The 57,671-nt window shown below is 61.4% G+C and carries 48 protein-coding genes and 1 tRNA gene (2 of these 49 running past the window's edge); 30 read left to right on the top strand and 19 right to left on the bottom strand.

The annotated features are described in order from the left end of the window. Window positions 1-689 carry the 3' end of an esterase EstP gene (gene estP, locus BM317_RS12160; RefSeq protein ID WP_092169734.1) on the top strand. Its footprint begins 1,219 nt before the window's first position, so 689 of the gene's 1,908 nt are visible here — the last part of the coding sequence; the start codon falls outside the window, past its left edge; its stop codon occupies window positions 687-689. A gap of 188 nt (window positions 690-877) precedes the next feature. Here estP and trpE read toward each other — a convergent pair whose 3' ends face one another. The 10 genes from trpE to BM317_RS12105 all read right to left on the bottom strand — a co-directional run bounded on the left by trpE (window position 878) and on the right by BM317_RS12105 (window position 13,289). Continuing rightward, entirely contained in the window at window positions 878-2,359 is a 1,482-nt protein-coding gene (gene trpE / locus BM317_RS12155; protein WP_092169730.1) for an anthranilate synthase component I, read from the bottom strand. 70 nt (window positions 2,360-2,429) lie between these two features. Continuing rightward, complete coding sequence (locus BM317_RS12150; RefSeq protein ID WP_060740372.1) at window positions 2,430-3,248, bottom strand: phosphoglycolate phosphatase; 819 nt, start codon at window positions 3,246-3,248, stop codon at window positions 2,430-2,432. Further along, window positions 3,245-3,919, bottom strand: coding sequence for a ribulose-phosphate 3-epimerase (gene rpe, locus BM317_RS12145; RefSeq protein WP_092169726.1), 675 nt, complete (start codon window positions 3,917-3,919; stop codon window positions 3,245-3,247). Before rpe ends, BM317_RS12150 begins: the two co-directional genes overlap by 4 nt. Window positions 3,920-3,997: 78 nt before the next feature. Then, window positions 3,998-5,146 carry an iron-containing alcohol dehydrogenase gene (locus BM317_RS12140; protein WP_092169723.1) on the bottom strand — a complete coding sequence of 383 codons (1,149 nt, stop codon included), beginning with the start codon at window positions 5,144-5,146 and terminating at the stop codon, window positions 3,998-4,000. 203 nt (window positions 5,147-5,349) lie between these two features. Next, window positions 5,350-6,174, bottom strand: coding sequence for an ABC transporter permease (locus BM317_RS12130; protein WP_092169715.1), 825 nt, complete (start codon window positions 6,172-6,174; stop codon window positions 5,350-5,352). Between the two features lie 12 nt (window positions 6,175-6,186). Beyond that, window positions 6,187-7,434, bottom strand: a complete 1,248-nt coding sequence (locus BM317_RS12125; protein ID WP_060740368.1) for an ABC transporter permease — start codon at window positions 7,432-7,434, stop codon at window positions 6,187-6,189. A 193-nt stretch (window positions 7,435-7,627) separates the two neighbouring features. Beyond that, the gene (locus tag BM317_RS12120) at window positions 7,628-8,671 is read right to left on the bottom strand and encodes an ABC transporter substrate-binding protein (protein ID WP_092169709.1); all 1,044 of its coding nucleotides are present in this window, start codon (window positions 8,669-8,671) and stop codon (window positions 7,628-7,630) included. A 49-nt stretch (window positions 8,672-8,720) separates the two neighbouring features. Then, a complete protein-coding gene (locus BM317_RS12115) occupies window positions 8,721-9,845 on the bottom strand; it encodes an ABC transporter ATP-binding protein (RefSeq protein ID WP_092169705.1) in 1,125 nt (374 codons plus the stop codon). Between the two features lie 347 nt (window positions 9,846-10,192). Further along, on the bottom strand, window positions 10,193-10,822 hold the full coding sequence (locus BM317_RS12110; RefSeq protein WP_060740366.1) for a response regulator: 630 nt from the start codon (window positions 10,820-10,822) through the stop codon (window positions 10,193-10,195). 70 nt (window positions 10,823-10,892) lie between these two features. After that, entirely contained in the window at window positions 10,893-13,289 is a 2,397-nt protein-coding gene (locus BM317_RS12105; protein WP_092474410.1) for a PAS domain-containing sensor histidine kinase, read from the bottom strand. Window positions 13,290-13,363: 74 nt separating this feature from the next. On the opposite strand from BM317_RS12105, the gene BM317_RS12100 reads away from it, so the two are divergent. Beyond that, complete coding sequence (locus BM317_RS12100) at window positions 13,364-14,356, top strand: alpha/beta hydrolase family protein (protein WP_092474408.1); 993 nt, start codon at window positions 13,364-13,366, stop codon at window positions 14,354-14,356. Between the two features lie 196 nt (window positions 14,357-14,552). On the opposite strand, the gene BM317_RS12095 is transcribed toward BM317_RS12100, so the two are convergent. The 3 genes from BM317_RS12095 to BM317_RS12085 are packed head-to-tail and all read right to left on the bottom strand — an operon-like array spanning window position 14,553 to window position 17,015. Then, a complete protein-coding gene (locus BM317_RS12095) occupies window positions 14,553-15,320 on the bottom strand; it encodes a TerB family tellurite resistance protein (RefSeq protein WP_092169691.1) in 768 nt (255 codons plus the stop codon). Between the two features lies 1 nt (window position 15,321). Continuing rightward, on the bottom strand, window positions 15,322-15,993 hold the full coding sequence (gene murU, locus BM317_RS12090; RefSeq protein ID WP_092169686.1) for an N-acetylmuramate alpha-1-phosphate uridylyltransferase MurU: 672 nt from the start codon (window positions 15,991-15,993) through the stop codon (window positions 15,322-15,324). After that, window positions 15,990-17,015: an aminoglycoside phosphotransferase family protein gene (locus tag BM317_RS12085; protein ID WP_092474406.1), complete on the bottom strand. Its 1,026-nt coding sequence runs from the start codon at window positions 17,013-17,015 to the stop codon at window positions 15,990-15,992. The genes murU and BM317_RS12085 overlap by 4 nt, the downstream gene beginning before the upstream one ends. A 130-nt stretch (window positions 17,016-17,145) precedes the next feature. Here BM317_RS12085 and BM317_RS12080 point away from each other — a divergent pair, with 130 nt between their 5' ends. From BM317_RS12080 to BM317_RS12030, 11 genes are all read left to right on the top strand, one after another. Then, a complete protein-coding gene (locus BM317_RS12080) occupies window positions 17,146-19,944 on the top strand; it encodes an LPS-assembly protein LptD (RefSeq protein ID WP_092169677.1) in 2,799 nt (932 codons plus the stop codon). Beyond that, on the top strand, window positions 19,925-21,241 hold the full coding sequence (gene surA, locus BM317_RS12075; protein ID WP_139197862.1) for a peptidylprolyl isomerase SurA: 1,317 nt from the start codon (window positions 19,925-19,927) through the stop codon (window positions 21,239-21,241). The genes BM317_RS12080 and surA overlap by 20 nt, the downstream gene beginning before the upstream one ends. After that, complete coding sequence (gene pdxA, locus BM317_RS12070; RefSeq protein WP_092169668.1) at window positions 21,238-22,227, top strand: 4-hydroxythreonine-4-phosphate dehydrogenase PdxA; 990 nt, start codon at window positions 21,238-21,240, stop codon at window positions 22,225-22,227. The genes surA and pdxA overlap by 4 nt, the downstream gene beginning before the upstream one ends. Continuing rightward, the gene (gene rsmA, locus BM317_RS12065; protein ID WP_060740358.1) at window positions 22,224-23,042 is read left to right on the top strand and encodes a 16S rRNA (adenine(1518)-N(6)/adenine(1519)-N(6))-dimethyltransferase RsmA; all 819 of its coding nucleotides are present in this window, start codon (window positions 22,224-22,226) and stop codon (window positions 23,040-23,042) included. The genes pdxA and rsmA overlap by 4 nt, the downstream gene beginning before the upstream one ends. Window positions 23,043-23,158: 116 nt before the next feature. Continuing rightward, window positions 23,159-23,539, top strand: coding sequence for a Co2+/Mg2+ efflux protein ApaG (apaG, locus tag BM317_RS12060; RefSeq protein ID WP_053125932.1), 381 nt, complete (start codon window positions 23,159-23,161; stop codon window positions 23,537-23,539). Next, entirely contained in the window at window positions 23,539-24,414 is an 876-nt protein-coding gene (locus BM317_RS12055; RefSeq protein ID WP_092474404.1) for a symmetrical bis(5'-nucleosyl)-tetraphosphatase, read from the top strand. The genes apaG and BM317_RS12055 overlap by 1 nt, the downstream gene beginning before the upstream one ends. A gap of 32 nt (window positions 24,415-24,446) precedes the next feature. Next, window positions 24,447-24,776, top strand: a complete 330-nt coding sequence (glpE, locus tag BM317_RS12050) for a thiosulfate sulfurtransferase GlpE (RefSeq protein ID WP_060740356.1) — start codon at window positions 24,447-24,449, stop codon at window positions 24,774-24,776. Window positions 24,777-25,075: 299 nt separating this feature from the next. After that, window positions 25,076-26,998 (top strand): PrkA family serine protein kinase, encoded by a 1,923-nt coding sequence (locus BM317_RS12045; RefSeq protein ID WP_053125937.1) that lies wholly within the window; start codon window positions 25,076-25,078, stop codon window positions 26,996-26,998. A gap of 113 nt (window positions 26,999-27,111) precedes the next feature. After that, on the top strand, window positions 27,112-28,383 hold the full coding sequence (locus tag BM317_RS12040) for a YeaH/YhbH family protein (protein WP_003206179.1): 1,272 nt from the start codon (window positions 27,112-27,114) through the stop codon (window positions 28,381-28,383). After that, window positions 28,380-29,945, top strand: a complete 1,566-nt coding sequence (locus BM317_RS12035) for a SpoVR family protein (protein WP_060740355.1) — start codon at window positions 28,380-28,382, stop codon at window positions 29,943-29,945. Before BM317_RS12040 ends, BM317_RS12035 begins: the two co-directional genes overlap by 4 nt. A 63-nt stretch (window positions 29,946-30,008) precedes the next feature. After that, window positions 30,009-31,235 (top strand): multifunctional CCA addition/repair protein, encoded by a 1,227-nt coding sequence (locus BM317_RS12030; RefSeq protein ID WP_092474402.1) that lies wholly within the window; start codon window positions 30,009-30,011, stop codon window positions 31,233-31,235. Between the two features lie 150 nt (window positions 31,236-31,385). Here BM317_RS12030 and folK read toward each other — a convergent pair whose 3' ends face one another. Beyond that, complete coding sequence (gene folK, locus BM317_RS12025) at window positions 31,386-31,904, bottom strand: 2-amino-4-hydroxy-6-hydroxymethyldihydropteridine diphosphokinase (RefSeq protein ID WP_092474400.1); 519 nt, start codon at window positions 31,902-31,904, stop codon at window positions 31,386-31,388. Next, entirely contained in the window at window positions 31,895-32,248 is a 354-nt protein-coding gene (gene folB / locus BM317_RS12020) for a dihydroneopterin aldolase (RefSeq protein ID WP_092474398.1), read from the bottom strand. The genes folK and folB overlap by 10 nt, the downstream gene beginning before the upstream one ends. Window positions 32,249-32,322: 74 nt before the next feature. Between folB and plsY the strand changes: the two genes are divergently transcribed. Then, window positions 32,323-32,892, top strand: a complete 570-nt coding sequence (gene plsY, locus BM317_RS12015) for a glycerol-3-phosphate 1-O-acyltransferase PlsY (RefSeq protein ID WP_092169652.1) — start codon at window positions 32,323-32,325, stop codon at window positions 32,890-32,892. Between the two features lie 8 nt (window positions 32,893-32,900). On the opposite strand, the gene tsaD is transcribed toward plsY, so the two are convergent. Then, a complete protein-coding gene (gene tsaD / locus BM317_RS12010) occupies window positions 32,901-33,926 on the bottom strand; it encodes a tRNA (adenosine(37)-N6)-threonylcarbamoyltransferase complex transferase subunit TsaD (RefSeq protein ID WP_092474397.1) in 1,026 nt (341 codons plus the stop codon). Between the two features lie 199 nt (window positions 33,927-34,125). On the opposite strand from tsaD, the gene rpsU reads away from it, so the two are divergent. The 5 genes from rpsU to BM317_RS11985 all read left to right on the top strand — a co-directional run bounded on the left by rpsU (window position 34,126) and on the right by BM317_RS11985 (window position 42,654). Further along, window positions 34,126-34,341 carry a 30S ribosomal protein S21 gene (gene rpsU, locus BM317_RS12005; protein ID WP_002551877.1) on the top strand — a complete coding sequence of 72 codons (216 nt, stop codon included), beginning with the start codon at window positions 34,126-34,128 and terminating at the stop codon, window positions 34,339-34,341. A 478-nt stretch (window positions 34,342-34,819) separates the two neighbouring features. Further along, entirely contained in the window at window positions 34,820-36,778 is a 1,959-nt protein-coding gene (gene dnaG / locus BM317_RS12000; RefSeq protein ID WP_092169641.1) for a DNA primase, read from the top strand. A 67-nt stretch (window positions 36,779-36,845) separates the two neighbouring features. Continuing rightward, window positions 36,846-38,693, top strand: coding sequence for an RNA polymerase sigma factor RpoD (rpoD, locus tag BM317_RS11995; protein WP_060740348.1), 1,848 nt, complete (start codon window positions 36,846-36,848; stop codon window positions 38,691-38,693). A 125-nt stretch (window positions 38,694-38,818) separates the two neighbouring features. Next, window positions 38,819-42,562 carry a bifunctional diguanylate cyclase/phosphodiesterase gene (locus BM317_RS11990; protein WP_092474395.1) on the top strand — a complete coding sequence of 1,248 codons (3,744 nt, stop codon included), beginning with the start codon at window positions 38,819-38,821 and terminating at the stop codon, window positions 42,560-42,562. A 15-nt stretch (window positions 42,563-42,577) separates the two neighbouring features. Further along, a tRNA-Ile gene (locus tag BM317_RS11985) sits at window positions 42,578-42,654 on the top strand. 183 nt (window positions 42,655-42,837) lie between these two features. On the opposite strand, the gene BM317_RS11980 is transcribed toward BM317_RS11985, so the two are convergent. Further along, the gene (locus BM317_RS11980; RefSeq protein WP_170842323.1) at window positions 42,838-43,089 is read right to left on the bottom strand and encodes a helix-turn-helix transcriptional regulator; all 252 of its coding nucleotides are present in this window, start codon (window positions 43,087-43,089) and stop codon (window positions 42,838-42,840) included. A gap of 225 nt (window positions 43,090-43,314) precedes the next feature. Here BM317_RS11980 and BM317_RS11975 point away from each other — a divergent pair, with 225 nt between their 5' ends. Beyond that, window positions 43,315-45,786, top strand: a complete 2,472-nt coding sequence (locus BM317_RS11975; RefSeq protein ID WP_256574132.1) for a hypothetical protein — start codon at window positions 43,315-43,317, stop codon at window positions 45,784-45,786. A gap of 35 nt (window positions 45,787-45,821) precedes the next feature. Next, window positions 45,822-46,283, top strand: coding sequence for an Lrp/AsnC family transcriptional regulator (locus tag BM317_RS11970; protein ID WP_060743121.1), 462 nt, complete (start codon window positions 45,822-45,824; stop codon window positions 46,281-46,283). Between the two features lie 116 nt (window positions 46,284-46,399). On the opposite strand, the gene BM317_RS11965 is transcribed toward BM317_RS11970, so the two are convergent. Together BM317_RS11965 and BM317_RS11960 are read right to left on the bottom strand one after the other, a co-directional pair. Then, window positions 46,400-46,714, bottom strand: a complete 315-nt coding sequence (locus BM317_RS11965) for an XRE family transcriptional regulator (protein ID WP_025215812.1) — start codon at window positions 46,712-46,714, stop codon at window positions 46,400-46,402. Next, on the bottom strand, window positions 46,707-47,072 hold the full coding sequence (locus tag BM317_RS11960; protein WP_092169623.1) for a type II toxin-antitoxin system RelE/ParE family toxin: 366 nt from the start codon (window positions 47,070-47,072) through the stop codon (window positions 46,707-46,709). Before BM317_RS11960 ends, BM317_RS11965 begins: the two co-directional genes overlap by 8 nt. 358 nt (window positions 47,073-47,430) lie before the next feature. On the opposite strand from BM317_RS11960, the gene BM317_RS11955 reads away from it, so the two are divergent. The 9 genes from BM317_RS11955 to BM317_RS11915 form a co-directional block, all read left to right on the top strand. Then, window positions 47,431-49,113 (top strand): flavin monoamine oxidase family protein, encoded by a 1,683-nt coding sequence (locus BM317_RS11955; protein WP_092169618.1) that lies wholly within the window; start codon window positions 47,431-47,433, stop codon window positions 49,111-49,113. A 12-nt stretch (window positions 49,114-49,125) separates the two neighbouring features. Continuing rightward, on the top strand, window positions 49,126-49,920 hold the full coding sequence (locus BM317_RS11950; RefSeq protein WP_060740343.1) for a carbon-nitrogen hydrolase family protein: 795 nt from the start codon (window positions 49,126-49,128) through the stop codon (window positions 49,918-49,920). 62 nt (window positions 49,921-49,982) lie between these two features. Further along, entirely contained in the window at window positions 49,983-52,415 is a 2,433-nt protein-coding gene (gene pqqF / locus BM317_RS11945; protein ID WP_092169610.1) for a pyrroloquinoline quinone biosynthesis protein PqqF, read from the top strand. Window positions 52,416-52,585: 170 nt separating this feature from the next. Beyond that, window positions 52,586-52,660: a pyrroloquinoline quinone precursor peptide PqqA gene (gene pqqA, locus BM317_RS11940; protein WP_003177660.1), complete on the top strand. Its 75-nt coding sequence runs from the start codon at window positions 52,586-52,588 to the stop codon at window positions 52,658-52,660. Between the two features lie 80 nt (window positions 52,661-52,740). Further along, window positions 52,741-53,652: a pyrroloquinoline quinone biosynthesis protein PqqB gene (gene pqqB, locus BM317_RS11935; RefSeq protein ID WP_092169607.1), complete on the top strand. Its 912-nt coding sequence runs from the start codon at window positions 52,741-52,743 to the stop codon at window positions 53,650-53,652. 197 nt (window positions 53,653-53,849) lie between these two features. Then, window positions 53,850-54,602 carry a pyrroloquinoline-quinone synthase PqqC gene (pqqC, locus tag BM317_RS11930; RefSeq protein WP_060740340.1) on the top strand — a complete coding sequence of 251 codons (753 nt, stop codon included), beginning with the start codon at window positions 53,850-53,852 and terminating at the stop codon, window positions 54,600-54,602. After that, window positions 54,599-54,874 (top strand): pyrroloquinoline quinone biosynthesis peptide chaperone PqqD, encoded by a 276-nt coding sequence (pqqD, locus tag BM317_RS11925; protein ID WP_092474393.1) that lies wholly within the window; start codon window positions 54,599-54,601, stop codon window positions 54,872-54,874. The genes pqqC and pqqD overlap by 4 nt, the downstream gene beginning before the upstream one ends. After that, the gene (gene pqqE / locus BM317_RS11920; RefSeq protein WP_092474391.1) at window positions 54,846-56,015 is read left to right on the top strand and encodes a pyrroloquinoline quinone biosynthesis protein PqqE; all 1,170 of its coding nucleotides are present in this window, start codon (window positions 54,846-54,848) and stop codon (window positions 56,013-56,015) included. The genes pqqD and pqqE overlap by 29 nt, the downstream gene beginning before the upstream one ends. Next, on the top strand, window positions 55,981-57,671 hold the 5' portion of the coding sequence (locus BM317_RS11915) for a S9 family peptidase (protein ID WP_092474389.1). The gene runs 139 nt beyond the window's last position; 1,691 of the gene's 1,830 nt are visible here — the first part of the coding sequence; it begins with the start codon at window positions 55,981-55,983; the stop codon falls past the right edge of the window. The genes pqqE and BM317_RS11915 overlap by 35 nt, the downstream gene beginning before the upstream one ends.

Here is a 57,671-nt window from a genome sequence, read left to right as displayed (position 1 = left end):
CCGCCGGTCTCTACCGCCAGGACATGGAAGCAGGCCACGACGACTCGAAGTACAAGCTCAACAGCTACCTGGCCACCGCCTTCGCCCAGTTCCAGCAAAACCGCTGGTGGGCCGATGCGGCACTGACTGGCGGCAAGCTCGACTACGACAGCCTGGAACGCAAGTTCGACCTGGGCGTCAACGAAGCGCAAGAGAAAGGCGACACCGACGGCCATCTCTGGGCATTCAGCACGCGGGTGGGCTACGACATTGCCCAGCCGGGCAGCGAATGGCACCTCTCGCCGTTTATCAGCGCTGACTATGCGAAGGTGGAAGTCGATGGCTACTCGGAAAAGAGCAACCGCTCCACGGCCCTGACCTTCGATGACCAGACCCGCGACTCGAAACGCCTGGGCATTGGCTTGCAGGGCAAATACAACATCACCCGGCAGACCCAGGTGTTTGGCGAATATGCCCACGAGCGCGAGTACGAAGACGACACGCAAAAGGTCAACATCGCCCTCAACAGCCTGCCAGCCAACGACTTCACCCTGGAAGGCTACACGCCACAGAGCCACCTGAACCGCCTGAGCCTGGGGGTCAGCCACAAGTTGACCAACGACTTGGCGCTGCGGGGCGGTTATACATTGCGCAAGGATGATGACCTGACCCAGCAAGGGGTGAGCCTGGGCGTCAGCCTGGACTTCTGATCAAGCTGCCTGAAAGACCTGTGGCAAGGGAGCTTGCCCCGCTGGGCCGTAGGAGCTGTCGAGTGCAACGAGGCTGCGATCTTTCTCCAAACGCTTGAGTCTCAAGCGAAAGATCAAAAGATCGCAGCCTTCGGCAGCTCCTACAACCTAGCGGGGGCGTGCTCCCTCGCCACAGTTGTTGGAGGCCCTCAGTCGTTCGAGGTCTGCTCGGCCAGTGCCACGGCGCGGAACATCGCCCGGCGTTTGTTCAGGGTTTCTTCCCATTCCAATGCCGGCACCGAGTCGGCGACGATGCCGCCGCCGGCCTGCACATGCAGTTCGCCGTTCTTGATGACCGCGGTGCGGATGGCAATGGCGGTGTCCATGTTGCCGTTCCAGGCGAAATAACCCACGGCCCCGCCGTACACCCCCCGCTTGACCGGCTCCAGTTCGTCGATGATTTCCATTGCCCGGATTTTTGGCGCGCCGGACAAGGTGCCCGCCGGCAGGATCGCCCGCAAGGCATCCATGGCCGTCAGCCCGGCCTTCAATTGGCCGGTGACGTTGGAGACGATGTGCATCACGTTGGAATAGCGCTCGATGACCATCTTCTCGGTGAGTTTCACCGAACCAATTTCCGAGACCCGCCCGGTATCGTTGCGCCCCAGGTCGATCAGCATCAGGTGCTCGGCGATTTCCTTGTCGTCCGACAGCAGGTCTTCTTCCAGCGCCTGGTCGGCCTCCTCCGTGGCGCCACGAGGGCGAGTGCCGGCGATCGGTCGCACGGTGATCAGGTTGTCTTCGACCCGCACCAGCACTTCGGGCGAACTGCCGACGACGTGGAAGTCGCCGAAGTTGAAGAAATACATGTAGGGCGTCGGGTTGAAGCAGCGCAGCGCCCGGTAGAGATCGATGGGCGCGGCTTTGAAATCAATGGACATCCGTTGCGACGGCACCACCTGCATGCAGTCGCCGGCGAGGATGTATTCCTTGATGGTATCGACGGCGCGCTCGTAATCGTCCTGGGTGAAACTGGAACGGAACACCGGGTCGGCCGCCGACTGCTTGCTGAAGTCCAGGCCCGGACGCGGCGTGATCGGCTGACGGAGTTTTTCCAACAGCGCCTGCAGGCTTTTCTGACCTTGCTCGTAGGCATCTTCCCGGGACGGGTCGGCCAGGACGATGGCGTGCATCTTGCCGGCGAGGTTATCGAAGACCACGACGGCATCGGAGACCATCAGCAAGATATCCGGCACGCCCAGGGGATCGGGGTTCGGGCAGGTGCCCAGGCGTTTTTCCACGTAGCGCACGCAGTCGTAGCCAAAATACCCCACCAGGCCACCGTTGAAGCGCGGCAAGCCAGGAATGGTCGGCACGTTGTAGCGGGCCTTGAAGGTTTCGACGAATGCCAGCGGGTCTTCGACGTCGAGGCTTTCGATTTCGACGCCGTCATGGGTCACGCTGATGCGATGGTCATGGACCCGCAGCACCGTACGGCACGGCAGGCCGATGATGGAATAACGGCCCCATTTTTCCCCGCCCTGTACCGATTCGAGCAGGTAGGAGTTGGGCTGGTCGGCCAGCTTGAGGTAGATCGACAGCGGCGTGTCGAAGTCGGCCAGGGTTTCGCAGGCAAGGGGGATGCGGTTGTAGCCGGCAGCGGCTAGACGCAGGAATTCTTCGCGGATCATGGGGTGCCTCGTGGCAAGAGGAGCTGACAGTCAGGTATGCAAACGCGCCGGATAACCGGCCAGGATCACATCAGGCGCGCCAACGCCAGCGGGCCAGGGCCTTCATGACTTTCATCCAGAGTTTGCGAGTGACCACCACGATGGCGTTTCCAGAAGAGGATTGAACAGCGTCGGGCAACGTTATCTCAGCGGCCGGGTCCAGGCAACCGGGAATTAACAGGCGCAAATCATCGATCACCAGCGTCGGAAACTCTTCGGCGATGGGCCGGCCGTGGTTGTAGCCGTAACTCAGCGCCACGCATTTGACCCCTGCCGCCTTGGCCGCCAGCACATCGCTACGCGAGTCGCCGACGAACAAGGATTGGGAGGCCGGGATGTTGGCCATTTTCATCACGAAGAACAGCGCGGCCGGGTCAGGTTTTTTCTGTGGCAAGGTATCGCCGCCGATGATCCAGCGGAAATAGCGGCCGATTTTCATCTGGTCCAGCAGCGGCGCAACGAAGCGTTCCGGCTTGTTGGTGATCAGGGCCATTTCCACGCCCTGCTTCTTCAGCCACTTGAGCGTGGAGCGTACGCCGGGGTAGACCACCGTCAGCTCGTGGTTGCCTTCGTAGGCTTCGTTGAACAGCTCCAGCGCCCGCTCGGCCTCGGCGTCATCGACGCCCTGGGCATCGATGTGATTGGCCAGGGCCCGGCGTACCAGCATGGGCGCACCGTTGCCCACCCAGTGACGCACCGAATCAATGCCGGCGGACGGACGCCCGAGCTTGAGCAGCATGCTGTCCACGGCCGCCGCAAGGTCCGGAACCGAATCGACCAATGTGCCATCGAGGTCGAACATCACCAGACGCGGCAAGCTGCCGGGGAACAACTGCTCGAAGCCGCTCATGGGCGCGCCAGGGCCAGTTCGGCGCGCATTTTTGCAATCACCTCGTTGTAGTCGGGGGCGTTGAAGATCGCCGAGCCCGCGACGAACGTGTCGGCGCCGGCCGCGGCGATTTCACGGATATTGTTCACGTTCACGCCGCCGTCGATTTCCAGGCGGATGTCACGCCCCGAGGCATCGATCAGTGCCCGGGCTTCGCGCAACTTGTCGAGGGTGCCCGGGATGAACTTCTGGCCGCCGAAGCCAGGGTTGACGCTCATCAGCAGGATCATGTCGACCTTGTCCATCACGTACTTGAGCACGTCCAGGGGCGTCGCCGGGTTGAACACCAGGCCGGCCTTGCAACCGCCCTCGCGGATCAACTGCAGGGAGCGGTCGATGTGCAGCGTGGCTTCAGGGTGGAAGGTAATGTAGGTGGCACCGGCTTCGATGAAGTCACCGACGATGCGGTCCACCGGGCTGACCATCAGGTGCGCGTCGATCGGCGCGGTGATGCCGTACTTGCGCAGCGCCGCGCAGACCATCGGGCCGATGGTCAGGTTGGGTACGTAGTGGTTGTCCATGACATCGAAGTGCACGATGTCGGCCCCGGCGGCCAGAACGTTGTCCACTTCCTCACCCAGGCGGGCGAAGTCGGCGGAGAGAATCGACGGAGCAATAGCGAAGGGCTGCATGACGCACCTGTTTTGAGCGAAATCACGATGGCGCGCATTGTATACCTCAAGATTTGGCGCGCCCACCGTGACCGTCGATCAATACGCCGCGCGGTAGATCTTCTCGATGTCGCTGGCGGTCAGCTTGCGTGGGTTGTTGCGCATCAACCGCTCGATCCCCACGGCCTCCAGGGCCATGGAGGGAATCACGTCCTCGGTCACGCCCAGGCTACTCAGGCCCTGGGGGATTTCCACGGCGGCGCACAAGGCAACCATGGCTTCCACGGCTTCGTCGGCGGCCTCCATATCGCTCAGGTGGCCAGTCCTGATACCCATGGCTTCGGCGATGTCACGCATGCGCTCGACGCACGCCATTTTGTTCCACGCCATGACGTACGGCAGTAACAATGCATTGGCGACGCCGTGAGAAACGTGAAAGCGCCCACCTAATGGATAGGCCAGCGCGTGCACCGCGCCAACCCCGGCATTGCCGAAGGCCATGCCGGCCATCAGGCTGGCCGTGGCCATGTCCTCACGGGCCTGCAGATGGGCGGGGTTGGCATAGGCCTTGGGCAACGCCCGACTGATCAGCTTGACTGCACCGATAGCCAGGGCGTCGGTGATCGGCGACGCATTGAGCGACAGGTAGGCCTCGATGGCATGGACCAGCGCGTCGACACCACTGGACGCCGTTACGCCACGGGGGCACGTGAGGGTCATCTGTGGGCTGACCAGCGCCACGTCCGGCAACAGAAAATCGCTGACGATGCCTTTTTTCAGTTGCGCGGCCTTGTCGGAGAGGATCGCCACGTTGGTGACTTCCGAACCGGTACCGGCTGTGGTGGGGATGGCAATCATGGGCGGGCCTTTGCGCGGCACCTGATCGACGCCGAACATATCTTGCAACTCACCGTGGTACCCGGCATAGACGCCCACGCACTTGGCGATGTCGATGGCACTGCCGCCGCCCAAACCGATCAGGCCATCATGACCACCGTCGCGGTAGGCTTGCATGCAATCCTCGACGATAGCGATTTCCGGGTCCGGCATGACCCGGTCGAAAATCTCGTAGTCGCGTCCGCCCAGATGTTGCAGGGCCAGCTCCACGGTGCCGGACTGGACCAACGCCGCATCGGTCACGATCAGCGGGTTGTCGACGTCCAGGCGCGTCAACTCGGCGGCCAGTTGCTCGATGGCAGCGGCACCGGTGATCAGTTTATGGGCGATCTTGAATGAGGAAAGACTCATGTGCGCGGCCTCTTGTTCGAGTGTGGGCTGGCACAAGAATAGCTCGGTATTGGGGGTTGTCTGCTATTCAGCTTATGAATACACCGCAACCCCATTGTGGGAGCGGGCTTGCTCGCGAATACGGCGGCACATTCAACATTTATGTCGACTGGCACACCGCATTCGCGAGCAAGCCCGCTCCCACACTGGATCCATGTAAGACGTTATACCTGGGCCGTGCGCAACTTCTCGCTACGCCCACGCAACCACTCCAGGGTCAGCAGCAGGATCACCGAGAAGGCAATCAGCAGCGTCGCCGCCGCGGCGATGGTGGGGCTGAGGTTTTCGCGAATGCCGCTGAACATCTGCCGGGGTAACGTTGCCTGCTCGGGACCGGCCAGGAACAGGGTCACCACCACTTCATCGAACGACGTCGCGAAAGCGAACAGGGCCCCGGAGATCACGCCCGGGGCGATCAACGGCAGGGTAACCCGACGAAACGCCGTCAGGGGCGAAGCCCCGAGGCTGGCGGCGGCGCGGACCAGGTTGTGATTGAACCCCTGCAAGGTCGCCGACACCGTGATGATGACGAACGGTACACCCAGTACGGCATGGACCACGATCAGCGAGAGGAAACTGTTGCCCAACCCCAGCGGTGCGAAGAACAGATAGCTGGCCACACCGATGATTACCACCGGCACCACCATGGGCGAAATCACCAGGGCCATCACCAGCGCCTTGCCCGGGAAGTCACCGCGGGTCAGCCCGATGGCCGCCAGCGTGCCAAAGATCATCGCCAGCAACGTCGCCGCCGGCGCCACGATGATGCTGTTTTTCAGCGCCCGCATCCATTCGGCCGAGGCGAAGAAATCGTGGTACCACTGCAGCGAGAAACCTTGCAACGGGTACACCAGGAAACTGCCGGAGTTGAACGACAGCGGAATGATCACCAGCACCGGCAGGATCAGGAACAACAGGATCAGCCCGCAGAGCGTGCGCAAGGTGTAGAACCACACCCGTTCGACGGGAGACATGTAAGGACTCAGCATTTCGATCTCCCCTTAGCTCAGGCGCAGGCGACTGGCGCCCACCAGCCGGTTGTAAATCAGGTAAAGCACGACGGTCGCCAGCAACAGCAGCCCGCCGAGCGCCGTGGCCATGCCCCAGTTGATACTGGTGTTGGTGTAGAACGCGACGAAATAGCTGACCATCTGGTCGTTCGGGCTGCCCAGCAGCGCCGGCGTGATGTAGTAGCCGATGGCAAGAATGAACACCAACAGGCAACCGGCGCCGACACCGGCATAGGTCTGCGGGAAATACACCCGCCAGAAACTGGCGAACGGATGGCAGCCCAGGGAAATCGCCGCCCGCATGTAGGTGGGCGAGATGCCCTTCATCACGCTGTAGATTGGCAGGATCATGAACGGCAGCAGGATATGGACCATGGAGATATAGACACCGGTGCGGTTGAACACCAACTCCAGGGGCTTATCGATGATGCCCATGGCCATCAGGCCACTGTTGATCAGGCCGCCCGACTGCAGCAGCACGATCCACGCTGCGACTCGCACCAGGATCGAGGTCCAGAACGGTAGCAACACCAGGATCATCAACAGGTTGCTTTGGCGCGACGGCAGGTTCGCCAGCAGGTAGGCCAGCGGATAGGCCAGCACCAGGCAGATCGCGGTGATGACCAGGCCCATCCAGAACGTACGGGTGAAAATATCCAGGTAAATCGCCTGGTCGGGAGTCGCCGGGGCCAGTTCCCCCAGGTCATCGATGCGATGGTCGACAGCCGCCAGCAGGTAATACGGGGTGACGTTGCTGGTGTTGCGGCGGACCACCTGCCAGTACGCCGGGTCACCCCAACGCTCATCGAGGTTTTCCATGGCTTCTTTATAGGAAGCCGGCTCGGTGGCAAACGGCAACGCCCGAGCAGTCTTGGTCAGCAGGCTGCGATAGCCGGCCAGCTCCATGTTCAGGCGCTTGGACAAGTCGCCCAGGGTCTGATTCTTGCGGGCTTCGGCCAGGTCTTCACTGGCAGCCTTGTACACCGGCTCGCCCGGCAAACCGCGTCCGTCCCAGGCCGCGACGGCAGCGACCGTGCGAGGCATGGCGCCCACCACTTCCGGGTTGCTGACGCTTTTGAACAGCAGCGCCACGATCGGCACCAGGAACACCAGCAACAGAAACAGCACCAGCGGCGCAATCAAGGCCTGGGCCTTCCAGCGGTTGACCCGCTCGGCGCGCTTGAGCCGTTGCTTGAGGGTGGGGCTGGTGCCCGCGTTCAGTGGAACGGCGATGGCCATGGCGAACTCCGCAAATCTTTTTATCGTTACAGGGGCGGTGGGCCGCCTCTGTTCTTTTAAAACCGTGCTCGCTGAACTGATCGTTCCCACGCTCTGCGTGGGCATGCATCCAGTGACGCTCTGCGTCACAGAGGACGCGGAGCGTCCTGGGCGGCATTCCCACGCAGAGCGTGGGAACGATCCATGTCAGCGGTTATTTGGCCGCCCAGGAGTTGAAGCGCTGCTCCAGTTGCTCACCGTTGTCAGCCCAGAAGCTGACGTCGATCTGCACCTGGTTGGCGATGTTTTCCGGGGTGGTCGGCATGTCTTTCAGGACATCCTTGGCCAGCAACGGCACAGCCTGGGTATTGGCCGGGCCGTAGGCGATGTTTTCCGAGTAGGTCTTCTGCTGCTGCGGTGCAACCGAGAAGGCGATGAATTTCTTCGCCGCTTCGGCGCGGGTCTTGTCCAGGCCGCGCGGGATGGCCCAGGCGTCGAAGTCGTAGATGCCGCCGTTCCACACCACTTTCAGGTTGCTTTCTTTCTGTACCGCGGCGATCCGGCCGTTGTAGGCCGAACTCATGACCACGTCACCGGAAGCCAGGTATTGCGGCGGCTGGGCGCCGGCTTCCCACCACTGGATATTCGGCTTGAGCTCGTCGAGCTTCTTGAACGCACGGTCCTGGCCATCCTTGCCGGCCAGCACTTTGTAGACGTCTTTCGGCGCTACGCCGTCGGCCATCAGGGCGAATTCCAGGGTGTACTTGGCACCTTTGCGCAGGCCGCGCTTGCCCGGGAATTGCTTGGTGTCCCAGAAGTCTGCCCAACTGGTCGGCGCGGTCTTCAGTTTGTCGGCGTTGTAGGCCAGCACGGTCGACCACACGAAGAAACCTACGCCGCAAGGCTGGATGGCGCCCTTGACGTAATCTTCGGTCTTGCCGAACAGGGCCGGGTCCAGTTGCTCGAACAGGTCTTCGTCACAACCACGGGACAATTCCGGAGACTCGACTTCCACCAAGTCCCAGGAAACGCTCTTGGTGTCGACCATGGCCTTGACCTTGGCCATTTCGCCGTTGTATTCGCCAGCCACGATCTTGCCATTGCCGGCCGCTTCCCACGGTGCGTAGAAGGCTTTGACCTGAGCCGCCTTGTTCGCCCCGCCGAAAGACACCACGGTCAGGTCCGGGCCCGCCGCCATCGCGCTTGCCGCACCCATCATGCCCAGTGTCAGGGCTGTGAACTTCAGGGATCTCAACATTTATTGTTCTCTCCACGTGCAGGGTTGGTGTTGGTACAGCAGTGGGCGATCAATTCGCCTCTAGAAGGGGATCGAGCGCACGCACATGCTCGACTTGCCAGCCAAGCGGAACCACGTCGCCGACGGCGAGCGCAGGATCGAGCTCGGCAATCGGTTGCTTCACGAAGAAGTCGTTCTTGCCGCAGACTTCCAGGCGAACCCGGACGTGGTCGCCCAGATAGATGAATTCCGCCACCCTCCCTGAGAAGCGGTTGACACATTGTTCGCTGACGCCGTTGAGGCTCACCCGCTCCGGACGGATCGACAGGGTCACCGGCTCGCCGGGCTGACCGACATTCACCGCCAGGGCCTCGACTTTCTCGCCGCGCGCCAGCTCCACCAGACAACGATCGCCGGTGTGGCTGTGCAGGCGACCGTTGAGACGGTTGTTTTCACCGATGAAGTTGGCGACGAAAGTGTTTTTCGGCTCTTCATACAGGGTGCGCGGTGGAGCGATCTGCTGGATTTCGCCCTGGTGGAACACCGCCACACGGTCGGACATGGTCAAGGCTTCGCCCTGGTCGTGGGTCACGTAGACCACGGTCACGCCAAGGCGCTGGTGCAGGTGCTTGATTTCCATCTGCATGTGTTCACGCAATTGCTTGTCCAGCGCCCCCAGGGGTTCGTCCATCAGCACCAACTGCGGCTCGAACACCAGCGCCCGGGCCAGGGCCACCCGTTGTTGCTGGCCGCCGGACAACTGCGCCGGGTAGCGTTGGGCGAAGCTGTCCAACTGGACCATGCTCAAGACACGCTTGACCCGATCGCTCACGTCGCTCTTGTTCAGGCCTCGCACGGTCAGCGGGAAAGCAAGGTTCTCGGCGACAGTCATGTGCGGGAACAAGGCGTAGTTCTGAAACACCATGCCGATGTCGCGCTTGTGCGGCGGCACATTGTTGATCGAGCGCCCGGCCAGCAGGATCTCGCCGGCGGTTGGGGTTTCAAACCCGGCGAGCATCATCAGGCTGGTGGTCTTGCCGGAGCCGGAAGGCCCGAGCAGGGTCAGGAATTCGCCTTTGCGAATGTCCAGGTTGAGGTCTTTGACGATCAGGTTCTCGCCGTCGTAGCTCTTCTGCACACCACGAAAGCTGACCAGCACATCGCTGGTCCCCGCGCTTGAATCGACCTGGCTCATACCCGCACCTTTTGTTTTGATGACTGCTTGTGAATCAAGCCTAGTGGACCCAGGGGTCCGCGCAAATCGGGGCGCAGGAGAGAATCGCCTCAGCCGGATGGAAGAGTCGGGGTAGGGATCGCCCTACAAGGATGGCGGGATTGGGTAAGTGCGGCGGCGCGTTTTAAGCGGCAAGCGGCAAGCAGGGGCAAAAAGCGCTGTCGGGGTGTGTCGCAAATGGATATGCCGACACAAAACCCTGTGGGAGCGGGCTTGCTCGCGAATACGGCGGACAGTCAATACAGATGTAACTGAAGCACCGCATTCGCGAGCAAGCCCGCTCCCACAAGGGGAAACTGCGGTGGGGCTCAGAGCAACTTGTGCTCCATTGCATATTTCACCAACTCCGCCAATGAGGTGATGTTGAGTTTCTGCATCAGCCGCGCCTTGTGGGTGCTGATGGTCTTGCTGCTCAGGGCCAGTTGCTGGGCGATGTCGTTGACGTTGGCGCCCTGGGCCAGGCGTTCGAAGACTGAGAATTCACGCTCGGACAGCAGCGAGTGCAGCGGTCGCGTGTCCGTCAGGCCGACTTCGAAGACCATGCGGTCGGCCAGGTCCGGGTCGATGTAGCGCCCGCCGGCCGCGACCTTGCGAATCGCCATGAGCAGCAGGGCCGGGTCGCTGTCCTTGGTGGCGTAGCCCGCGGCACCGACCTTCAGGGCACGGGCGGCCATTTGCGCCTCGTCATGCATCGACAGCACCAGGATGGCCGGCGGATTGTTCAACGCACGGATCCGCGGGATCGCCTCGAGGCCGTTGACGCCCGGCATGGAGATATCCAGCAGCACCACTTCGCAGGGCACCTGGCGCAAGGTCTCGAGCAACTGTTCGCCATTGCTCGCCTCTCCCACCACCAGCAGATCCTTGGCCAGGCCAATCAACTGCTTGATGCCTTCGCGGACGATGGTGTGGTCTTCGGCTACCAGTACACGGATCACATTACTCTCCAGATTCAGGATCTCATCGCGAGCTGGCTCGCGATAGCGTCAGCCCAGGCAACCCAAACCATCAGGCCTCATTCAACGGCACCCGCACCGACAGGGTGGTGCCCTCCCCCGGCTCGCTTTCCAGGGTCAACTGTCCACCCATGATCAGTACCCGTTCACGCATGCCGACCAAGCCAAAGGACGTTGGCCGGCTCGTATCGGCAATAAATCCTACACCGTCGTCACTGACAGTCAGACATAAATCAGCGCCTTGCTGAACCAGCGTCAACTCCACAGTATGCGCCTGGGCATGGCGCATCACGTTGGTCAGTGCCTCCTGGAGAATCCGAAACAGACCGATGGCCTTGGCGTCGCTCAGGGGCGGCAGGTTGTCCGGCACCTGCACCAGGCAAGGAATCTGCGTTCGCGCCTCGAAGCGCCGGGCCTGCCATTCGATGGCCGAGGCGATGCCAGCATCCAGGATTGGCGGGCGCAACGCCGTCGCCACGTCCCGCACCAGCTGGAACAACTGAGCAATCAGGCGCTTCATGCTGTTAAGTCGCTCATGCAGGCCCGGGTCGAGTTGCGCGTAGGCCAATTCACACATGGAAGTTTCAAGCTTCAATACGGTCAGCATCTGGCCCAACTCGTCGTGGACCTCCCGGGCAATCCGCGCTTTTTCCTCTTCCCGCACGCTTTCCAGGTGCGCCGACAACTCGCGCAACTGCTCCCGGGAACTGGCCAATTCCAGTTCGATGCGCTTGCTGTCGGTGATGTCCCAGACGATACCGTCCCAGACATAGGCGCCATCCTCGAGGCGCCGAGTGATCGCCTTGATCTCGGCCCAACGCTCCTGGCCTTCGCGGGTCAGGATACGGCCCTGCCATGCCCAGTCACTGTCGGTATCCAGCGCCTGGTCCTGGGTGCGGCGGTAATCGGCCTTGTCCTGCGGATGCACCAGACTACGCAGCCCGGTGTCGCTGCGGGCCAGGGTTGCAGGGGAATACCCCACCAGGCTTTCGCTGCCTTCGCTGATGTAGGCAAAGTCGATCTGGCCGGTCACCGGCGCCCGCTCCAGGCGAAAGACCAGGCCCGGCACATTGGCGGCGATGCCTTGCAGCCGCGCCTCGCTTTCGCGCAACGCTGCCAGCGCACGTCGGCGCTCGGTCACATCATTGAGGTAGACCACCAGGTATTCGGCGTCGCGAAAACGCAGGAAGCTCAGGGAAACGTCGGTCGGCAGGATGCTGCCATCGGCTCGCACGCACTCGGTTTCGAAGCTCAGCGGCCCCTCTTCACTGGCCCGGGCGCGCTTCCACAGGTTCAACCAGCGGTCCATGTGCAAGCCCGGCTCGAAGTCGATCAAGGGCCGCTCGATGATGGCGCCCGGGGCATAGCCGAGCATGGTTTCGGCCGCTCGGTTGGCATAACGCACGTGGCTGTCCCAATTGACCCACAGGATGCCGACCGTGCTTTGATCGATGGAGAACTGGGTCAGGCGCAAGGCTTCTTCGCTGGCTGCACGCTGGGCGATGTCCTCCCTCGCGACACGCAGACGGCGCTCCAGTGCGCCTTGCTGGCGGCGCTGCCAGAACACGATGGCGACGCTGCTGAGCAGCAGGACCAGGATCAACAGGGTCAGGTTCTGCCAGAAACCCGGGGTCTCGGTCAGGCGCGGGTATTTTGGCTTGAGCCAACGGCTGTGCAGCTGCTCCAGCTCCTTGGCCGGGATTGCCTGCAACCCTCTGTCGATGATTTCTGCCAGCTCCGGCCAGTCCCGGCGTGTGGCAACCCGTAGTAACTGCGGCAGGCCAATGTCGCCCACCACCGCCAGCTCGGCGAATTCGGGTTCGACCATCAACCTGCCCAGTTGCGCCTCGTCGACCACCGCGTACCGGGCCTGCTGGGTCAGCAGCAATTGCAGGGCCTCGCGCTCCATCGGCACGCCTTGCAGGTTCAGCGTCGGGTAGTTGCTGCGCAGGTAATCGGCCGTCGCACTGGGCATGCGCACCGCAACGCGGGCCTGGGCGTCGAGTTTTTCCAACTCCACCCCCTCGGCGCCTTTCTGCGCGCCGACGATCAATTGCGGCACGCGCATGTAGGGATCGGAAAACTGCCAGAGCTTGAGCCCGCCCCGGGATTGGGTCAGGCCCGGAGCGACGTCCACCTCGCCGGCACGCACCGCGGCTTCCAGTTGCGCCACGTCCTGGAAGTTGCGCCAGGTCAGCTCGACGTTCAACGCCTTGCCCAGCCACTGCATCAACTCGACATTGGTGCCGGACAAACGCTGCAAGCGCCGGTCGTATTGCGCATAGGGCGCCTGCAAGACCAGGCCGACCCGCCATTGCGGATGTTGCACCAGCCATTGGCGCTGCCCTGCATTCAATTGCACCCCAGGCGTCGACGGCGCGGGCGCGGCCCACGCCATCAAGGGAAGCCATAAACAGCCGATAACCCACAGGCAGCAAAAACGCATCATTGAAGTCTCACGCACTGACAAATACTGACCAACCCATTAGGCTGCCGGAAATACTTCTGGTCATGGAATATCCGATGCCCTCTGTTTATCGCCTGGCGTTGCCAGCATTGTGCCTATCGCTGATCCTGCCAAGTGCCTTTTCTGTCCAGGCCAGCGAAACGCCCCCCGCCGCCGAGCAACCTGCCGAGGCAAAACCTGTCGAGCGCCAGCCTTTGCTCGAGCGTAGCCAGGAAGAAGCGGCCGCACTTGGACGAAAACTCCCGCCCCAGGAACAGCAACAGTTGCAGACCGGCAGCGACACTTTCCTGGCACTGTGGAAACCGGCCAACACCAGTGATCCCAGAGGCGCGGTCATTATCATCCCCGGTGCCGGCGAAACCGCTGACTGGCCTCAAGTCGTCGGCCCATTACGCAAAAAATTGCCCGATGTTGAATGGAGCAGCCTGAGTATCACCCTGCCGGACCTGCAAAGCGATGTCATCGCACCGCGCGTGGTGGAAGCCGCGCCCGAGACCAAGCCGGCCGATACGGCTGCCGCGGCACCGGACGCGACCACTTCGGCGCCGATCGAACAGGTCGCCGGCGGCGAAGCCGATGCGGTGGATCCGGTCGTTGCGCAAACCGAAGAAGAACATGCCAAGGCCGACGCCGAGCGCATCTTCGCCCGCATTGATGCGGCGCTGGCCTACGCCGAACAGCAAAGCGCACGCCGTATCGTGCTGCTGGGCCATGGCACCGGCGCCTATTGGGCCGCACGTTACTTGAGTGAAAAGCAGCCTTCGCAAGTCGAACGCTTCGTGATGGTAACTGCGCAGACTCCGGTCACTGCCAAGCCCGGCCTGGCCGAACTGACCCCGACCTTGAAACTGGCGACCGCCGATATTTTCTACATGGACAAACCGCTGGATCGCAACGCGGCGCTGGAGCGCTTGCAGGCGAGCAAACGCTTGAAAGGTTCGACCTTCAGCCAGGTGTCCCTCAAGGCCCTGCCGAACCCGGCGGCGGAGCAGGAACAGCTGTTTCGTCGGGTTCGGGGTTGGTTGAATCCGCAGAAGGTGGGGGAGTAAGGCTTACTGCTGGCCAAGCCGAAGACTGACTTTGTGGCGAGGGGATTTATCCCCGCCGGGTTGCGCAGCAACCCTAAAACCCGCGCAACAACACAATCTGATAGCGAGCGCTGCGCACTCGAGCGGGGATAAATCCCCTCGCCACAATAAATCCCCTCGCCACAGTTTTTCCCCTCCTTATCTACTGTTATCCCTTCTAGCGAAAATCCCGCCGCTCGCGAATCAACCGATAGGCGTTATGCAGCTCTCGGGTTTTGTCGGTGGCTTCACGCACCTGCAAGGCCGTCGCTCCGCTGCCGGCAATCTTGTCCGGGTGATGGCGGCTGAGCAGTCGCCGGTAAGCCCGCTTGATCTGCGACGGTTCGCTGGTGGCCGAAACCCCCAGCAAGCGCAAGGCCTCCTGATAGGTCACGCCGGCGTTGGGCCGCGACAGTTTCTGCGGTTCATAATCAGCCGCCAGCGCCTGGACCTGTTGCGGCGTCCAGCCCAACCAGCGGCCCCATTGGGCAACCAGTTCCCGCTCGCCGACACCGGCACGCCCATCGGCCCAGACCATCCGCCAACAGGCGCGCAATACCCCTTCAGCCGCATGGGGCTGGACGGCCAGGCGACGCATATAACCGCGCAACCGATCGTTTCCGGACTTGCCCCGGTTGAACGCCGCGATCGCCCGGCGCTGCGCCGATTCACTCAAGTCCAACGCCCGCATCTCCTGGCGAGCCTGCTGGATGTGGCCATCGACCACGCGCCCATCGCATTTGGCCAGACGCCCGAGCAATACAAACAACAACTCATCGTTGCGCAACGCCGGGCGCCCGCCCAGCCGTTCGCGTATTTGCGCCCAGCCCTGCAAGTTCAGGCGCCGGTCCAGCGCCTGCCCCAACAACGCGCCAAGCATGGCCCCCGGAATGCTGGCGATGGCAAAGCCCGCCCCGGCTCCAATCAGAGTCCCTGGCCACCACATATCAACCGCTCGCTTCTATCAAGGTTTCGACCTGCGCCAACCGTTCATGGGTGCCGACATCGACCCAATGCCCTTTCAGGTGCTCGCCACTGACGCTCCCCTCGGCCATAGCCGTACGCAACAGCGGTGCAAGCTTGAAGGCACCGCCTGTGCAACCGTCGAACAACCGTGGGTGCAGGACGGCGATGCCGCTATAGGTCAGGTTGTCGGCAGGCGTTCGCCCATCGTGAACTTTTCCGTCGGCCAGAATGAAATCGCCGTTCGGGTGATGCTCCGGATTATCGACAAGCACCAGGTGCGCCAGCCCTTTGAGCGGCCTGCGCAACGCGCTGAAATCGTAGTCGGTCCAGATATCGCCATTGACCACCACAAACGCGTCATCGCCCAGCAACGGCAAGGCCCGGAAAATCCCTCCCCCGGTCTCCAGCGGCTCGCCTTCAGGTGAAAACCGAATGCTCACGCCAAAACCCGAACCGTCCCCCAGGTGATCTTCGATCTGCTGGCCGAGCCAGGCGTGATTGATCACGATCTCGCTGAACCCGGCCTTGGCGAGCGCCCGCAAGTGGTATTCGATCAAGGGAACGCCACCCACGCGAATCAACGGCTTTGGCGTGGTGAGGGTCAGGGGGCGCATGCGCTCGCCCTTGCCCGCCGCCAGGATCATTGCCTTCATTCTGTTGCTCCGGCCGACTGCCGCAGGCTGCCAAGCAGCTCATCGAGCGGTGCCAGTTCAGGACGCCGGGCAATGACCGCTTCTATATAAGCAAAGAAACGCGGCACATCGCCGAGGTAACGAGGTTTGCCATCACGGTGGCAAATGCGCGCGAAGATCCCGATGACCTTGAGGTGACGCTGCACGCCCATCAAGTCGCTGGCCCGCAGGAAATCCTCGAGATCGGGCTGGACAGGAATGCCAAGGGCGCCTGCCTGCTGCCAGTAACGCTCCAGCCAGCCGCGCACACGCGCCTCGGGCCAACTGAGGAAGGCATCCTTGAACAGGCAGGTCACGTCGTAGGTCACCGGGCCATAGACCGCATCCTGAAAGTCCAGCACACCGGGGTTCGGTGCGCTGAGCATCAGGTTGCGCGGCATGTAGTCGCGGTGCACCAGCACTTTGGGCTGGGCCAGGGCGCTGTCGATCAACAGCTCGCTGGCCTGTTGCCAGAGTTGCTGCTGGGCCGGATCGAATTCGATGCCCAGCTCGCGCTTGACGTACCACTCGGGAAACAATTCCAGCTCCCGACGCAGCAACGCGACATCGTAGCTCGGCAACGGCGCGACCATTGGCAGTTGCTGGAAAGCCAACAAGGCTTGCAAGGCATCGCCGAATAAATCGTCGGCATTTTCGCTGTCGATCACGTCCAGGTAGGTCTGATTGCCCAGGTCATTGAGCAAAAGAAAGCCGCGTTCAAGGTCTTCAGCATAAATTTTCGGCACGTTGATGCCGGATTTAGCCAATAAAAAAGCAATATCCACGAAGGGTTTGCAGTTTTCCTGGGGCGGTGGCGCATCCATTACGATCAAACTGCGGCCCTCGCCTTCCCAGCGGAAATACCGCCGGAAACTCGCGTCACTGCTGGCGGCGGTCAACGTGGCCGGGGGTACGGTGCCCCAGCCCTGTTGAGTGAAAAGGATCGGCAGCTGTTCATCGAGCCAAACTTTCAGGTGTTGCAAGCGTACATCTTGGTCGGGCATTGCAAGGGTCTCCGACGGCGCTAGCCGTCAAGCGGGTCATGCTTTATTATCCAGCATCTTTTTCAGACCATCGAGAGGCGTGCGGCCCACACCGCGGGCAGATGGCACGCAGGAAGCCCGGACTAATAAGATGGCATTGAAATCCCCCGCGTTTCGTAAAAAATTTCCGTTGCTGGTCACCGGCAGTCTGCTGGCCCTGCAACCCCTGGCCTCTTCATTCGTCGTCGCGGCGCAGCAGTATGACTGCTCCGTCTCCGCTTCGGGTGCCTGGGACTGTGCGCCCAAGACGCCGGCCGCCGCGTTGCCGCCACGCCCCGTGCATGACGGCAGTGCGGTTTCCGACAGCGGCGCGGCGCCAGCCGACAGCAGCTCGGGCGAGGAAGCCGGCGAAAAGCCGATGCTCGTTACCGAAGCCAAGGGCCGCGGCCTGAAGTCGCGCAGTGCAGACTACAGCCACCTGGATTGGGTTCCACGCGAGAACCTCACCCCGGCGCAACTGGCTGAAACCGGTCCTTACTGCGCCGGTGCCTATATCGAGCCAACGCGTCCTGGCATGAATGACAAGACCGCCAAGAGCGATGCGCCCACGTTCCTCGGTGCCAAGGCTTCACGCTATCAGCAGGAAGAACAGGTGGCGACCCTGGCCGGTGACGTGGTCATGCGCCAGGGCAGCATGCAGGTCGAGGCCGACGAGGCCAGCCTGTACCAGGCCGAGAACCGTGGCGAGCTGAGCGGCAACGTACGGGTTCGCGACAACGGTGCGCTGATCGTCGGCGACCATGCCGATGTACAGCTGGACACCGGCGAAGCCAAGGTCGACAACGCCGAATACGTGATGCACAAATCGCGCATCCGCGGTAACGCGCTGTACGCCAAGCGTGCCGAGAACGCGATCATCCGCCTCAAGGACGGTACGTACACCACGTGCGAACCGGGCAGCAACGCCTGGACGCTCAAGGGCAACAACATCACCCTGAACCCGGCCACCGGCTTCGGCACCGCGACCAACGTGACGCTGCGCGTCAAGGACTTCCCGGTCCTGTACACGCCGTACATCTACTTCCCGATCGACGACCGTCGCCAGTCCGGCTTCCTGCCGCCGACCATAGGCAGCGGCAGCGACACCGGCTTCCTGCTGGTCACCCCGTACTACTTCAACCTGGCGCCGAACTACGACGCCACGTTGTACCCACGCTACATGAGCAAGCGCGGCCTGTTGATGGAAGGCGAGTTCCGCTACCTGACCAAGTCCAGCGAAGGTCAGTTCGGCGCGGCGTACCTCAACGATGAAGATGATGAGCGCAGCGGGCAGAGCGATTACGACAAGACCCGCTACATGTACAACTGGCAGCACAAGGGCGGCCTCGATTCCCGCGTGCTGACAGAAGTCGACTACACCAAGATCAGCGATCCGTACTATTTCCAGGATCTTGAAAGCGATCAGATTGGTATCGAGTCCAATGATTACGTCAATCAGCAAGGCGCAGTCAGCTATCGCGGCGACAGCTACACGGCGCGGGTGAATGCCCAGGCCTACCAGATGGCAACGATTTCGAAGATCACCCCTTACAACCGCTTGCCTCAGATCACCTTCATCGGTGAGCTGCCGCAACACCCGTATGGACTGGACCTCGCCTACAAAACAGAGCTGGTGCGGTTCGATCGTGATCTGCGGACCGGCGCCTACACTGACGAAGACGGTAACTCCGAGCCAAGGCTGGACTCCAACGTTCGCGGACTGGCACGGGCCAACGGTACTCGCCTGAATCTGGCGCCGGTAATGAGCCTGCCGATGGAAGCCACCTACGGCTTCATCACGCCGTCGCTCAAATACCAATACACCCAATACGATTTGGATCTGGACGGCACTGGCAAATCCCAGATCGCCGCGCAATCCGCCGAGACGGATCGTCTGCGCGGCACGTACAGCGGCAGCCAGAGCCGCGGCGTCCCAATCGCCAGCATCGATAGCGGCCTGTATTTCGACCGTGATACCCAGTGGTTCGGCACCAACTATCGCCAAACTCTGGAACCACGCCTGTTCTATCTCTACGTACCTGAGAAAGACCAGAGCGATATCCCTGTGTTCGACACCGGTGAGTACACCTTCAGCTACTCCTCGCTGTTCCGTGACAATCGTTTTTCGGGCTCCGACCGTGTCGGCGACGAGAACAAACTGTCGCTGGGCATAACCAGCCGCTGGATCCAAGAAAACGGTTTCGAACGCCAGCGCATCAGCGTCGGCCAGGCCTTGTACTTCAAGGATCGCGAAGTCCAGTTGCCGGGCATCGACTTCAATACGCGCGAAGACGCCAAATCGGATGTATCGCCTTACGCCCTGGAATATGAGTTCCGCTGGAACCGCGATTGGCGCACCACGGCTACCTACAACTGGGACCCGGACACTCGCAGCCCTCGCTCGGGTAGCGCGATGTTCCACTACCAGCCTGAAGACAACCCGAACAAGGTCATCAACGCCGGTTATCGCTATCGCAACGACCAGGTCCGTTACGACCAGACTACGGGTCAATGGTCCGTGGGCGGTGGCGACTACGGTACGCCTGGCCAGCCTGGCTACGTGAAGGACTACTACAAGATCCAGCAGCACGACTTCTCGGTCATCTGGCCGATCGTGCCGCAGTGGAACGCGATCAGCCGCTGGCAGTATGACTACAACCGCAACCGTACCCTGGAAGCCTTCGGTGGTTTCGAATACGACAACTGCTGCTGGAAATTGCGCCTGATCAACCGTTACTGGGTCGACTACGAAGAGTTCAGTCAAGCCGCCCCGGAAAACGAAAAAGGCGACCACGGCGTCTTCCTCCAAATTGTTCTGAAGGGACTCGGCGGCCTTACCGGCGCCAAGGTAGAGAGTTTCCTCGACAAAGGCATCCAAGGTTATCGTGAACGTGAAGACCAAGCTTTCTGATTGTCTGCGCCCGCTGATGCTGGGCGCGCTGTTCCTGGGTACCGCGGCCAACGCCGCGGTACAGCCCATCGACAAGGTCGTGGCCATCGTCGACAACGACGTGGTCATGCAGAGCCAGCTGGACCAGCGCGTCCATGAAGTGCAGCAAACCATCGCCAAGCGCGGCGGTGGCCTGCCGCCTCCGGGTGTGTTGGACCAGCAAGTGCTCGAGCGCCTGATCGTCGAAAACCTGCAACTGCAGATCGGCGAGCGTTCCGGCATTCGCATTACCGATGAAGAACTGAACCAGGCTGTCGGCACCATTGCCCAGCGCAATAACATGAGCATCGACCAGTTCCGCGCCGCCCTGGCTCGCGACGGCCTCTCCTACGAGGACGCCCGCGATCAGATCCGTCGCGAAATGGTCATCAGCCGTGTGCGCCAGCGCCGTGTCGCCGAACGCATCCAGGTGTCGGAGCAGGAAGTGAAGAATTTCCTCGCCTCCGACCTGGGCAAGATGCAGCTTTCCGAAGAGCTGCACCTGGCGAACATCCTGATTCCTACTCCGGAAAGCGCCAACTCCGAAGCCATCCAGAGCGCTTATCGCCAGGCAATGGATGTCTACCAGCAGCTCAAGCAAGGCGCTGATTTCGGCCAGATGGCCATTGCCAAGTCGGGCAGCGACAACGCCCTGGAAGGCGGCGACATGGGCTGGCGCAAGCCCGCTCAACTGCCGCCTCCGTTCGACCGTGAACTGAGCGCCATGGCCGTGGGCGACATCACCCAGCCAGCACGCACCCCAGGCGGCTTCATTATCCTGAAAGTGCTGGAAAAACGCGGTGGCGGAACCCAGGTCCGTGACGAAGTGCATGTTCGCCACATCCTGATCAAGCCAAGCGAGATTCGCAGCGAAGCCGAGACCAAGCGCCTGGCGGAAAAACTCTACGACCGCATCGAAGCGGGCGAGGACTTCGCCGAACTGGCGAAGAGTTTCTCCGAAGACCCGGGGTCGGCCCTCAACGGCGGTGATCTGAACTGGGTTGACCCGAATGCACTGGTTCCCGAGTTCCGCCAGGTCATGGCCGATACGCCGCAAGGCCAACTGTCCAAGCCGTTCAAGAGCCCGTATGGCTGGCACGTACTGGAAGTCCTTGGCCGTCGCGCCACCGACAGCACCACCCAGGCACGCGAACAGCAGGCGATGACCGTATTGCGCAACCGCAAGTACGACGAAGAGCTGCAAACCTGGCTGCGTCAGATTCGCGACGAAGCCTACGTTGAAATCAAACTTCCTGGTGCAGACCAGGCAGCGCAGTGAAACCCAAGCGTTTCGCGCTGACACCCGGCGAACCAGCCGGCATCGGTCCCGACCTGTGCCTGCTGCTCGCCTCGCACCCCCAGCCGCACCCTCTGATTGCCATCACCAGTCGCGACCTGCTCCTTGAACGGGCCGCGCAACTGGGGGTGGTCGTCGACCTGTTGCCAGTGACACCGCAGGCCTGGCCGGATGCTCCGGCACCCGCCAACAGCCTGTATGTCTGGGATACGCCCTTGGGCGCCCCGGTCGTCACCGGGCAGTTGGACAAGGCCAACGCCGCGTTCGTCCTGCAAACCCTGACCCGCGCTGGCCAAGGCTGCCTGGACGGAACGTTCGCCGGCATGATCACCGCACCGGTGCACAAGGGCGTGATCAATGAATCCGGGATTGCCTTTTCCGGACACACCGAATTCCTGGCGGACCTGACCCACACCGCGCAAGTGGTGATGATGCTCGCCACCCGCGGCCTGCGTGTGGCCCTGGTGACCACTCACCTGCCCTTGCGGGACATCGCCGACGCCATCACCCCGGAACGCCTGGAGCGGGTCACGCGTATCCTGCACGCCGACCTCCAGGCAAAATTCGGCATCGCCCGGCCACGCATCCTGGTCTGCGGGCTCAACCCCCATGCCGGCGAAGGCGGTCACCTGGGCCGTGAAGAAATCGACATCATCGAACCCACTTTGGAGCGCTTGCGCAGCGAGGGCATGGACCTGCGTGGCCCGCTGCCTGCCGACACTCTGTTTACCCCCAAATATCTGGAGCACTGCGATGCGGTGCTGGCGATGTACCACGACCAGGGCCTGCCCGTGCTGAAGTACAAAGGCTTCGGCGCGGCAGTCAACGTGACGTTGGGGCTGCCGATCATCCGTACCTCCGTGGACCATGGCACCGCCCTGGACCTGGCCGGCAGCGGCAAGATCGATACCGGCAGCCTGCAGGTCGCCCTGGAAACCGCCTACCAGATGGCCGAGACCCATTTATGACCGAGCAATACCAACACCGCGCGCGCAAGCGCTTCGGCCAGAACTTCCTGCATGATGCCGGCGTGATCGATCGCATCCTGCGCTCCATCCGGGCCAAGCCCGACGACCGCCTGCTGGAAATCGGGCCGGGCCAGGGCGCCCTGACCGAGGGCCTGCTCGACAGCGGCGCGCAACTGGACGTGGTGGAACTGGACAAGGACCTGGTCCCGATCCTCAACCAACAGTTCGCCGGCAAGAGCAATTTCAACCTGCACCAGGGCGACGCATTGAAGTTCGACTTCAATAGCCTGAATGCCGCGCCGAACAGCCTGCGGGTGGTGGGAAACCTGCCGTACAACATCTCCACACCGCTGATCTTCCATCTGCTGAGCAACGCCAGCCTGATCCGCGACATGCACTTCATGTTGCAGAAAGAAGTGGTCGAGCGCCTCGCCGCCGGCCCTGGCGGTGGCGATTGGGGCCGCCTGTCGATCATGGTCCAGTACCATTGCCGGGTCGAACACCTGTTCAACGTCGGTCCGGGTGCATTCAACCCGCCACCGAAAGTCGATTCGGCCATCGTCCGCCTGGTACCTCATGCCGTCCTGCCGCACCCGGCCAAGGATCATCGCCTACTGGAGCGGGTGGTGCGCGAAGCGTTCAACCAACGCCGCAAAACCTTGCGCAACACCTTGAAACTGTTGCTCAGCAGCGCCGAAATCGAAGCCGCCGGCGTCGACGGCAGCCTGCGCCCCGAGCAGCTGGACCTGGCAGCTTTCGTACGCCTGGCCGACAAGCTCAGCGAACAGGTCGCTCCGCAAGCCGACGCCAGCTGAACGGGTGACAAGCGCTATCGGGCAGTACGCCAGTCTGGTCTACTACCCGATACTTGGCCTAGACTGATCTCCTGAGTCGCGCCCGCGTCCCGCTTCGTTTTTAAGGCCTTATTTGCATGTCTGATCCTCGTTATCAGGTCGACGTCAGCGTCACCACCCGTTTTCTGGCAGAACAGTCGCAACCCGAGCATGACCGCTTCGCCTTCGCCTACAGCATTACCGTGCGCAACAACGGCTCCTTGCCAGCCAGGCTGCTGTCGCGGCACTGGGTCATCACCGATGGCGACGGCCATGTCGAAGAAGTGCGTGGTGAAGGCGTTGTCGGCCAGCAGCCGTTGATCGACGCCGGTAAAAGCCACAGCTACAGCAGCGGGACCGTGATGACCACCAAGGTCGGCACCATGCAGGGTACCTACCAGATGCTGGCCGAGGACGGCACACGCTTCGACGCCGTCATCAAGCCCTTTCGCCTGGCCGTGCCCGGAGCGCTGCACTAATGGCCACGTATGCGGTCGGCGACCTGCAAGGCTGCCTCGATCCGCTCAAATGCCTATTGGAACGCGTCGCCTTCGATCCCCAGAAAGACACGCTGTGGCTGGTGGGTGACCTGGTCAACCGTGGCCCGCAATCCCTTGATACGCTGCGCTTTCTCTACGGCATCCGCCAGTCGCTGGTGTGCGTGCTCGGCAACCACGACCTGCACCTGCTGGCCGCCTGGCAGAACATCGAGCGCCTGAAAAAATCCGACACCTTGAAGGAAATCCTCGACGCCCCCGATTGCGTTGAGCTGCTGGAGTGGCTGCGCCAGCAAAAGCTCATGCACTACGACGAGCCACGCAACCTGGCGCTGGTCCATGCCGGCATCCCGCCCCAGTGGTCCCTGCGCAAGGCGCTCAAGTGCGCCGGCGAGGTGGAACAGGCCCTGCGCGACGACAATCTGTTCGCGCCCTACCTGGATGGCATGTACGGCAACGAGCCGGTCAAGTGGGACAACGACCTCACCGGCAGCGCCCGCCTTCGCGTCATCACCAATTATTTCACGCGCATGCGCTTCTGCACCCGCGACGGCAAGCTCGACCTCAAGGGCAAGGAAGGCATCGAGACCGCACCACCCGGCTACGCTCCCTGGTTCAAGCACAGCGAGCGCAAGACCCGTCACCTGAAAATCATTTTCGGGCACTGGGCGGCACTGGGCGGTCAGTGCGACGAACCCGGCGTCTTCGCCCTCGATACCGGCTGCGTGTGGGGCAGCGCCATGACGCTGATGAACGTCGACACGGGCGAGCAACTGCGTTGCGACTGCGACGAACAGGGCCACGCCAGAATCCATCACCCGACCGCAGCACCATTGCCGGCCGGCACCGCCATTTGACCGGCGTTGCGCTCAAGCTACAGGAGTCCCCCATGACCGAATTCAAACGCATCCCCCCGGAACAGGCCCAGGCCCTGCGCGAGCAAGGCGCGGTCGTCGTCGACGTTCGCGACCCAGCCACATTCGCAGCTCTGCATATCAGTGGCGCCAAGCACCTGGATAACCATTCCATCGCCGACTTCATCCGCGCCGCCGACCTCGATGCACCGACCGTCGTGGTCTGCTATCACGGCAACTCCAGCCAGAGCGCAGCCGCCTATCTGATCAGCCAGGGCTTCACCGACGTCTACAGCCTGGACGGTGGTTTTGAGTTGTGGCGCACGACCTATCCTGCAGAAACGGCGCAAGGCACCGCCGAATAATTTTTTATGCCGGCCAAGCCCGCGTGAACCGTGGGCTTGAGCGAGGGCAGACGAACGGTCTGCCACAACTAATTACTTATTCCACCTTTACCTCCGCGATTCCGAACTATCCTTAGCCTCAGGCCATCCAAAACAGGGGAGAGCCGGTACACCGGCGCGCGGGTCATCGGGAGTCAGCTTTCAGGAGCCTGCATTCTTGAAAGCATTCTGGGGGGTAAACGGCAACTGGGTTCCCAGCGGCTGTCCAGCATCGACTGATTGATCCGACACCGGCTCCACGTATCGAGCGAGGTGACGTCATGAGCATTTTTAGCCACTTCCAGCAACGTTTCGAGTCCACGCGGCAAGAGGAATACTCGCTGCAGGAATACCTCGAACTCTGCAAGCAGGACCGCAGTGCCTATGTGTCGGCTGCGGAACGTCTGTTGCTGGCCATCGGAGAACCGGAGCTGCTGGATACCTCGACCAACTCGAGGCTCTCGCGCATATTCTCCAACAAGGTGATTCGCCGCTATCCGGCCTTTGCGGACTTCCACGGGATGGAAGAATGCATCGAACAGATCGTGTCCTATTTCCGCCATGCCGCCCAAGGCCTGGAAGAGAAGAAACAAATCCTTTATCTGCTCGGCCCCGTGGGTGGTGGTAAATCGTCCCTGGCCGAAAAACTCAAGCAACTGATTGAAAAAGTGCCCTTCTATGCCATCAAGGGCTCGCCGGTGTTCGAATCGCCCCTGGGGCTGTTCAATGCCACAGAGGACGGCGCGATCCTCGAGGAAGACTTCGGTATTCCACGCCGCTACCTCAATACCATCATGTCGCCATGGGCGACCAAGCGCCTGGCCGAGTTCGGCGGTGATATCAGCCAGTTCCGGGTGGTCAAGCTCTATCCCTCGATCCTCAACCAGATCGCGGTAGCCAAGACCGAGCCGGGGGACGAAAACAACCAGGACATCTCGGCACTGGTGGGCAAGGTCGATATCCGCAAACTGGAAGAATTCCCACAGAACGACGCCGACGCCTACAGCTATTCGGGTGCGCTGTGCCGGGCCAACCAGGGCCTGATGGAATTCGTCGAGATGTTCAAGGCACCTATCAAGGTGCTGCACCCGCTGCTGACCGCCACCCAGGAAGGCAACTACAACAGCACCGAGGGCCTGGGGGCCATTCCGTTCACCGGCATCCTGCTGGCGCACTCCAACGAGTCGGAATGGCATACCTTCCGCAACAACAAGAACAATGAAGCCTTCATCGACCGGATCTATATCGTCAAGGTGCCGTACTGCCTGCGAGTGACCGACGAGGTGAAGATCTACGACAAGCTGCTGTTCAACAGCTCGCTGTCCAAGGCTCATTGCGCCCCCGACACCCTGAAGATGCTGGCCCAGTTCACGGTGCTGTCGCGCCTCAAGGAGCCGGAAAACTCCAACATCTATTCGAAGATGCGCGTGTACGACGGTGAAAACCTCAAGGACACCGATCCGAAGGCCAAGTCGATCCAGGAATACCGCGACAACGCCGGTGTCGATGAAGGGATGAACGGGCTGTCCACGCGCTTCGCGTTCAAGATCCTGTCCAAAGTCTTCAACTTCGACCCCCACGAAATTGCCGCCAACCCGGTTCACCTGCTGTATGTGCTGGAACAGCAGATCGAACAGGAACAATTCCAGGCCGAAACCCGCGAGCGTTACCTGCGCTTCCTCAAGGAATACCTGGCCCCACGCTACATCGAGTTCATCGGCAAGGAGATCCAGACGGCGTACCTGGAGTCCTACAGCGAATACGGCCAAAACATCTTCGACCGCTACGTGCTGTACGCAGACTTCTGGATCCAGGACCAGGAATACCGCGACCCGGAAACCGGCGAAATACTCAATCGCGTAGCCCTCAACGAGGAACTGGAAAAAATCGAGAAACCGGCGGGCATCAGCAATCCGAAGGATTTCCGCAACGAAATCGTCAACTTCGTGCTCCGCGCCCGGGCCAACAACAACGGCAAGAACCCAACCTGGCTCAGCTATGAAAAGCTGCGGGTGGTCATCGAGAAGAAAATGTTCTCCAACACCGAAGACCTGCTGCCCGTCATCAGCTTCAACGCCAAGGCCAGCAAGGAGGACCAGCAAAAACACAACGACTTCGTCACACGCATGGTCGAACGTGGCTACACCGACAAACAGGTACGACTGCTTTCCGAGTGGTACCTGCGGGTCCGGAAATCGCAGTAAGCAGCGGCAAGCTTCTAGCTACAAACTGCAAGGGAGCGGCGTCGAGCCCAAGGCTCGACGCCACGCCCCTTACGGCTTGAGGCTTACGACTTGAAGCTCCCCTGGAGGGGCCTATGAGCTATGTGATCGACCGACGCCTTAATGGCAAGAACAAGAGCACGGTGAACCGCCAGCGGTTTCTGCGGCGTTACCGCGACCACATCAAGAAGGCCGTCGAAGAGGCGGTCAGCCGGCGTTCCATTACCGATATGGAACATGGCGAGCAGATCAGCATCCCTGGCCGCGACATCGACGAGCCGGTGCTTCACCATGGTCGCGGCGGCAAACAGACCGTCGTGCACCCTGGCAACAAGGAATTCACCAGTGGCGAGCACATCCCCCGGCCCCAGGGCGGCGGTGGCGGCAAGGGCCCTGGCAAGGCCGGCAATTCCGGCGAAGGCATGGATGAGTTTGTCTTCCAGATCACCCAGGAGGAATTCCTGGAGTTCATGTTCGAGGACCTGGAGCTGCCGAACCTGGTCAAGCGCAACCTGACCGGTACCGACACCTTCAAGACCGTGCGTGCCGGTATCAGCAATGAAGGCAACCCGTCACGCATCAACATCATCCGCACCCTTCGTTCGGCCCACGCCCGACGCATCGCGCTGTCTGGCAGCAGCCGGGCCAAACTGCGCGAAGCCAAGGAAGAGCTCGCTCGTCTTAAACGCGAAGAACCCGACAATTTCGGCGACATTCAGGACCTGGAAGCGGAAATCGAGAAACTCAGCGCCCGCATCCACCGCGTCCCGTTCCTCGATACGTTCGACCTCAAGTACAACCTGCTGGTGAAACAGCCAAACCCCAGCTCCAAGGCGGTGATGTTTTGCCTGATGGACGTTTCCGGCTCCATGACCCAGGCCACCAAGGATATCGCCAAGCGCTTCTTCATCCTGTTGTACCTGTTCCTGAAGCGGAACTACGACAAGATCGACGTGGTATTCATCCGCCACCACACCAGCGCTCGGGAAGTGGACGAAGAGGAGTTCTTCTACTCCAGGGAAACCGGCGGCACCATTGTCTCCAGCGCCCTGAAGTTGATGCAGGAAATCATGGCCGAACGCTACCCCGCCAACGAATGGAACATCTATGCGGCCCAGGCATCGGACGGTGACAACTGGAACGACGATTCACCAATCTGCCGTGACATCCTGATCAACCAGATCATGCCGTTCGTCCAGTACTACACCTATGTGGAAATTACTCCACGGGAACACCAGGCCTTGTGGTACGAATACGAACGGATTGCCGAAGCATTTTCCGACACATTTGCCCAACAGCAACTGGTCTCGGCCGGGGATATCTACCCGGTCTTCCGTGAACTCTTCCAGCGCAGGTTAGTGACATGACCGCCAAAAAAGAGCAGAAACGCCAGCCCATTTCCACCGGCTCCGAATGGACATTCGAGCTGATCAAGGCCTACGACCGCGAAATCAGCCGTATCGCGGACCGTTATGCCCTCGACACCTACCCGAACCAGATCGAGGTGATCACCGCCGAGCAAATGATGGACGCCTACGCGTCGGTCGGCATGCCGCTGGGCTATCACCACTGGTCCTACGGCAAGCACTTCCTCAGCACCGAGAAATCCTACAGCCGCGGTCAGATGGGGCTGGCCTATGAGATCGTGATCAATTCCGACCCCTGCATCGCCTATCTGATGGAAGAAAACACCATCTGCATGCAGGCCCTGGTGGTGGCGCATGCCTGCTACGGGCACAACAGCTTCTTCAAGGGCAACTACCTGTTCCGCACATGGACCGATGCCAGTTCGATCATCGATTACCTGGTGTTCGCCAAGCAGTACATCATGCAATGCGAGGAGCGCCACGGTATCGATGCAGTGGAGGATCTGCTGGACTCCTGCCATGCCCTGATGAACTACGGCGTGGACCGCTACAAACGACCGTATCCGATTTCCGCCGAAGAAGAACGCCGACGCCAGAAGGACCGCGAAGAACACCTGCAAAAACAGATCAACGATCTTTGGCGCACCATTCCCAAGGGCGCGGACAAGTACAACGAAAAAGACAATGCCCGCTTCCCTGCCGAGCCCCAGGAGAACATTCTCTATTTCATTGAAAAACATGCGCCGCTGCTGGAGCCGTGGCAGCGGGAAATCGTGCGCATCGTGCGCAAGATCGCCCAGTATTTCTATCCACAGCGCCAAACCCAGGTAATGAACGAAGGCTGGGCCACGTTCTGGCACTACACGCTGATGAACGACCTGTACGACGAAGGCCTGGTCACCGACGGCTTCATGATGGAGTTCCTGACGTCACACACCAGCGTGGTGTTCCAACCTGGCTTCGACAGCCCTTATTACAGCGGCATCAATCCTTACGCACTGGGCTTCGCCATGTACCGCGACATTCGGCGCATGTGCGAAAACCCTACCGAGGAAGATCGTCGCTGGTTCCCGGAAATCGCCGGTTCGGACTGGTTGTCCGCCATTAAATTCGCCATGAGCAGCTTCAAGGACGAAAGCTTCATCCTGCAGTACCTTTCGCCCAAGGTGATCCGCGACCTGAAACTGTTCAGCATCCTGGATGACGACCAGAAAGATGACCTGGTGGTACCCGCCATTCACGATGAGAGCGGCTATCGCATCATCCGCGAAACCCTGGCGGCACAGTACAACCTGGGTAATCGCGAGCCCAATGTGCAGATCTACAGCATCGACCGCCGCGGAGACCGCTCGCTGACCCTGCGACACCAGGCGCACAACCGTAAACCACTGGGCGACTCCACCGATGAAGTGCTCAAGCACCTGCATCGCCTCTGGGGCTTCGACATCCACCTGGAAACCCTGCAAGGCGACCAAGTGATGAAAACCCATCATGTACCGCCCAGGGGCGAACAAGCCGAAGGCGATTATGGCCGCCTGGACCTGGCCGTCATTCATCTTTGATCCCGTTTTCGCCTCCGGACGTCCGACGCAAAGGTTATCCTGTCGGACCAACGGAGGTTTTTTATGCAGATCTATAAAGTTGGCGGCGCCGTACGCGATCGCCTGCTGGGCATTCCCAACACCGACGTCGATCGGGTCGTCGTGGGAGCCACCGCCGAGGAAATGCTCGCCAAGGGTTTTCGCCCCGTGGGGGCCGACTTTCCGGTATTCCTCGACCCGAAGACCGGCGAGGAATATGCCCTCGCCCGCACCGAGCGCAAGAGCGGCCGCGGCTATGGCGGCTTCGTCTTCCATGCCAGCCCTGAAGTCACCCTGGAAGAAGACCTGGTCCGCCGGGACTTGACCATCAACGCCATGGCTGAAGATGACCATGGCAACCTGACCGACCCCTACCACGGCCAGCGCGATCTGGAAGCCCGGGTGCTGCGTCACGTTTCCCCCGCTTTCGCCGAAGATCCGCTCCGAGTCCTGCGGGTTGCCCGCTTTGCCGCGCGTTATGCGCCGCTGGGTTTCAAGGTGGCGGGCGAAACCCTTGAGCTGATGCGCCAGCTCAGCGAGTCCGGTGAACTGGAGGCGTTGACGGCCGAGCGCAGCTGGAAAGAAATCTCCCGCGCCCTCATGGAAAAGCAACCACAGGTATTTATCCAGGTCTTGCGCGACTGCACAGCCCTCAAGGTCTTGCTGCCCGAAGTCGACGCCCTGTTCGGCGTGCCACAACCTGAAGCCCATCACCCGGAAATCGATACCGGTGTCCATACCCTGAGCGTGCTGGAACAGGCGGCACTGCATCAACAGCCGTTGACGGTCCGCTGGGCCTGCCTGCTCCATGACCTGGGTAAAGGCCTGACGCCCCAGCGCGAATGGCCGCGACACATCGCCCATGAGCACACGGGCTTGAAGCTGATCAAAATCGTAAACGAGCGCTTCAAGGCGCCGCGCGACTGTCAGGAACTGGCGTTATTGGTGGGCCAGTACCATACCCATGGTCATCGCGCGCTTGAACTGAAGGCATCCACCCTGCTTGAGCTATTACAAAGTTTTGATGTGTACCGTCGACCCCAGCGCTTCGAGGAATTCATTGCGGCCTGCGAGATGGATGCGCGGGGGCGCAAGGGGCTTGAGCAGCGAAGTTATCCACAGGCTGATTATCTGAGGGGCGCCGCGGCAGCGGCCCGCGCAGTGGCGGTGCAGCCTTTGCTGGAGAAAGGCTTCAAGGGGCCGGAGCTGGGTGAGGCGATCAAGCGTGAGCGCCTCAAGGCATTGAAAAGCTACAAGGAGGCGGCGAGCTGACGGGAGGTCGTGTCAGTTTGCGTTTTTGCTGGATCTTCCGCCGTCATCGCGAGCAAGTTCGCTCCCACAGTGACTCTCAGTGGACACATGTCTTGTGTTCGACTGAAATCCTCTGTGGGAGCGAGCTTGCTCGCGATGGCGGCAGGCGCCTCACAACAGGCTGGACGGCGTAAGCGGCTGGCCGCGCCATTCGAAAGCCACTGGCGCCAGCACCTGGTCGATCTGCGACTCTTCCCACAAAGTGGCAAAGCTCTTGCCCACTCCCGGGTGAACCCGATCCGGCGCGATCAACGACAAAGGCCACAGGACAAAGGCGTTCTTGAGGATTTCCGCACGCGGCAGGATCAGCCCATCGAAGTTGCCGACCTGCTCGCCATACAACAACACGTCGATATCCAGTGGCAGCCCCTTGCGGTCCGGCGCATAGCGACCGTTGTCCGCCTCGATGAACTTGAGGCGACGATCCAACTCCATCAGCGGCAAGTCCGTGAAGGCCGAGACGACAAAATTGAAGAACGGCCCGCTCTTGATCCCCACTGGCTGGCTCTCGAACACGGCCGAACAGCGCATGTCCACGAGGAAACCGGCCAAGGCCTCAAGACCAGCCCGCAAATGGGTTTCGCGCTCGATATTGCTGCCGAGCCCGAGAAAAACCTGAGTCAGCGACATCCGCGCTCGATCTCCACGCCAACGCCGCTGGCCGCCGGTACGGCACCAGGCTTGGTCACCTTCAAGCGCAGCCAGGTGATCTTGAACTCGTCCATCAGCTCCTGGGCCAGTCGTTCGGCGAAGGTCTCGACCAACTGAAACTGCGCTCGCTCGGCAAATGCCTGGATACGCGACGACACGCTGGCATAGTCGAGCGCCAGGGTGAGGTCATCGCCTGCGGCCGCCGGGCGGTTGTCCCAGGCGAAGCTCAGGTCAAGCCGCAGGCACTGTCGGATACCTCGCTCCCAGTCGTAGGCACCGATTACCGTGTCGACTTCCAGGCCCTCGATAAACACTCTGTCCAAGCACTCTTCTCCGCAGCACGACAAGGGCGCGATGCCCCGTTAGAATCAGGGCGTCCTCGCCCGGAATAGTTAGCATGTATTGGTTACTGGCGATTCTCGCCTACCTGCTCGGCTCGCTGTCCTTCGCCATTTTGCTCAGCCGCCTGACCGGTCGCCCGGATCCGCGAATGAGTGGCTCAGGCAATGCCGGCGCCACCAACATGCTGCGCCTGGCCGGACGCAAACTCGCTATCCTGACCCTGCTGGGCGACCTCTGCAAAGGCCTTGTCCCGGTATTGATCGCCAGCCTTGCAGGGCTCTCGTTGCAGCAACAGGCCTGGATCGGCGTCTGCGCCGTCATCGGCCACTTGTTCCCGCTGTACTTCCGCTTCCGTGGCGGCAAGGGTGTCGCCACCGCCGCCGGCATGCTGCTGGGCCTGTACCCGCCCGCCGCCCTGCTGGCTGTCTGTGCCTGGCTGCTGACGTTCTACCTGACCCGCACCAGCTCCCTGGCCGCGCTGATCGCCACGCCGCTGACCCTGCCATTGCTGGCCTGGCAGGAGCCGGCGGCCTTGCTGCCAATGACCGTGCTGGTTGCACTGATCGTCTGGCGCCACCGGGGCAATCTACGCGACCTGTTCGCCGGGCGCGAACGGCATTTTTAAAGGCCGTTTCACAGGGGGGCCAACTGCTCCATGGGCCAGCGCGCCTGCACGCTGATTGCCAGGCTTTCCTGCTGACCGGCCTGCAAACGCTGGCAGCCGGCAAAGGCAATCATCGCGCCGTTATCTGTGCAGAACTCCGGCCGGGCGTAGTAAACGTCGCCCTTCATGTCACCGAGCATTTTCTCCAGCGATGTGCGCAAGGCCTTGTTCGCACTCACGCCCCCGGCGATCACCAGGCGCTTGAGCCCGGCCTGCTTCAGGGCACGCTTGCACTTGATGGTCAAAGTCTCCACCACGGCCTGCTGGAACGCCAGCGAGATGTCGCAACGGGCTTGCTCACTGTCGTCCCCGGCGCTGACACACTGCTGCCAGGTGTTCAGGGCGAAAGTCTTCAGCCCACTGAAACTGAAATCCAGGCCGGGGCGATCGCACATCGGCCGCGGGAACACGAAACGCCCATCGACCCCTTGCGTCGCAAGCCGGGAAATTTCCGGCCCACCGGGATAATTGAGCCCCATCATTTTCGCCGTCTTGTCGAATGCTTCGCCGGCGGCATCGTCGAGGGTTTCGCCGAGCAACTCGTATTGGCCGATGCCATCGACCCGGATGAGCTGTGTATGGCCGCCCGATACCAACAAAGCGACGAACGGGAATTGTGGCGGCTGCGCCTCCAGCATCGGTGCCAGCAAGTGGCCCTCCATGTGATGCACGCCCAGGGCCGGGATACCCCAGGCAAAGGCCAGCGCCTGGGCACAGGATGCGCCGACCAGCAACGCGCCCACCAGGCCCGGGCCGGCGGTGTAGGCGATGCCGTCGATCTCGGTCGCCACGCAGCCGGCATCGGCCAGGACCTGGCGGATCAAGGGCAGCATGCGCTTGACGTGATCCCGGGAAGCAAGCTCGGGCACCACCCCGCCGTAGGCGCGGTGCAGGTCGATCTGACTGAACAGCGCATCGGCCAGCAGGCCGCGCTCACTGTCGTAAAGTGCGACACCGGTTTCGTCGCAGGAGGTTTCTAATCCCAGTACTAGCATGGGTTTGCGCCTTGTAGAGGCTGAATTCGAAGGCGCGCATAATAGTCGCCGCGTTGTGCCCCGACCAGCGGTTTTCGATCAGAGGCTTTGCATTCCGAGCGTTGAGGGGTTAACATCCGCAACCCTTAAAAACCGACGTCTTCAAGTGCTCTTTTGCCGCGAGGATGTTGACCCCGGTAATGAATGAAGGTAGCTCTGGATGCCAGCCGTCAAAGTAAAAGAGAACGAACCCTTCGACGTAGCTCTGCGTCGTTTCAAGCGCTCCTGCGAAAAAGCCGGTGTTCTGGCTGAAGTTCGTAGCCGCGAATTCTACGAGAAGCCGACTTCTGAGCGTAAGCGCAAGGCAGCAGCCGCTGTTAAGCGTCACGCCAAGAAAGTTCAGCGCGAACAGCGCCGCGCCGTACGCCTGTACTAATACACAGACGTCCGTAGCAAGCTTCTGCCAAGCCCGGCCTTCAAGCCGGGCTTATGGCATTTGCGGAATAACGCTTGATGCTTCACCGTCAAAGCCGCAGACGCGACCAAGACAAACGCTTCACCGCGTCAGACCTGGCTCTTTTGCCAGCGGTGCACGTCTTTCCTGACGAGCCTTCCAAGGCTACCGACGAGCACACCCTGATTCCTCTAACGACGATCAGCCCAAGGCACCTGCCTGCGTGCCCGCTTCATGAGCTATCCGAGGCCTGACCGGCCGTTACCGGACTCAGCGCAACACATTCAAACAGTCGAATACTGATAGTTATTAACGTCAGTGGATTATCGGCAGATACACTTCCCGACAGCGATGATGCAGACGACCCGGTCGAGCCACCGATTCAGCGTGCCTCAAACCCAGACCCGGTTACGCCTGCCGATTTCGGGTCCATATTTCGCGCAGTGATGATGAGAACGCCATGGCCGGGCTGATTCCCCAGAGCTTTATTGACGACCTCCTGAACCGCACCGACATCGTCGACGTGGTCAGCTCTCGCGTGCAAATGAAGAAAGCAGGCAAGAACTACACGGCCTGCTGCCCGTTTCACAAAGAGAAAACGCCCTCGTTCAGCGTCAGCCCCGACAAGCAGTTCTATTATTGCTTCGGCTGCGGCGCGGGCGGCAATGCCCTCGGCTTCATCATGGACCACGACAACCTGGACTTCCCCCAGGCCGTCGAAGAACTGGCCAAAGCCGCCGGCATGGAAATTCCCCGCGAGGAAAGCGGTCGACCGCACAAGCCGCGCCAGCCGACCGACTCACCGCTCTACCCACTGCTGACAGCGGCGGCCGACTTCTATCGCCAGGCCCTCAAGAGCCATCCAGCGCGCAAGGCTGCGGTGGACTATCTCAAGGGCCGCGGCCTGACTGGCGAAATCGCCCGGGATTTTGGCCTCGGCTTCGCCCCGCCCGGCTGGGACAACCTGTACAAGCATCTAAGCAGCGACACGCTGCAGCAGCGCGCCATGATCGACGCCGGCCTGCTGATCGAAAACGCCGAAACCGGCAAGCGCTACGACCGCTTTCGCGACAGGGTCATGTTTCCGATCCGCGACACACGCGGGCGGATCATCGCCTTTGGCGGCCGGGTGCTGGGCGATGATAAGCCCAAGTACCTGAACTCCCCGGAAACCCCTGTGTTCCATAAGGGCCAGGAACTCTACGGCCTGTACGAAGCGCGCAAGAACAACCGCAACCTCGACGAAATCATCGTCGTCGAGGGTTACATGGACGTGATAGCCCTGGCCCAGCAAGGCCTGCGCAACGCCGTCGCGACCCTGGGCACAGCCACCAGCGAAGAGCACATGAAGCGCCTGTTTCGCGTCGTGCCCAACGTGCTGTTCTGTTTCGACGGCGACCAGGCCGGTCGCAACGCCGCCTGGCGCGCACTGGAGGCTACCTTGCCGTGCCTGCAGGACGGCCGGCGGGCACGTTTCCTGTTCCTGCCCGAGGGCGAGGACCCGGACACCCTGGTGCGCTCCGAAGGCACCGACGCGTTCCGTGCGCGGATCAACCAGCACGCACAACCGTTGGCCGACTATTTTTTCCAGCAATTGACCGAAGAAGCCGATCCACGCTCCCTCGAAGGCAAGGCCCACATGGCCACCCTCGCGGCACCGCTGATCGACAAGGTGCCCGGCGCCAATCTGCGCACGCTCATGCGCCAGCGCCTGACCGAGATCACCGGTCTCAACAGCGAAGCGGTCAATCAACTGGTGCACAGCGCCCCCCAGGAGGCGCCGCCGGCGTATGACCCGGGCATCGACTACGACGCGATGCCGGATTTCGCCGACTATCATCAACCCCAGCAGGATTACGCCCCCCAGCAGGAATGGACGCCGAAAAAACCCGGCAGCGGCGGCAAGAAATGGGACAAGAAACCCTGGGACAAGAACGGCAAGCGCGGTGATCGCGACCAGCCACGTGCCCCGCGCGTGCCGGCCGCCGTCGAACCCCCAACACTGGCCGCTTTGCGCACCCTGCTGCATCACCCGCAACTGGCGGAAAAAGTAGAAGACGCTGGGCACTTCGCCGCCGAGGATCACAGCAATACGCAATTGCTGGTCGCTCTCCTTGAAGCCGTGCAGAAGAACCCCAAGCTAAACTCTTTCCAGTTGATCGCACGGTGGCACGGTACCGAGCAGGGACGCCTCTTGAAGGCCTTGGCCGAGAAGGAATGGCTGATTGATGGAGATAACCTTGAACAACAGTTTTTCGACACCATTACTAGCTTGTCCGCCCGCCAACGCGAGCGAAACCTGGAACAACTTCTGCGAAAAGCTCGCCAGAGCGAGTTGACCAGCGAAGAGAAAAACCAATTGCGCGACTTACTCAGCCGCAATGTTTGCGCATCAAACCCGACCTCAACTGGCGCGTGAGGTCACAGCTCAGGTATAATCCTCGGCTTGTTTTTTGCCCGCCAAGACCTTCAGTGGATAGGGTGTTATGTCCGGAAAAGCGCAACAGCAGTCTCGTATCAAAGAGTTGATCCTATTGGGTCGTGAGCAGGGCTACCTGACTTACGCGGAGGTCAACGACCACCTGCCGGAGGATATTTCAGATCCGGAACAGGTGGAAGACATCATCCGCATGATCAACGACATGGGGATCAACGTATTCGAGGTTGCTCCAGATAAGGATGCCCTTATGCTGGCCGACGCCGATACCGACGAGGCGGCCGCTGAAGAAGCGGCCGCAGCGTTGGCAGCGGTCGAGACCGACATTGGTCGCACCACGGACCCCGTGCGCATGTACATGCGCGAAATGGGTACGGTAGAGCTCCTCACACGTGAAGGCGAAATCGAAATCGCCAAGCGTATTGAAGAAGGCATCCGTGAAGTGATGGGCGCAATCGCGCACTTCCCTGGCACGGTTGACCATATTCTCTCCGAGTACACCCGCGTCACCACCGAAGGTGGCCGCCTGTCCGACGTCCTGAGCGGCTATATCGACCCGGACGACGGCATTGCGCCGCCTGCCGCCGAAGTGCCGCCGCCGATCGATGCGAAAGCCGTCAAGGCCGACGACGACACCGATGACGACGACGCCGAAGCGAGCGACGACGAGGAAGAAGCCGAAAGCGGTCCGGATCCGGTCATCGCCGCACAGCGTTTCGGCGCCGTGGCCGACCAGATGGAAATCACCCGCAAGGCGCTGAAGAAGCACGGCCGCAACAACAAGCAGGCGATTGCCGAGCTGTTGGCGCTGGCCGAGTTGTTCATGCCGATCAAACTGGTGCCGAAGCAATTCGAAGGCCTGGTCGAGCGTGTTCGCAGCGCCCTGGATCGCTTGCGTCAGCAAGAGCGCGCGATCATGCAGCTTTGCGTGCGTGACGCCCGCATGCCACGTGCTGATTTCCTGCGCCAGTTCCCGGGCAACGAAGTCGACGAAAGCTGGACCGATGCACTGGCCAAGGGCAAGAGCAAATACGCTGAAGCCATTGCCCGCCTGCAGCCGGACATCATTCGTTGCCAGCAGAAGCTCAGTGCGCTGGAGGCCGAGACCGGCCTGAGCATCGCCGAGATCAAGGACATCAACCGTCGCATGTCGATCGGCGAGGCCAAGGCCCGTCGCGCGAAGAAAGAGATGGTCGAAGCGAACTTGCGTCTGGTGATCTCCATCGCCAAGAAGTACACCAACCGCGGCCTGCAATTCCTCGACCTGATCCAGGAAGGCAACATCGGCCTGATGAAGGCGGTGGACAAGTTCGAATACCGTCGCGGCTACAAGTTCTCGACTTATGCCACCTGGTGGATCCGTCAGGCGATCACTCGCTCGATCGCCGACCAGGCCCGCACCATCCGTATCCCGGTGCACATGATCGAGACGATCAACAAGCTCAACCGCATTTCCCGGCAGATGCTGCAGGAAATGGGTCGCGAACCGACGCCGGAAGAGCTGGGCGAACGCATGGAAATGCCTGAGGACAAGATCCGCAAGGTATTGAAGATCGCCAAAGAGCCGATCTCCATGGAAACCCCGATCGGCGATGACGAAGACTCCCATCTGGGGGACTTCATCGAAGACTCCACCATGCAGTCTCCGATCGATGTCGCTACGGTCGAGAGTCTCAAGGAAGCGACTCGCGAAGTACTCTCCGGCCTCACTGCCCGTGAAGCCAAGGTACTGCGCATGCGCTTCGGCATCGACATGAATACCGACCACACCCTTGAGGAAGTCGGTAAGCAGTTCGATGTAACCCGTGAGCGGATTCGCCAGATCGAAGCCAAGGCGTTGCGCAAACTGCGCCACCCGACGCGAAGCGAGCATCTGCGCTCCTTCCTCGACGAGTGACCTCAAAACCCCCGGCCCTGCCGGGGGTTTTGTCATGTGCAGATAAAATCCCCTTCGTTGCGCTCCTCACCCCCTGTTGCCCGTCTACACTCGAAACATCCTCCCCAAGCCATGACGAGACAGTGATGCCCAGACTGACGGCCGCGCTTTTGCTGTCATTGATCACCTGGACCGCAACAGCTGGCGCGTTGACGCTCACCGATGAGGAGCTCCGCTGGCTCAAGGACCACCCCGATCTGCGCCTGGGTGTTGACGCCTCCTGGCCGCCGTTTGAGTTTCGCGACGATCAAGGCCGCTATCAGGGCCTGGCCGCCGACTACATCGAGATCATCCGTGAACGGTTGGCCGTCAGGCTCACGCCCGTCGAGCCGGCCAGCTGGACTGCCGTACTGGAGCAGGTCGGACAAGGCAAGATCGACCTGTTGCCTGGCATCATGTCCACTCCGGAGCGCCAGAATTACCTGGCATTTACCCGTCCCTACCTGGATTTCCCCATTGTCATCCTGGCCCATCGCGGTGGCGCCCAGCCCCAGAACCTCAAGGAGCTCTATGGACTGAAAATCGCGGTGGTGGAGAACTACGCGCCTCATGAATTGCTGCGCAACCATCATCCCGACCTGAACCTGGTGGCGCTGCCCAACGTCAGCTCAGCTTTGCAAGCACTGGCAACCGATGAAGTGGACGCGGTGGTGGGCGATCTGGCTTCCAGTGTCTGGAACCTGCGCCAACTCAAGCTCGAAGGCCTTTATGTCAGTGGGGAAACGCCTTATCGCTATCAACTGGCAATGGCCGTCCCTCGAGACAACAAGGTATTGGTGGGCATCCTGGACAAAGTCCTGGCAGACATGAACCCGGCCGAAGTCGCCGAGATCCAGCAGAAGTGGATCGGCAATGTGCACGACTATCGCCACCTCTGGTCAGACTTACTGTTTTACGGCCTGCCTGCGTTGCTGCTTCTGGTTGGCATACTAGCGGTGGTGATTCGCATCAATCGCCGGCTCAGCTCGGAAATCGCTCGCCGCGTCGAGCTGGAGCAGGAGCTGCGCAGCAGCGAATACCATTACCGTGGGCTGGTGGAGAGCCTGTCGGCCATTGCCTGGGAGGCAAGGGTCAGCGATTTCACTTACAGCTACGTTTCGCCTCACGCCGAAGACCTGTTGGGTTATCCCCTCTCCCATTGGCTGGTCCCAGGCTTCTGGCGCAACATCATTCATCCGGCCGACCTGATCCGCGCCCAGACCTATTGCGACCATGAAGTGCTGGCGGGTCGCGATCACTGCATCGACTACCGGGTTATCACCGCCGATGGCCGCTGCCTATGGGTGCGCGACATTGTCAGCCTGATCGAACACGGGCACGAGCCGCTGATGCGCGGATTGATGATCGATATCAGCGAAGCCAAGCGCACCGAGGAAGCACTGCGTCTTTCGGAGCAGAAATTTGCCTCGGTGTTCCGCCAGTGCCCGGACATCCTGGTGATTGCACGACTGTTGGACGGCTGCCTGCTGGAGGTCAACAAAGCCTTCGAAGAGCAGATCGGCCTGAGTGCCGCAGAAGTGATCGGGCGCAACGCAACCGAACTGAATATCTGGGGCATCCAAGGCGTCGGGCCGGGCCTGTTGCTGCGCTTGCAGGCCGGCAGCATTCGCAACCTGGAAATGCCCTTTCGCCGTAGCAACGGCCAGGTATTCACCGGACTGATCTCCGCCGAACCCTTCGACCTCGACACGACGCCTGCCCTGGTCGTGGTGGTGCGCGACATCAGCCAGCTCAAGGAAACCCAGCAGCAATTGCAGACATCCGAAGAGAAGTTCGCCAAAGCGTTCCACGCCTCGCCCGATGGCCTGCTGCTGTCACGGCAAAGCGACGGTTTGCTGATTGAAGTCAACGAAGGGTTCAGCCGCATTACCGGTTTCAACAGCGCCCTGTCGGTAGACCGCTCCACTCTGGACCTGGGCATCTGGGTCAATCTCAACGAACGCAAGCAGATGCTCGACCTGCTGAAACGGGACGGCTTCGTCAGGGATTTCAGCTGCCACATCCGTCGCAACGACGGGCAGATACGGCTCTGCGAAGTGTCCAGCCGCCCACTACCCATCGGCAATGAAGACTGCATGCTGACCATCGCCCGGGATATCACCGAACGCCACCTGATGCAGGAAAAACTGCAACAAGCCGCCACTGTTTTCGAGAGCACTGCCGAAGGCGTGCTGATCACCGATACGCAACAGCACATCAGCGCCGTGAACCGGGCCTTCACCGAGATCACCGGCTACAGCGAAACCGAAGCCTTGGGCCATACGCCTCGGTTGTTGGCTTCCGGCCTGCATGACAGCGCGTTTTACGCGGCGATGTGGCACCAGTTGACGGCCGAGGGACACTGGCAGGGAGAGATCTCCAACCGGCGCAAGAACGGCGAACTGTATCCCAGCTGGCTGACCATCAGCGCGGTGCGCAATCGCGACCGGCAGATCACCCATTTCGTCGCGGTCTTCGCCGATATCTCCAGTCTCAAGCACGCCCAGGCCCGACTCGATTACCAGGCCCACCACGACCCGCTGACGGGCCTGCCCAATCGCACGCTGTTCGAAAGCCGATTGCTGGCCGCTCTCAACGGCCAGCAGGAAAACGGCGGCCAGGGTGCCGTGCTGTTCCTGGATCTGGACCGTTTCAAGCACATCAATGACAGCCTCGGGCACCCGGTCGGCGACCTGCTGCTCAAGGGCATTGCCGTGCGCTTGCGCGAGCAGCTGCGCGACATCGACACCGTGGCGCGCCTGGGCGGCGACGAGTTCATTATCCTGCTGCCGGGCCTGCAACAGCCCAGCGATGCCGAGCACATCGCCCAGAAGCTGTTGAACTGCTTTACCGCACCGTTCCAGGCTGGCGAGCATGAGTTCTTCATCAGCGCCAGCATCGGCACCAGCCTCTACCCCCAGGATGGCTGCGACGTCGCCACGCTGGTCAAGAATGCCGACGCGGCGATGTACCGCTCCAAGGCCAAGGGGCGTAACCGGGTGGAAAGCTACACCCGCGACCTCACCGCCCAGGCCAGCGAGCGCGTGGCCCTGGAACACGAGCTGCGGCGAGCGATTGAACGCAACGAGCTGTCACTGTCCTTCCAGCCGAAAATCAGCCTCGCCGACAATCGCCTGGTGGGGGCCGAGGCGCTGATCCGCTGGTATCACCCGACATTTGGCGACGTTCCCCCCGAACACTTCATCCCGTTGGCCGAAGAAAACGGCATGATCCTGCAGATTGGCGACTGGGTACTGGAGCACGCCTGCCGGCAACTGTGCGAATGGAACAGCACCTACGAAAGCCTCGGCCCCCTGTCAGTCAACCTGGCCGGCGCCCAACTGCGCCAGCCCAACCTGCTGGGGCGCATCGAACAACTGCTGCGCGAACACCAGCTCCAGCCCGGCTTATTGCAACTGGAAATTACCGAAAACTTCATCATGAGCCAGGCCGAAGAGGCCCTGACGGTGCTGCACCAGTTGAAGAACCTCGGCGTGCAACTGGCCATCGACGACTTCGGCACGGGCTATTCCTCCCTGAGCTACCTCAAGCGCCTGCCACTGGATATCCTCAAAATCGACCAGTCCTTCGTCCGCGGCCTGCCCGACGACCCGCACGATGTGGCCATCGTACGGGCAATCATCGCCCTGGGCCGCAGCATGCAATTCAGCATCATCGCCGAGGGCGTCGAAACCCTGGCCCAGCAGCAATTCCTGGCCGAAGAAGGTTGCGAACAGATCCAGGGCTACATCGTCAGCCTGCCCCTGTGCGCCGACGAGTTCGCCGCAACGTTTCTTCGTGTGAGCGTATCGGATTTTTCGGATAGCACAGCCGAGAAACCGTCGCTATAATCCGCGACCTACTGAGGGCCTATAGCTCAGTTGGTTAGAGCAGAGGACTCATAATCCTTTGGTCCACGGTTCGAGTCCGTGTGGGCCCACCATACAAAAAAGCCGCGCATTGCGCGGCTTTTGCGTTCTCGAGCCTGTTGACTCTTGCGCCCTAGGCGAAGGTCTTCATAAACGGCTCTGCACACTGCCTGATGGCTGCGACCACATTCGGTGCCTGTTCACAAAGTTCAGTCAAGCGGGCCAGCACTTGTTCCAGTGCTTGCAACTGGTCGTCATCAGTCGAACACTCCCTGGATTTCCTCAAGCGTAGGCATCGCAGCCGGTACCACGGCGAACTCACAATCCAGGGCCCCCAGGACTCGTGCATAGGCAAGCATCCCAACTGACGGGTCACCCTTTTCGATGGCAATGACCTTCTGCCGAGTAACGCCTGCCAAGGTAGCGAGATTGGCCTGGGTCAGGCCGCGATTGAGGCGGCGCTTGCGAACCTGCTCGCCCAGACGCACGACGATGAGGGAATAATCCATGTTATGTATACAAGACAAAAAAAATTAAATGTAACGTATACCTAACCTCAAAAAAAATCAAAGCAGATATGCCCTCGAAGTCAACGTGCTCACCTTTCACCGGAACATCCGTCCCGAATCGACTTCAAAAGCTCGCCGTTGTTTGACCGCGATAGCAACTTTGGCCACTGGCCGCTCCCTTTCCTTGTTCCTCGACTCACCTGGAAGTAATACTCTGGGGAATTAATGACGGGCGAGGCCCGTTCAACCCCCTCAAGCGAGATCCCCATCATCGCCAGCCCCAGCCTCTCCCGACTGTTTCTTGAACTGTTCTGGCAACTCGGCATCCTGCTGGTGCCAGCTTTTTTCGTCACGATATTGCCGCCTCCATTGGCTTTGTTGGCGGTGTTGTTCTTCGGTCTGCTGATGGGGCTTGCCGCACGATTCGGTTTTCTATCGGCCGGGCGAGTCTGTGGCAGGTTGATCGTCGGCGCCGTGTTCGGCCTGGGTTTCAGCGTGGGCCGGGCCTTGCCTGAGTGGTGGGGCATCCTGGCGGCCATCGCCAGCATCGGCGGCGGGCTGGCGTGTGTCAGTGCCTGGGAGCGGCGTCTGGGTTTGGCGCCCGCTTCCGGCAAAGGCGCCAGTGCCTGGGGTGGAAGCGAGCCACAACTGACGCCTGAAGGCGAACCGATCCGGGTGTTCAACCACAGTGAAATCGCCATGGGCGGCCCCACTTATTGCGACTATCTGTTCCCCGATGGCGTGCTCCTGCAAGGCCTTGGCTCTTCGTCCATGTTCTCCCGCGACGGGCGCTATTTCGCGGCGACCGTACCGTCCCGGCAGAACTGGGGGCTGGTCATCCTCGACCGTCAACAGCGCCAGGTGTACCGCTGTGCCGACAGCGAACTCTGGGAGTTGGATGCTTTTGATCTCGGCGTGTTGAGCGGGCGCCATAGCCCACTGGTGGACGACAGCGTTCGCGAAATCCGACTGGATGAGCTGTTCCAGACGGCCACTGTTACCCACTTGGTCCCCTTCGCCGACCTGTGGCTGGACTCCGATTGGCATCCCGAGCAGGTTCAACATACCTTCGAGCGGCGCTCTGCGGACGGCCAGCACTGCCTGCGGGGCGACATTGCCTTGCCCGCGACGTTTCGCGACCTGGCCCAGCCGCTGGAACCGCTGGTTTCACCGCGCTATACCATCAGCGTCAACGGGCAACCGGCCGGCCTGTTGATGGCGGCCGATGCGCCGTTGGTATGGAGCAGCGATCAACGCGCCCTGGTGTGTCTGGCCCAGGAACAAACCCCTCATGCAGACGGCGACCAGTATTGGTTGTGGCAGCTCGACCTGGGCTGGCGCGCCCTGCCCTCGCCTTGGGTGAAGAGCGAAGCAGAACCGTCCTTCTACTGGCACGAGTTGCTGGGTCTCGACGCAAGCCATGTGCAGATCGGCTCGTATCTTGACTATCCGCGACCGGGCTCCGGGCGTTATGGCTACCGCTTGGACAGCATCCACGGCGATACCGAGACCCAGGTCGGTCACGATGCCCAAGGTCGCGCGCAGGAGGGCGAATTTGCGTTGACCCGCATGACCATCGTGATGCCGCTGGACAGCCAAGGCCAGCGCGGCGATTCATTCATCGAAACGCAGCCGATGCAGGACGGGGTGCGCGCACGGTTGACCTGGCTTGGCGATAATCCCGACGGGCTGGGCGGTTATCGCTGTCAGATCGGCGACTGGCAATTGCCTGGTCGCTGGTTGTTGGATCATCGGGTCTCCGATTGCGGACGTTACCTGGCCCTGCTGCCCTTCGACGGTGCCACGACGGTCGCGACCCACGGGGTGGTTGCCGATCTGAAGGAGCGACAGCTGCTGCAGGGGCCCACGATGTGGGTCGCCCGCCTGCTCGATTTCCGCGCGGGCCGGCTGAGCCTGGCGGTGGTGGCCGGCCGTCTCGATCAAGACCTGGACAGCAGCGCGTTGCAACGATGCAACATCCCCGCGCCGCAGAGCGATAGCGACTCTTCGTTCTTTCAACCCGATGAGCGATCCCGGCTGTTCTACAACACCGTGGAGCTGCAGGTGAGCGATTCACACCTGCACAGCGTTACACCTTGGCGCCTGGTGGATCGCCCGCAAGTCGCCAACGCCGAAGGAGACTTCATCCTGCCCGCCCCCAACCAACAGGATGCCGCCTGGTTGTTCGGCAGCGAGACGGAATATGCCGACAGCTGGATGCGGGCGCGGACGCCTCGGCTTGGCGGCCACCTGCTGACAGCATCAGGCTGCGCGCTGACCGACCTGGCCCCCTCGATGATCTGGTCGGCGGATGGTCGTTATCTGGCCCTGACCTGTATGGCTACCGACGTGACCGAGCTGTGTGGCAGCTATCGGGGCTGGCAGTTGCTGCTTCTGGATGTCCAGGCGCACACGTTGCGAGTGCACCCGCAGTGGCTGGGTCACCGCCCCCTGTTTGAAGGTTTCGACGACGATCAGGTGCGCGTGCGCTGTTTTGAACGCGATTGGGAAGCGGAGGACAATGACGACCCAGGTTCGGTACAGTCATTGCCTCTGACCCTTTTGCTGCAAGCGCCCGCTGAACAGCTGGTGTGCCAGGACGGTTTCTGGCTCAGGCCTTCGCAAGTACACCTGGCCCCTGCCTGGCGAGCGCTGACCTTACCCGCCATTGGCTATTTCGAACGCGAGAGCCTGTAACATGCTCGTCACCGATGCCCACGCCGGAGCCCACCTTGCCTGACACCCGCCCTCCCGTCCTCGACGAAATCGACCGCCAACTGATCGCGGCCCTGCAAATCAATGCCCGGGAAAGCGTCGCCATGCTGGCCCGGCAGTTGGGCATCGCCCGGACGACCGTAACCTCGCGCCTGGCGCGCCTGGAAAAGACCAAGGTGATTACCGGATATGGCGTGCGACTGGGCCAACGGGTGATTGATGGTGGTTTGCAGGCTTACGTGGGCATCAAGGTCCAACCGCGCTCCGGCAAGGATGTGCTACGACGCTTGAGCGCCATGGCCCAGGTCCAGCAATTGTGCGCGGTCAGCGGTGAGTTCGACTACGTCGCCTGGCTGCGCACCGATTCGCCGGAACAACTGGACCAGTTGCTGGACCAGATCGGCAGCGTGGACGGTGTGGAGAAGACCACCACCTCGATCATCCTCAGCAGCAAGATCGATCGGGGCCAGCCGGTCTAGCCCCTACATGACTTAACCTGTGGGAGCGAGCTTGCCCGCGATAGCGGTCTGTCAGTCCATGAAAGTGCTGACTGAACCGACACTATCGCGAGCCCTCCCACAGGGAATATCGCCAGTTACGGTGTTGGATGGGAGAAATTTTCGATCCTGACCTGCCCCTCTGGAAAGGTCGCGATAATCTCCAATTCCCCCCCCATGGCCCGGATGTAATTTCGCAACGTGCTGATGTACATATCCGTCCGGCGCTCCATTTTCGAGACTGCCGCCTGGTTGATATGCAGTGCCTTGGCCAAGGCCTCCTGGCTCAACTCCTGCGCCTGGCGCAACTCGTGCAACGGCATTTCTGCACGCAACGTCTGGTACAAAGCCTGTGCACGAGCCTGGGAGTCAGGCGACCGACGCGCCATCAAGTCGGAAAATTTCTTAGCCATTGTCAAAGCCCTCTCTCTTCAATACTTCCAAATGCTCGTCATAGAGGCGTTCGGCCAAAGGCACATATTCCTGATACCAACGGCCCTGGCCGGTTTTGTCTCCCCCGATCAGCAGGATGGCGCAGCGGCGGGGATCAAACGCATAGAGCACACGATAAGGCCTACCTGCGTGTTGCACTCGTAACTCACGAAGGTTGCCATGACGCGAACCCTTGATATCACTGGTGTGAGGAAAGCCCAGATACGGCCCCGTGTCGCCGAGCAGCATTACCGAGGCCTGTACAGAGTCTTGCTCTGACTCACAGAGACGGTCCCACCACATCTCAAATTCGTCGGTATATTCAACGTCCCATTTCATTCAAATATGCCACCCAGGCTATATAACCTCAAGGGAATAATCATAGGAGTTTGGGCGGGTATCTGCTCCTGTTGATCGCCCAAGCAATTGTTAAGGCGAGTTTCTGTGGGAGCTTGCCCGCGATAGCGGTCTGTCAGTCCATGAAAGTGCTGACTGAACCGACGCTATCGCGAGCAAGCTCGCTCCCACAGGAATGCATTTCGTCACTACGCCTTGCAATCACGTCAAAATGACTTAAAACCACTCAAAACGACGACATATTGTGTCTTATTAACGTGTTCTACCCTCCCTAGAATGGCTGGCATCTTTCCTATACTCAGACGCGAACACCGCGTCGAGTCGCCCATCAAGGTCCGCCATGAACAAGAACAATCGCCACCCAGCAGACGGTAAGAAGCCCATCACCATTTTCGGGCCGGACTTTCCTTTCGCCTTTGACGACTGGATCGAGCACCCGGCGGGCCTGGGCAGTATTCCCGCCCACAACCACGGTACGGAAGTGGCGATTATCGGTGCCGGGATCGCCGGCCTGGTGGCGGCGTACGAGCTGATGAAGCTGGGGCTCAAGCCCGTGGTCTACGAGGCGTCGAAAATGGGCGGGCGCCTGCGCTCACAGGCGTTCAACGGCGCCGAAGGGGTGATCGCCGAACTGGGCGGCATGCGTTTTCCGGTGTCATCCACCGCGTTCTACCATTACGTCGACAAACTGGGCCTGGAAACCAAACCCTTTCCCAACCCGCTGACCCCGGCGTCCGGCAGCACGGTCATCGACCTGGAAGGCCAGACCTATTACGCACAGAAACTGGCGGACCTTCCCGCACTGTTCCAGGAAGTCGCCGACGCCTGGGCCGATGCGCTGGAGGACGGTTCGCGCTTCGGCGACATCCAGCAGGCGATCCGCGACCGCGACGTGCCACGCCTCAAGGAATTGTGGAACACCTTGGTGCCGCTGTGGGACGACCGCACCTTCTACGACTTCGTCGCCACCTCCAAGGCGTTCGCCAAGCTCTCGTTCCAGCACCGCGAAGTGTTCGGCCAGGTCGGTTTCGGCACGGGCGGCTGGGATTCGGACTTCCCCAATTCGATGCTGGAAATCTTCCGCGTCGTGATGACCAACTGCGACGACCACCAGCACCTGGTGGTCGGCGGCGTCGAGCAGGTGCCCCACGGCATCTGGAATCACGTACCCGAACGCTGTGCGCACTGGCCGGAAGGTACCAGCCTGAATGCGCTGCACCTGGGCGCCCCACGCAGCGGTGTGAAGCGCATCGCTCGCGCGGCCGATGGCCGGTTCAGCGTGACGGACGTCTGGGAAAACACCCGCGAGTACGCCGCCGTGCTGGTCACTTGCCAGAGCTGGTTGCTGACCACCCAGATCGAATGTGAAGAAGCGCTGTTCTCGCAAAAAATGTGGATGGCCCTGGACCGCACCCGCTACATGCAATCATCGAAGACCTTCGTGATGGTCGACCGACCATTCTGGAAGGACAAGGACCCGGAAACCGGGCGCGACCTGATGAGCATGACCCTGACCGACCGCCTGACCCGTGGCACCTACCTGTTCGACAACGGCGATGACAAGCCAGGGGTGATTTGCCTGTCGTATTCCTGGATGAGCGATGCGCTGAAAATGCTCCCGCATCCGGTGGAAAAACGCGTGAAGCTGGCCCTCGATGCCCTGAAGAAGATCTACCCCAAGGTGGACATCGCCGCACGGATCATCGGCGATCCGATCACCGTGTCCTGGGAAGCCGACCCGCACTTCCTCGGTGCCTTCAAGGGCGCCCTGCCCGGCCACTATCGCTACAACCAGCGCATGTACGCGCATTTCATGCAAGACGACATGCCGGCCGAACAACGCGGGATCTTTATCGCCGGCGATGACGTCTCATGGACACCCGCCTGGGTCGAAGGCGCGGTACAGACCTCACTCAATGCCGTGTGGGGCATCATGAAGCACTTCGGCGGTGAAACTCACGCCGAGAACCCGGGTCCAGGGGATGTGTTCCACGAGATCGGTCCGATCGCCCTGCCTGAATAAAAGGAGTTTTCGATGCGCGTAGCCCTCTACCAATGCCCACCGCTGCCACTGGATCCGGCCGGCAACCTGCACCGCCTGCACCAGGTGGCGCTGGAAGCCAGGGGCGCCGATGTGCTGGTGCTGCCGGAGATGTTCATGACCGGCTACAACATCGGTGTCGATGCGGTGAATGTACTGGCCGAGGTCTACAACGGCGAATGGGCGCAGCAGATCGGCCGCATCGCCAAGGCAGCCAACCTGGCGATTGTCTATGGCTACCCGGAACGTGGCGAAGACGGGCAGATCTACAACGCGGTGCAACTGATCGACGCCCAGGGCGAGCGCCTGGCCAACTACCGCAAGAGTCACCTGTTCGGCGACCTTGATCACGCCATGTTCAGCGCCGGCGACTCAGCGCTGCCCATCGTCGAGCTCAACGGCTGGAAGCTCGGCCTGCTGATCTGCTACGACCTGGAATTCCCGGAAAACGCCCGGCGCCTGGCCCTGGCCGGCGCCGAACTGATCCTGGTGCCGACCGCCAACATGCAACCCTACGAATTCATCGCCGACGTCACCGTGCGCGCCCGGGCCATCGAGAACCAGTGTTTCGTCGCGTATGCCAATTACTGCGGCCATGAAGCTGAATTGCAGTATTGTGGCCAAAGCAGCATCGCCGCACCGAATGGCAGTCGCCCGGCGCTGGCGGGGCTGGACGAGGCCTTGATCGTCGGTGAACTGGATCGACAACTGCTGGACGACTCCCGCGCGGCCTACAACTACCTGCACGATCGCCGCCCCGAGCTTTACGACGACCTGCACAAACACTGATTGAGGATTGAGAAAGGGCCCTGATCCGCTAGCATGGGCGCATCCTTGTCCTGGAAGCGCCCATGCCGGTCCCCGATTCCCTCCGTCCCCACACTGAAACCCTGGCCAACGGCTTGCGGGTGACATTGCGTCATGTCCCGGGTCTCAAGCGCAGCGCCGCGGTACTGCGCGTCGCCGCTGGCAGCCATGACGCCCCCCTGGCCTGGCCGGGCATGGCACACTTGCTCGAACATCTGTTCTTCCTCGGTACCAAACGGTTCCCCGCCGAGGAGAATCTGATGGCCTACGTGCAGCGGCACGGCGGTCAGGTCAATGCGCGCACCAGTGAGCGCACCACGGATTTTTTCTTCGAACTCCCTCCCGCAACCTTCGCCGACGGGCTGGAACGGCTGTGGGACATGCTCGCCCAACCACGCCTGAACGAAGCTGATCAGTTAGGGGAACGGGAAGTGCTGCACGCGGAGTTCATCGCCTGGTCCCAGGATGCGGCTGCCCAACGGCAGCTTGCCTTGTATGACGGCGTGTCAGCGTCCCATCCACTACGGGGTTTTCACGCCGGCAATCGCGACAGCCTCGCCGTGGAACACGCCGAATTCCAAACCGCATTGCACGACTTCTATCGCCGTTTTTACCAGAGCGGCCAGATGACGTTGAGCTTGGTCGGCCCACAAAGCTTCGACGCCTTGAAAGCGCTGGCACAACGGTTCGGCAGCCATGTATCGGCCGGTGAAGCGGTCGCTGGATCGTCGCCGCCAAAACTGATGGCATCGTCCCAGACGCATTATCAACAGGCCCAAGAAGGTTGTCTCGACCTGTTGTTCGCCTTCGAAGCGTTGCCCGCCGCCTCCCCCCAAGCCTTGGACTTTCTCTGTACGTGGCTGAACTCCAGCAAACCGGGCGGCCTGCTCGCCACGTTGCGTCAGCGCGGCCTGGCTGACAGCCTCAAGGCCACTGCGTTGTATGAGTTTGCCGGACAAGGGCTGCTGCACATCGAGTTCAAGCACGGCAACGCTCAGGCAGCGGCGCAAATCCAGCCGTTGCTGCACGACTGGTTGGGATTCTTTGCCGCCCAGGACGATTGGGCGCCGTTGCGCCAGGAGTTCACCGCGCTGTTGCAACGACGGCAGGAAACAGGATCGGCCTTGCAGTTGGCCCGCAGGGACTGCGAAGGACGTGACACGCCGCTGCTGGCAAACGACCTCGTGAGACTCAGGGAAATCCTCAGGCAACTGCACCCCGCCGATACCGTCGTGGAACCCTGGCAACTGCCCACGCCCAATCCGTTCCTGCAAACACCAAGCGAAGCGCCTCGTGCCGGCCTGATCCGCGGCCAGACCAGTGCCCACCGCGGCTTGCGAACCTTCGCCCAGGATCGCTCCCGGGGCCGTCGGGAACGCTCGCCCATGCAGTTCAGCCAGGCGCTGCCAGACAAGGGTCGCGAAGGCGCGGTGTACCTGCGCTGGCAACTGGCGGCCCAGGCACCGCTCGACTTTCAATCCAGACTCGACCGACACCTGCAGGATGTCCGCGAAGAGGCTCGGCAGGCTGGCGTGGAGGTCAGTTTCGAACCGTCCGCTCATCAATGGCTGCTCAAACTGGTCGGCTTGCAGGCACCGCTGCCGTTGGTGCTCGAACACGTTCTGGCGAAGCTTGCCCAACCACTGCCGATGGCCCAGGCCGGTGACGAAACGCCGTCGATGCCGATTCGACAGCTGTTGAAGGCGCTGCCGGATCATTGCCGGCAATCATCAACGTTGCCAATGCCCGACAGCGATCAAGACGTGTGGACAACGGCCCGCTGGGATGGGCTGTCCATCGGTCTGTCGGCCGCCACCCAAGGGGCGCTTGGCCCGGCGCTGGCCCGTGTGCCGGGCGTTGCCGGCGAGGACGTCAGCCTGGCGTCGGCGTCGCGTGGGCAACGCGTCTGGCATGGGTTCCAGACCCACGGTGAAGAATCGGCCGTGTTGCTGTTTTGCCCGACCGCCACCTCGGCGCTCGCCGACGAAGCTGCCTGGCGGTGGCTGGCGCAGCTGTGCCAGACGCCGTTCTACCAGCGCCTGCGCGTCGAGTTGCAGGTGGGTTATGCGGTGTTCAGCGGCTTGAAGCAGGTCGATGGGCAAACCGGGGTGTTGTTCGGCGTCCAATCGCCCAGCCTCTCGGCGGCAGAACTGATCGCCCACCTCGAGCAATTCCTGGCCGGGTTACCGGCGCTGATCCAGCAGTTGGATGATGCGTCCCTGACCCGGCAGCAGCAGGCTCTCGCCGCCCAACTCCAGAGCAGTGCCCTGCCCTTCGCCCAAGCCGCCGAACTGCTCTGGCAGGGCAAGCTGGCCGGCCGCCCGTCGGATTATCTTGAGCAACTGCCCGCTGCCATCCTGTGCCTGGATCGCGCCCAGCTCGAGGCTGCCGTCCAGGGTTTGCTCGATGCGCAAGGGGGATGGTGTTGCCTGAGCAACGGCGCTTGCCCGTCAGAACACTGGCAAGCGGCGCAGTGATCATTGCAACCGCTGTAATGAGCTTTCTTCGAGAATCGCGGCGAACGAATTTGTCAGATTTAGTAACATAGGCGCCTAAGCATCTGAACATCTCCGAACGGAGGTGGACTATATGTATAAGTCTCCACCGTTCCATCGAACCAAAGCCCACCCACCAAAGGAGTATTCCCATGTCCTGGTCCAAACCCGCATATATCGACCTGCGTATCGGTTTCGAAGTCACCATGTACTTCGCCAGCCGCTGATTGCTGCAGGCTGTTAAGCACGCAGCACTACGCCTCGGCCAGCCGAGGCGTTTTTATTTCGGTTTGCAGATGGAGCAGCCATGTTCGTCCAGATTCTAGGTTCCGCCGCCGGTGGCGGCTTCCCCCAGTGGAACTGCAACTGCGCCAATTGCGCAGGTTTTCGCAACGGCAGCCTGCGGGCCCAGGCGCGGACCCAGTCGTCCATCGCCCTGTCCGATGATGGCGTGAACTGGGTGCTGTGCAACGCCTCCCCGGACATTCGCGCCCAGCTCCAGGGCTTCGCCCCGATGCAGCCGGGCAGGGCCCTGCGCGACACCGGCATTGGCGCGATCATCCTGATGGACAGCCAGATCGACCACACCACCGGCCTGCTCAGCCTGCGCGAAGGGTGCCCGCACCAGGTCTGGTGCACCGACATGGTCCATGAAGACCTGAGCACGGGCTTTCCACTGTTCAACATGCTGACCCACTGGAACGGCGGGCTGAGCTGGAATCGCATCGAACTCGACCAGAGCTTCACCATCGCCGCCTGCCCGAACCTGCGCTTCACCCCGCTGCCCCTGCGTAGCGCCGCACCGCCCTATTCACCCCATCGCTTCGACCCACACCCAGGCGACAACATCGGGCTGATCGTCGAAGACCTGCGCACGGGCGGCAAGCTGTTCTATGCCCCGGGCCTGGGCAAGGTCGACGAGTCGTTGTTGGCGATCATGGCCGGCAGCGATTGCTTGCTGGTGGACGGCACGATGTGGGACGACGATGAAATGCAGCGCCGTGGCGTAGGCAACCGCACCGGCCGGGAAATGGGCCACCTGGCCCAGAACGGCCCCGGCGGCATGCTGGAAGTGCTGGAGCAACTGCCCGAACAGCGCAAGGTCCTTATCCATATCAACAACACCAACCCGATCCTGGACGAAGACTCGCCCGAGCGGGCCGAGCTTGTACGCCGAAAGATTGAAGTAGCCTACGACGGAATGAGTATTGAGTTGTAGGAAGGTCGGTACCAATGTGGGACGACAGTCAACGCTTGTGCTGGCTGATAGGACGCCTTCGCGAGCAAGCCCGCTCCCACAGAGGCTGAGTAACTCGATATTTCATCCGCCGCAAAATCAATGTGGGAGCGGGCTTGCTCGCGAAGAGGCCAGACCAGGCACCCCAACCGCCAACGGTTATTCCCCCGGAGACCGAAATGACTGACACCCCCCTGTCCCCCGCCGAGTTCGAAGCGGCCCTGCGTGCCAAAGGCGCGTATTACCACATCCATCACCCCTATCACGTGGCGATGTATGAAGGCCGTGCCACTCGCGAGCAGATCCAGGGCTGGGTCGCGAACCGTTTCTACTATCAAGTGAATATCCCGCTCAAGGACGCCGCGATCCTGGCCAACTGCCCGGACCGGGAAATCCGTCGCGAGTGGATCCAGCGCCTGCTCGACCATGACGGCGCGCCCGGTGAGGACGGCGGCATCGAAGCCTGGCTGCGGCTGGGCCAGGCGGTGGGCCTGGACCCCGACCAACTGCGCTCCCAGGAGCTGGTGTTGCCAGGGGTGCGCTTCGCGGTGGACGCCTACGTCAACTTCGCCCGCCGGGCCAGTTGGCAAGAGGCCGCCAGCAGCTCGCTGACCGAACTGTTCGCCCCGCAGATCCACCAGTCGCGCCTGGACAGTTGGCCCCAGCATTACCCGTGGATCGACCCGGCCGGCTATGAATACTTCCGCACCCGCCTGGGCCAGGCCCGACGCGATGTGGAGCATGGCTTGGCGATCACCTTGCAGCACTACACCACCCGCGCAGGGCAGGAACGCATGTTGGAGATTCTCCAGTTCAAACTGGACATCCTCTGGAGCATGCTCGACGCCATGAGCATGGCCTACGAATTGAACCGCCCGCCCTATCACAGCGTGACCGACCAACGGGTTTGGCACAAAGGAATTACCTTATGAGTTTCGACCGCAGCCAAACCCCACACTGGCGCCCCGGCTATCGTTTCCAGTACGAACCGGCCCAGAAAGGCCACGTGTTGCTCTATCCTGAAGGCATGATCAAGTTGAACGACAGCGCTGCGTTGATCGGTGGCCTGATCGACGGCGAACGGGATGTCGCGGCCATCATCGACGAATTGGCCAAGCAGTTTCCCGACGTGCCGGAACTCGGTGACGACATCGAGCAATTCATGGAGGTCGCCCGTGCACAGCACTGGATCGAACTTGCCTGACACCACCACCCTGCCGCCCAGGCCGGAAGTCGGCCTGCCGCTGTGGCTGCTGGCGGAGCTGACCTATCGGTGCCCGTTGCAATGCCCGTACTGCTCCAACCCGCTGGACTTCGCCGAGCAGGGCAAGGAGCTGAGCACCGAGCAGTGGTTCAAGGTCTTTCGCGAAGCCCGGGAAATGGGCGCCGCGCAGCTGGGTTTTTCCGGTGGCGAGCCGCTGGTGCGCCAGGACCTGGCCGAACTGATCGGTGAAGCGCGCAGGCTGGGTTTCTATACCAACCTGATCACCTCCGGCATCGGCCTGACCGAACAGAAAATCAGCGACTTCAAGAAGGCCGGGCTCGACCATATCCAGATCAGTTTCCAGGCCAGCGACGAGCAGGTGAACAACCTCCTGGCCGGCTCGAAGAAAGCCTTCGCGCAAAAGCTGGAAATGGCCCGGGCGGTGAAGGCCCACGGCTATCCGATGGTGCTGAACTTCGTGACCCACCGGCACAACATCGACAAGATCGACCGCATCATCGAGCTGTGCATCGCCCTGGAAGCCGACTTCGTCGAGCTTGCCACGTGCCAGTTCTACGGCTGGGCGCAGCTCAACCGCGCCGGCCTGCTGCCCACCCGGGAGCAACTGGTACGCGCCGAGCGCATCACCAATGAATACCGCGCCAAACTGGAAGCCGAAGGCAATCCGTGCAAGTTGATCTTTGTCACGCCGGACTACTATGAAGAACGCCCCAAGGGCTGCATGAATGGCTGGGGCAGCATTTTCCTCACCGTCACGCCGGACGGCACGGCATTGCCCTGTCACGGTGCCCGACAGCTGCCGGTGCAATTTCCCAATGTGCGCGACCACAGCATGCAGCACATCTGGTACGACTCGTTCGGCTTCAACCGTTTCCGCGGTTATGACTGGATGCCCGAACCGTGCCGCTCCTGCGATGAAAAAGAAAAGGACTTCGGCGGCTGTCGCTGCCAGGCGTTCATGCTCACGGGGGACGCCAGCAACGCCGACCCGGTGTGCAGCAAGTCCGAACACCACGGGGTGATTCTCCAGGCCCGTGAAGACGCCGAGCACGCCACGCAAACCATTGAACAGTTGGCCTTTCGCAATGAACGAAACTCGCGCCTCATCGCTAAAGGCTGAGCCTTTCAGCGCCGCCCAGGCCGTTGCCGCCGGCACCGACTTCGCCGAACTGCAGGTCGGGCCCTTGGGCTTGTTCTGGAATGAATACCGCCCTGCGGACGGCGCCTGTCGGATCTGGCATTGGCAAGAGGCCGAGGCACGCTGTTTGACGCCGGACGGGTTCAGCGCGCGCAGCCGGGTCTATGAATACGGCGGCGGATCGTTCTGCCTGAGCCATGACGGCGTGCTGTTCGTCAATGAGACCGACCAGCAGCTGTACCACCAATCGCTGAGCGACAGGCAGCCCGTGGCGCTGACCTCCGGTGAGTGCCGCTACGGGGACCTTGGCTTTGCCGGTGGCCAGGTGCTGGCGGTGGAAGAACACGCCAACCAGCATCGCCTGGTGTCGATCGGGTTGGCGGATCGTCAACGGCATCTACTGGCTGAAGGCGCCGATTTCTACGCTTCGCCGACCCTGAGCCCGGACGGCCAGAGGCTCGCCTGGGTTGAGTGGAGCCGCCCGCATCAACCCTGGACAGCGACGCGGTTGATGTTGGCCGAACGCACTGCTTCGGGTTGGGGCGAGCCACGCTGTGTGGCCGGCGACGGTCAGCAAGAGTCCATTCAGCAACCGCGTTTCGACGCGGCCAGTCGCCTTTATTGCCTGAGTGATCGCGGTGGTTATTGGCAGCCCTGGAGGGAGTCGGGCCAAGGCCTGGAACCACTGCCCGCCGCCGAAGCCGATCACGCCCCGGCGCCATGGCAACTGGGTGGCTGCACCTGGCTGCCGCTGGATGAACACACGTACCTGGCGAGTTGGACCGAAGCAGGTTTCGGGCGCCTGGGCCTGTGTCGCGGCGACGACGCCAGCGAAGACTTTACCGGCCTCTATACCCGCTTTCGCAGCCTGGCGCTGGATGAGCGGTTCATCTACGCCATTGCCGCCTCGCCGACCGGCCCGTCGGCGGTCATTGCCATCGAGCGGCATAGTCATGAAGTCGCGGTGCTGGCCGGCGGCGTCTCGCCATTGCCCATCGAACAGATCAGCCGTCCTCGACCCCTGCGTTATCCATCCGGGTCAGGCGAGGCCCACGGGTTCTTTTACCCGGCCATGAATGTACAGGCGAAGCCACCCCTGGTGGTGTTCATTCACGGTGGCCCCACCTCGGCCTGTTATCCCCTGTTCGATCCGCGTATCCAGTATTGGACCCAGCGTGGCTTTGCCGTTGCCGATCTCAATTACCGCGGCAGCAGCGGCTATGGCCGGGCCTATCGACAGGCATTGCATTTGAACTGGGGCGTGGTGGATGTCGAGGATGCCTGCGCGGTGGTTGCCTACCTGGATGAACAAGGCCTGATCGACGGCCGTCATGCGTTCATCCGGGGTGGCAGTGCCGGTGGCTACACGACCCTCTGCGCCTTGGCGTTCCATGAAGTCTTCCGTGCCGGCGCCAGCCTCTATGGTGTGAGCGATCCTGTCGCCCTCGGCCGGGCCACGCACAAGTTCGAAGGGGATTACCTGGACTGGCTGATCGGCGATCCGCAACAGGACGTCGAACGCTACCGCGCCCGCACCCCATTGCTGCACGCCGGGAACATCCGTGTGCCGGTGATCTTTTTCCAGGGTGAATTGGACGCCGTGGTGGTCCCGCAGCAGACCCGCGACATGGTCAGTGC

This window comes from Pseudomonas sp. NFACC24-1 (assembly GCF_900115235.1).
Taxonomy (GTDB): Bacteria; Pseudomonadota; Gammaproteobacteria; order Pseudomonadales; family Pseudomonadaceae; genus Aquipseudomonas; species Aquipseudomonas fluorescens_AA.
The sequence above is the reverse complement of the archived record's forward strand: the minus strand, read 5'-3'. Positions and strand labels throughout refer to the sequence as shown.

What these genes read in the sequence shown, in the direction of transcription:
- murU (WP_092169686.1), bottom strand. Translation starts at nt 15,993, where the DNA reads ATGAAGGCAATGATCCTGGCGGCGGGCAAGGGCGAGCGCATGCGCCCC.
- pqqC (WP_060740340.1), top strand. Translation starts at nt 53,850, where the DNA reads ATGACTGACACCCCCCTGTCCCCCGCCGAGTTCGAAGCGGCCCTGCGT.
- rpoD (WP_060740348.1), top strand. Translation starts at nt 36,846, where the DNA reads ATGTCCGGAAAAGCGCAACAGCAGTCTCGTATCAAAGAGTTGATCCTA.
- dnaG (WP_092169641.1), top strand. Translation starts at nt 34,820, where the DNA reads ATGGCCGGGCTGATTCCCCAGAGCTTTATTGACGACCTCCTGAACCGC.
- pqqD (WP_092474393.1), top strand. Translation starts at nt 54,599, where the DNA reads ATGAGTTTCGACCGCAGCCAAACCCCACACTGGCGCCCCGGCTATCGT.
- BM317_RS12100 (WP_092474408.1), top strand. Translation starts at nt 13,364, where the DNA reads ATGCCCTCTGTTTATCGCCTGGCGTTGCCAGCATTGTGCCTATCGCTG.
- glpE (WP_060740356.1), top strand. Translation starts at nt 24,447, where the DNA reads ATGACCGAATTCAAACGCATCCCCCCGGAACAGGCCCAGGCCCTGCGC.
- BM317_RS11980 (WP_170842323.1), bottom strand. Translation starts at nt 43,089, where the DNA reads ATGGATTATTCCCTCATCGTCGTGCGTCTGGGCGAGCAGGTTCGCAAG.
- rpe (WP_092169726.1), bottom strand. Translation starts at nt 3,919, where the DNA reads ATGCAGCCCTTCGCTATTGCTCCGTCGATTCTCTCCGCCGACTTCGCC.
- BM317_RS12120 (WP_092169709.1), bottom strand. Translation starts at nt 8,671, where the DNA reads ATGTTGAGATCCCTGAAGTTCACAGCCCTGACACTGGGCATGATGGGT.
- BM317_RS11960 (WP_092169623.1), bottom strand. Translation starts at nt 47,072, where the DNA reads ATGAAATGGGACGTTGAATATACCGACGAATTTGAGATGTGGTGGGAC.
- tsaD (WP_092474397.1), bottom strand. Translation starts at nt 33,926, where the DNA reads ATGCTAGTACTGGGATTAGAAACCTCCTGCGACGAAACCGGTGTCGCA.
- BM317_RS11990 (WP_092474395.1), top strand. Translation starts at nt 38,819, where the DNA reads ATGCCCAGACTGACGGCCGCGCTTTTGCTGTCATTGATCACCTGGACC.
- BM317_RS11955 (WP_092169618.1), top strand. Translation starts at nt 47,431, where the DNA reads ATGAACAAGAACAATCGCCACCCAGCAGACGGTAAGAAGCCCATCACC.
- BM317_RS12095 (WP_092169691.1), bottom strand. Translation starts at nt 15,320, where the DNA reads ATGTGGTGGCCAGGGACTCTGATTGGAGCCGGGGCGGGCTTTGCCATC.
- rpsU (WP_002551877.1), top strand. Translation starts at nt 34,126, where the DNA reads ATGCCAGCCGTCAAAGTAAAAGAGAACGAACCCTTCGACGTAGCTCTG.
- plsY (WP_092169652.1), top strand. Translation starts at nt 32,323, where the DNA reads ATGTATTGGTTACTGGCGATTCTCGCCTACCTGCTCGGCTCGCTGTCC.
- BM317_RS12040 (WP_003206179.1), top strand. Translation starts at nt 27,112, where the DNA reads ATGAGCTATGTGATCGACCGACGCCTTAATGGCAAGAACAAGAGCACG.
- BM317_RS12130 (WP_092169715.1), bottom strand. Translation starts at nt 6,174, where the DNA reads ATGCTGAGTCCTTACATGTCTCCCGTCGAACGGGTGTGGTTCTACACC.
- pqqF (WP_092169610.1), top strand. Translation starts at nt 49,983, where the DNA reads ATGCCGGTCCCCGATTCCCTCCGTCCCCACACTGAAACCCTGGCCAAC.
- BM317_RS12030 (WP_092474402.1), top strand. Translation starts at nt 30,009, where the DNA reads ATGCAGATCTATAAAGTTGGCGGCGCCGTACGCGATCGCCTGCTGGGC.
- BM317_RS11965 (WP_025215812.1), bottom strand. Translation starts at nt 46,714, where the DNA reads ATGGCTAAGAAATTTTCCGACTTGATGGCGCGTCGGTCGCCTGACTCC.
- trpE (WP_092169730.1), bottom strand. Translation starts at nt 2,359, where the DNA reads ATGATCCGCGAAGAATTCCTGCGTCTAGCCGCTGCCGGCTACAACCGC.
- pqqB (WP_092169607.1), top strand. Translation starts at nt 52,741, where the DNA reads ATGTTCGTCCAGATTCTAGGTTCCGCCGCCGGTGGCGGCTTCCCCCAG.
- BM317_RS12150 (WP_060740372.1), bottom strand. Translation starts at nt 3,248, where the DNA reads ATGAGCGGCTTCGAGCAGTTGTTCCCCGGCAGCTTGCCGCGTCTGGTG.
- BM317_RS12080 (WP_092169677.1), top strand. Translation starts at nt 17,146, where the DNA reads ATGGCATTGAAATCCCCCGCGTTTCGTAAAAAATTTCCGTTGCTGGTC.
- BM317_RS12105 (WP_092474410.1), bottom strand. Translation starts at nt 13,289, where the DNA reads ATGATGCGTTTTTGCTGCCTGTGGGTTATCGGCTGTTTATGGCTTCCC.
- BM317_RS12125 (WP_060740368.1), bottom strand. Translation starts at nt 7,434, where the DNA reads ATGGCCATCGCCGTTCCACTGAACGCGGGCACCAGCCCCACCCTCAAG.
- BM317_RS11975 (WP_256574132.1), top strand. Translation starts at nt 43,315, where the DNA reads ATGACGGGCGAGGCCCGTTCAACCCCCTCAAGCGAGATCCCCATCATC.
- BM317_RS12140 (WP_092169723.1), bottom strand. Translation starts at nt 5,146, where the DNA reads ATGAGTCTTTCCTCATTCAAGATCGCCCATAAACTGATCACCGGTGCC.
- apaG (WP_053125932.1), top strand. Translation starts at nt 23,159, where the DNA reads ATGTCTGATCCTCGTTATCAGGTCGACGTCAGCGTCACCACCCGTTTT.
- BM317_RS12115 (WP_092169705.1), bottom strand. Translation starts at nt 9,845, where the DNA reads ATGAGCCAGGTCGATTCAAGCGCGGGGACCAGCGATGTGCTGGTCAGC.
- BM317_RS12045 (WP_053125937.1), top strand. Translation starts at nt 25,076, where the DNA reads ATGAGCATTTTTAGCCACTTCCAGCAACGTTTCGAGTCCACGCGGCAA.
- BM317_RS12055 (WP_092474404.1), top strand. Translation starts at nt 23,539, where the DNA reads ATGGCCACGTATGCGGTCGGCGACCTGCAAGGCTGCCTCGATCCGCTC.
- folK (WP_092474400.1), bottom strand. Translation starts at nt 31,904, where the DNA reads ATGTCGCTGACTCAGGTTTTTCTCGGGCTCGGCAGCAATATCGAGCGC.
- BM317_RS11950 (WP_060740343.1), top strand. Translation starts at nt 49,126, where the DNA reads ATGCGCGTAGCCCTCTACCAATGCCCACCGCTGCCACTGGATCCGGCC.
- BM317_RS12035 (WP_060740355.1), top strand. Translation starts at nt 28,380, where the DNA reads ATGACCGCCAAAAAAGAGCAGAAACGCCAGCCCATTTCCACCGGCTCC.
- rsmA (WP_060740358.1), top strand. Translation starts at nt 22,224, where the DNA reads ATGACCGAGCAATACCAACACCGCGCGCGCAAGCGCTTCGGCCAGAAC.
- BM317_RS12085 (WP_092474406.1), bottom strand. Translation starts at nt 17,015, where the DNA reads ATGCCCGACCAAGATGTACGCTTGCAACACCTGAAAGTTTGGCTCGAT.